This window comes from Psychrobacter sp. H27 (assembly GCF_059072655.1).
Window position 1 is genome coordinate 519,043 of record NZ_JCACRX010000001.1, and the last position, 57,671, is coordinate 576,713.

At 43.5% G+C, this 57,671-nt stretch carries 54 protein-coding genes (2 of these 54 only partly in view); 22 read left to right on the plus strand and 32 right to left on the minus strand.

The genetic code is table 11. From position 1 onward, the window contains the following. From AC5JPY_RS02015 to AC5JPY_RS02040, 6 genes are all read left to right on the plus strand, one after another. Window positions 1–364: the 3' portion of an RNA-binding S4 domain-containing protein gene (locus tag AC5JPY_RS02015; protein ID WP_493843060.1), read on the plus strand. Its footprint begins 65 nt before the window's first position; the window shows 364 of its 429 coding nt (coding positions 66–429); its start codon lies beyond the left edge, outside the window; its stop codon occupies window positions 362–364. Window positions 365–569: 205 nt separating this feature from the next. Then, a complete protein-coding gene (locus AC5JPY_RS02020) occupies window positions 570–1,067 on the plus strand; it encodes a low molecular weight protein-tyrosine-phosphatase (RefSeq protein WP_493843059.1) in 498 nt (165 codons plus the stop codon). Between the two features lie 201 nt (window positions 1,068–1,268). Next, entirely contained in the window at window positions 1,269–2,309 is a 1,041-nt protein-coding gene (gene murB, locus AC5JPY_RS02025; RefSeq protein WP_493844420.1) for a UDP-N-acetylmuramate dehydrogenase, read from the plus strand. After that, the gene (locus tag AC5JPY_RS02030; protein WP_493851923.1) at window positions 2,299–3,087 is read left to right on the plus strand and encodes a YdcF family protein; all 789 of its coding nucleotides are present in this window, start codon (window positions 2,299–2,301) and stop codon (window positions 3,085–3,087) included. Before murB ends, AC5JPY_RS02030 begins: the two co-directional genes overlap by 11 nt. Window positions 3,088–3,212: 125 nt before the next feature. Next, complete coding sequence (gene ccoS / locus AC5JPY_RS02035) at window positions 3,213–3,485, plus strand: cbb3-type cytochrome oxidase assembly protein CcoS (protein WP_319051934.1); 273 nt, start codon at window positions 3,213–3,215, stop codon at window positions 3,483–3,485. Window positions 3,486–3,571: 86 nt separating this feature from the next. Further along, window positions 3,572–4,450: a sulfite exporter TauE/SafE family protein gene (locus AC5JPY_RS02040; protein WP_493843057.1), complete on the plus strand. Its 879-nt coding sequence runs from the start codon at window positions 3,572–3,574 to the stop codon at window positions 4,448–4,450. Between the two features lie 203 nt (window positions 4,451–4,653). On the opposite strand, the gene AC5JPY_RS02045 is transcribed toward AC5JPY_RS02040, so the two are convergent. Together AC5JPY_RS02045 and AC5JPY_RS02050 are read right to left on the minus strand one after the other, a co-directional pair. Further along, on the minus strand, window positions 4,654–5,808 hold the full coding sequence (locus tag AC5JPY_RS02045; protein WP_443527150.1) for a DEAD/DEAH box helicase: 1,155 nt from the start codon (window positions 5,806–5,808) through the stop codon (window positions 4,654–4,656). A 277-nt stretch (window positions 5,809–6,085) separates the two neighbouring features. Beyond that, complete coding sequence (locus AC5JPY_RS02050) at window positions 6,086–6,301, minus strand: cold-shock protein (RefSeq protein WP_319051931.1); 216 nt, start codon at window positions 6,299–6,301, stop codon at window positions 6,086–6,088. Window positions 6,302–6,717: 416 nt separating this feature from the next. Here AC5JPY_RS02050 and aroQ point away from each other — a divergent pair, with 416 nt between their 5' ends. After that, window positions 6,718–7,254: a type II 3-dehydroquinate dehydratase gene (aroQ, locus tag AC5JPY_RS02055; protein ID WP_493843056.1), complete on the plus strand. Its 537-nt coding sequence runs from the start codon at window positions 6,718–6,720 to the stop codon at window positions 7,252–7,254. A 139-nt stretch (window positions 7,255–7,393) separates the two neighbouring features. After that, window positions 7,394–8,695: an ABC1 kinase family protein gene (locus tag AC5JPY_RS02060; protein WP_493843055.1), complete on the plus strand. Its 1,302-nt coding sequence runs from the start codon at window positions 7,394–7,396 to the stop codon at window positions 8,693–8,695. Window positions 8,696–8,748: 53 nt separating this feature from the next. On the opposite strand, the gene AC5JPY_RS02065 is transcribed toward AC5JPY_RS02060, so the two are convergent. Continuing rightward, window positions 8,749–9,579, minus strand: a complete 831-nt coding sequence (locus tag AC5JPY_RS02065) for an ion transporter (protein WP_319051928.1) — start codon at window positions 9,577–9,579, stop codon at window positions 8,749–8,751. 317 nt (window positions 9,580–9,896) lie between these two features. Here AC5JPY_RS02065 and AC5JPY_RS02070 point away from each other — a divergent pair, with 317 nt between their 5' ends. After that, on the plus strand, window positions 9,897–10,646 hold the full coding sequence (locus AC5JPY_RS02070) for a YebC/PmpR family DNA-binding transcriptional regulator (RefSeq protein WP_493843054.1): 750 nt from the start codon (window positions 9,897–9,899) through the stop codon (window positions 10,644–10,646). Between the two features lie 75 nt (window positions 10,647–10,721). Here the strand turns inward: AC5JPY_RS02070 and AC5JPY_RS02075 are convergent, their stop codons facing one another. Then, window positions 10,722–11,294: a methylated-DNA--[protein]-cysteine S-methyltransferase gene (locus AC5JPY_RS02075; protein WP_493843053.1), complete on the minus strand. Its 573-nt coding sequence runs from the start codon at window positions 11,292–11,294 to the stop codon at window positions 10,722–10,724. A gap of 52 nt (window positions 11,295–11,346) precedes the next feature. Next, window positions 11,347–12,258, minus strand: coding sequence for a signal recognition particle-docking protein FtsY (gene ftsY / locus AC5JPY_RS02080; RefSeq protein WP_319051979.1), 912 nt, complete (start codon window positions 12,256–12,258; stop codon window positions 11,347–11,349). A gap of 760 nt (window positions 12,259–13,018) precedes the next feature. On the opposite strand from ftsY, the gene AC5JPY_RS02085 reads away from it, so the two are divergent. The 3 genes from AC5JPY_RS02085 to AC5JPY_RS02095 all read left to right on the plus strand — a co-directional run bounded on the left by AC5JPY_RS02085 (window position 13,019) and on the right by AC5JPY_RS02095 (window position 16,365). Beyond that, complete coding sequence (locus tag AC5JPY_RS02085) at window positions 13,019–13,171, plus strand: hypothetical protein (RefSeq protein ID WP_493851924.1); 153 nt, start codon at window positions 13,019–13,021, stop codon at window positions 13,169–13,171. A gap of 97 nt (window positions 13,172–13,268) precedes the next feature. Continuing rightward, complete coding sequence (locus AC5JPY_RS02090; RefSeq protein WP_493851925.1) at window positions 13,269–14,759, plus strand: M16 family metallopeptidase; 1,491 nt, start codon at window positions 13,269–13,271, stop codon at window positions 14,757–14,759. A gap of 67 nt (window positions 14,760–14,826) precedes the next feature. Next, window positions 14,827–16,365 (plus strand): M16 family metallopeptidase, encoded by a 1,539-nt coding sequence (locus AC5JPY_RS02095; protein WP_493851926.1) that lies wholly within the window; start codon window positions 14,827–14,829, stop codon window positions 16,363–16,365. Window positions 16,366–16,483: 118 nt separating this feature from the next. On the opposite strand, the gene AC5JPY_RS02100 is transcribed toward AC5JPY_RS02095, so the two are convergent. Together AC5JPY_RS02100 and AC5JPY_RS02105 are read right to left on the minus strand one after the other, a co-directional pair. Next, complete coding sequence (locus tag AC5JPY_RS02100; protein WP_443527158.1) at window positions 16,484–17,071, minus strand: hypothetical protein; 588 nt, start codon at window positions 17,069–17,071, stop codon at window positions 16,484–16,486. Between the two features lie 239 nt (window positions 17,072–17,310). Next, window positions 17,311–18,294 carry a D-Ala-D-Ala carboxypeptidase family metallohydrolase gene (locus tag AC5JPY_RS02105; protein ID WP_493851927.1) on the minus strand — a complete coding sequence of 328 codons (984 nt, stop codon included), beginning with the start codon at window positions 18,292–18,294 and terminating at the stop codon, window positions 17,311–17,313. Between the two features lie 265 nt (window positions 18,295–18,559). Here AC5JPY_RS02105 and rodA point away from each other — a divergent pair, with 265 nt between their 5' ends. After that, the gene (rodA, locus tag AC5JPY_RS02110; protein ID WP_493843048.1) at window positions 18,560–19,702 is read left to right on the plus strand and encodes a rod shape-determining protein RodA; all 1,143 of its coding nucleotides are present in this window, start codon (window positions 18,560–18,562) and stop codon (window positions 19,700–19,702) included. 894 nt (window positions 19,703–20,596) lie between these two features. Continuing rightward, the gene (locus AC5JPY_RS02115) at window positions 20,597–21,211 is read left to right on the plus strand and encodes a septal ring lytic transglycosylase RlpA family protein (RefSeq protein WP_319051564.1); all 615 of its coding nucleotides are present in this window, start codon (window positions 20,597–20,599) and stop codon (window positions 21,209–21,211) included. Between the two features lie 142 nt (window positions 21,212–21,353). Here AC5JPY_RS02115 and radA read toward each other — a convergent pair whose 3' ends face one another. From radA to AC5JPY_RS02170, 11 genes are all read right to left on the minus strand, one after another. After that, window positions 21,354–22,790: a DNA repair protein RadA gene (gene radA, locus AC5JPY_RS02120; protein WP_493851928.1), complete on the minus strand. Its 1,437-nt coding sequence runs from the start codon at window positions 22,788–22,790 to the stop codon at window positions 21,354–21,356. A 266-nt stretch (window positions 22,791–23,056) separates the two neighbouring features. After that, the gene (gene lptB, locus AC5JPY_RS02125; protein ID WP_493851929.1) at window positions 23,057–23,836 is read right to left on the minus strand and encodes an LPS export ABC transporter ATP-binding protein; all 780 of its coding nucleotides are present in this window, start codon (window positions 23,834–23,836) and stop codon (window positions 23,057–23,059) included. An 88-nt stretch (window positions 23,837–23,924) separates the two neighbouring features. After that, entirely contained in the window at window positions 23,925–24,407 is a 483-nt protein-coding gene (lptA, locus tag AC5JPY_RS02130; protein WP_319051574.1) for a lipopolysaccharide transport periplasmic protein LptA, read from the minus strand. Window positions 24,408–24,568: 161 nt separating this feature from the next. Next, window positions 24,569–25,153: an LPS export ABC transporter periplasmic protein LptC gene (gene lptC, locus AC5JPY_RS02135; protein WP_493851930.1), complete on the minus strand. Its 585-nt coding sequence runs from the start codon at window positions 25,151–25,153 to the stop codon at window positions 24,569–24,571. A gap of 2 nt (window positions 25,154–25,155) precedes the next feature. Further along, the gene (locus AC5JPY_RS02140; RefSeq protein WP_493851931.1) at window positions 25,156–25,716 is read right to left on the minus strand and encodes a KdsC family phosphatase; all 561 of its coding nucleotides are present in this window, start codon (window positions 25,714–25,716) and stop codon (window positions 25,156–25,158) included. 73 nt (window positions 25,717–25,789) lie between these two features. Then, entirely contained in the window at window positions 25,790–26,782 is a 993-nt protein-coding gene (locus AC5JPY_RS02145; RefSeq protein WP_493851932.1) for a KpsF/GutQ family sugar-phosphate isomerase, read from the minus strand. 220 nt (window positions 26,783–27,002) lie between these two features. Further along, on the minus strand, window positions 27,003–27,527 hold the full coding sequence (hfq, locus tag AC5JPY_RS02150; protein ID WP_493851933.1) for an RNA chaperone Hfq: 525 nt from the start codon (window positions 27,525–27,527) through the stop codon (window positions 27,003–27,005). Between the two features lie 439 nt (window positions 27,528–27,966). Then, window positions 27,967–29,139, minus strand: a complete 1,173-nt coding sequence (gene miaA / locus AC5JPY_RS02155; RefSeq protein WP_493851934.1) for a tRNA (adenosine(37)-N6)-dimethylallyltransferase MiaA — start codon at window positions 29,137–29,139, stop codon at window positions 27,967–27,969. Between the two features lie 52 nt (window positions 29,140–29,191). Continuing rightward, a complete protein-coding gene (mutL, locus tag AC5JPY_RS02160) occupies window positions 29,192–30,994 on the minus strand; it encodes a DNA mismatch repair endonuclease MutL (protein ID WP_493851935.1) in 1,803 nt (600 codons plus the stop codon). 49 nt (window positions 30,995–31,043) lie between these two features. Beyond that, entirely contained in the window at window positions 31,044–31,574 is a 531-nt protein-coding gene (gene tsaE / locus AC5JPY_RS02165) for a tRNA (adenosine(37)-N6)-threonylcarbamoyltransferase complex ATPase subunit type 1 TsaE (RefSeq protein WP_493851936.1), read from the minus strand. Further along, the gene (locus tag AC5JPY_RS02170) at window positions 31,574–32,209 is read right to left on the minus strand and encodes a 6-pyruvoyl trahydropterin synthase family protein (protein ID WP_493851937.1); all 636 of its coding nucleotides are present in this window, start codon (window positions 32,207–32,209) and stop codon (window positions 31,574–31,576) included. Before AC5JPY_RS02170 ends, tsaE begins: the two co-directional genes overlap by 1 nt. Window positions 32,210–32,569: 360 nt before the next feature. Between AC5JPY_RS02170 and AC5JPY_RS02175 the strand changes: the two genes are divergently transcribed. Beyond that, window positions 32,570–32,695: a hypothetical protein gene (locus AC5JPY_RS02175; protein ID WP_296206717.1), complete on the plus strand. Its 126-nt coding sequence runs from the start codon at window positions 32,570–32,572 to the stop codon at window positions 32,693–32,695. A gap of 258 nt (window positions 32,696–32,953) precedes the next feature. On the opposite strand, the gene AC5JPY_RS02180 is transcribed toward AC5JPY_RS02175, so the two are convergent. Both AC5JPY_RS02180 and AC5JPY_RS02185 read right to left on the minus strand, forming a co-directional pair. Further along, window positions 32,954–33,286: a YnfA family protein gene (locus AC5JPY_RS02180; protein WP_296206718.1), complete on the minus strand. Its 333-nt coding sequence runs from the start codon at window positions 33,284–33,286 to the stop codon at window positions 32,954–32,956. Window positions 33,287–33,292: 6 nt separating this feature from the next. Continuing rightward, window positions 33,293–34,105, minus strand: coding sequence for a PhzF family phenazine biosynthesis protein (locus tag AC5JPY_RS02185; RefSeq protein ID WP_493851938.1), 813 nt, complete (start codon window positions 34,103–34,105; stop codon window positions 33,293–33,295). 350 nt (window positions 34,106–34,455) lie between these two features. Here AC5JPY_RS02185 and htpX point away from each other — a divergent pair, with 350 nt between their 5' ends. Continuing rightward, window positions 34,456–35,367, plus strand: a complete 912-nt coding sequence (gene htpX, locus AC5JPY_RS02190; protein ID WP_493851939.1) for a protease HtpX — start codon at window positions 34,456–34,458, stop codon at window positions 35,365–35,367. 66 nt (window positions 35,368–35,433) lie between these two features. Here htpX and AC5JPY_RS02195 read toward each other — a convergent pair whose 3' ends face one another. Together AC5JPY_RS02195 and AC5JPY_RS02200 are read right to left on the minus strand one after the other, a co-directional pair. Further along, window positions 35,434–36,708: a saccharopine dehydrogenase family protein gene (locus tag AC5JPY_RS02195; RefSeq protein ID WP_493851940.1), complete on the minus strand. Its 1,275-nt coding sequence runs from the start codon at window positions 36,706–36,708 to the stop codon at window positions 35,434–35,436. Between the two features lie 298 nt (window positions 36,709–37,006). Beyond that, a complete protein-coding gene (locus AC5JPY_RS02200; RefSeq protein ID WP_493851941.1) occupies window positions 37,007–38,248 on the minus strand; it encodes a carboxynorspermidine decarboxylase in 1,242 nt (413 codons plus the stop codon). A 99-nt stretch (window positions 38,249–38,347) separates the two neighbouring features. On the opposite strand from AC5JPY_RS02200, the gene AC5JPY_RS02205 reads away from it, so the two are divergent. Further along, a complete protein-coding gene (locus AC5JPY_RS02205; RefSeq protein WP_493851942.1) occupies window positions 38,348–39,013 on the plus strand; it encodes a DUF924 family protein in 666 nt (221 codons plus the stop codon). A gap of 146 nt (window positions 39,014–39,159) precedes the next feature. On the opposite strand, the gene AC5JPY_RS02210 is transcribed toward AC5JPY_RS02205, so the two are convergent. The 3 genes from AC5JPY_RS02210 to lpxB all read right to left on the minus strand — a co-directional run bounded on the left by AC5JPY_RS02210 (window position 39,160) and on the right by lpxB (window position 42,886). Continuing rightward, complete coding sequence (locus AC5JPY_RS02210; protein WP_493851943.1) at window positions 39,160–40,407, minus strand: CAP domain-containing protein; 1,248 nt, start codon at window positions 40,405–40,407, stop codon at window positions 39,160–39,162. A gap of 234 nt (window positions 40,408–40,641) precedes the next feature. Beyond that, entirely contained in the window at window positions 40,642–41,550 is a 909-nt protein-coding gene (gene rnhB, locus AC5JPY_RS02215; RefSeq protein WP_493851944.1) for a ribonuclease HII, read from the minus strand. 19 nt (window positions 41,551–41,569) lie between these two features. Beyond that, window positions 41,570–42,886, minus strand: coding sequence for a lipid-A-disaccharide synthase (lpxB, locus tag AC5JPY_RS02220; RefSeq protein ID WP_493851945.1), 1,317 nt, complete (start codon window positions 42,884–42,886; stop codon window positions 41,570–41,572). Between the two features lie 509 nt (window positions 42,887–43,395). Here lpxB and AC5JPY_RS02225 point away from each other — a divergent pair. After that, the gene (locus tag AC5JPY_RS02225) at window positions 43,396–44,478 is read left to right on the plus strand and encodes a 3-deoxy-7-phosphoheptulonate synthase (protein ID WP_319051542.1); all 1,083 of its coding nucleotides are present in this window, start codon (window positions 43,396–43,398) and stop codon (window positions 44,476–44,478) included. A 408-nt stretch (window positions 44,479–44,886) separates the two neighbouring features. On the opposite strand, the gene pepN is transcribed toward AC5JPY_RS02225, so the two are convergent. Beyond that, complete coding sequence (pepN, locus tag AC5JPY_RS02230; protein WP_493851946.1) at window positions 44,887–47,529, minus strand: aminopeptidase N; 2,643 nt, start codon at window positions 47,527–47,529, stop codon at window positions 44,887–44,889. Window positions 47,530–48,027: 498 nt separating this feature from the next. Here pepN and AC5JPY_RS02235 point away from each other — a divergent pair, with 498 nt between their 5' ends. The 3 genes from AC5JPY_RS02235 (at window position 48,028) to AC5JPY_RS02245 (ending at window position 50,294) form a co-directional block, all read left to right on the plus strand. Continuing rightward, on the plus strand, window positions 48,028–48,651 hold the full coding sequence (locus tag AC5JPY_RS02235) for a DUF6231 family protein (RefSeq protein WP_493851947.1): 624 nt from the start codon (window positions 48,028–48,030) through the stop codon (window positions 48,649–48,651). A 137-nt stretch (window positions 48,652–48,788) separates the two neighbouring features. Then, window positions 48,789–49,307 (plus strand): peptidoglycan-associated lipoprotein Pal, encoded by a 519-nt coding sequence (pal, locus tag AC5JPY_RS02240; protein WP_319051540.1) that lies wholly within the window; start codon window positions 48,789–48,791, stop codon window positions 49,305–49,307. A gap of 432 nt (window positions 49,308–49,739) precedes the next feature. Beyond that, window positions 49,740–50,294 (plus strand): 4'-phosphopantetheinyl transferase family protein, encoded by a 555-nt coding sequence (locus AC5JPY_RS02245; protein WP_493851948.1) that lies wholly within the window; start codon window positions 49,740–49,742, stop codon window positions 50,292–50,294. 121 nt (window positions 50,295–50,415) lie between these two features. Here AC5JPY_RS02245 and AC5JPY_RS02250 read toward each other — a convergent pair whose 3' ends face one another. After that, window positions 50,416–51,300 (minus strand): hypothetical protein, encoded by an 885-nt coding sequence (locus tag AC5JPY_RS02250; RefSeq protein WP_493851949.1) that lies wholly within the window; start codon window positions 51,298–51,300, stop codon window positions 50,416–50,418. 593 nt (window positions 51,301–51,893) lie between these two features. Between AC5JPY_RS02250 and AC5JPY_RS02255 the strand changes: the two genes are divergently transcribed. Continuing rightward, on the plus strand, window positions 51,894–52,652 hold the full coding sequence (locus AC5JPY_RS02255; protein WP_493851950.1) for an IclR family transcriptional regulator: 759 nt from the start codon (window positions 51,894–51,896) through the stop codon (window positions 52,650–52,652). Window positions 52,653–52,829: 177 nt separating this feature from the next. Here AC5JPY_RS02255 and mmsB read toward each other — a convergent pair whose 3' ends face one another. From mmsB to AC5JPY_RS02280, 5 genes are all read right to left on the minus strand, one after another. Next, a complete protein-coding gene (gene mmsB / locus AC5JPY_RS02260) occupies window positions 52,830–53,774 on the minus strand; it encodes a 3-hydroxyisobutyrate dehydrogenase (RefSeq protein WP_493851951.1) in 945 nt (314 codons plus the stop codon). A 222-nt stretch (window positions 53,775–53,996) separates the two neighbouring features. Continuing rightward, on the minus strand, window positions 53,997–55,256 hold the full coding sequence (locus AC5JPY_RS02265; protein WP_493851952.1) for an enoyl-CoA hydratase/isomerase family protein: 1,260 nt from the start codon (window positions 55,254–55,256) through the stop codon (window positions 53,997–53,999). 74 nt (window positions 55,257–55,330) lie between these two features. Then, complete coding sequence (locus AC5JPY_RS02270; protein ID WP_493851953.1) at window positions 55,331–56,113, minus strand: enoyl-CoA hydratase; 783 nt, start codon at window positions 56,111–56,113, stop codon at window positions 55,331–55,333. A gap of 66 nt (window positions 56,114–56,179) precedes the next feature. Next, entirely contained in the window at window positions 56,180–57,340 is a 1,161-nt protein-coding gene (locus AC5JPY_RS02275; protein ID WP_493851954.1) for an acyl-CoA dehydrogenase family protein, read from the minus strand. A 183-nt stretch (window positions 57,341–57,523) separates the two neighbouring features. Next, window positions 57,524–57,671 carry the 3' portion of a CoA-acylating methylmalonate-semialdehyde dehydrogenase gene (locus tag AC5JPY_RS02280; RefSeq protein WP_493851955.1) on the minus strand. Its footprint extends 1,337 nt past the window's final position, so 148 of the gene's 1,485 nt are visible here — the last part of the coding sequence; the start codon falls outside the window, past its right edge — the gene reads right to left on this strand; the stop codon is at window positions 57,524–57,526.

Below are 57,671 nucleotides of genomic sequence, written 5' to 3' on the forward strand. Positions count from 1 at the left end.
GCTGTGGGCCGCAAGATTTTATCGTACCCGCACGCTCGCCAAGCAAGCGATTGAAAGCGGACGCGTACACTACGGTGGTAGTCGCGTAAAAACCAGCAAGGAGATTTCGGTGGGCGATGAGCTAACCATTCGCCAAGGTTCAGCGACCGCTATGACCGAAAAGACCGTCGTCGTCGAGGCGCTATCTGCACAGCGCGGTAACGCTAGCGCAGCTGAGGTACTCTATTCGGAGACCAAGGAGAGCGAGACGCGGCGCGCCTATTATGCTGAGCAGCGTAAACTTGCCAACCTCGCTCGCCCTGATAACAAACCCAATAAAAAAGAACGCCGTGATTTACAACGCTTTAAAAATAATCAGGATTGATATACGGTCACACCCATATTAGCTGCTTCCATAAACATAGACATACAGCCATTCTTTAATGACGCTATTGTCTAGTCTCTACCCTTGCCATTCAAGGTATTAAGCGTTACGCTAGTAGCTGATTTAATCAATGACATGCTAATAAAAGTCGCATTAATAATGCTAGACTCTTATAGCATGTTTTTTTGTTATAGAAGGTCATATTATGCTGATGAAAGCCTGTACTCCCTCTTCCATACTACTGGTTTGTTTGGGAAATATTTGTCGTTCACCCACCGCTGAGGAAGTTTTTCGTCAGCAAGCGGCCATTGCTGGGTTATCGATAAAAATAGACTCAGCAGGCACCAGTGACTCACATGTCGGTGATACGCCCGATGCACGTTCACAGCGCCATGCCAAATCTCATGGCTATAAAATCAATAAATTAGTGGCTCGCCAAGTTAGTGCCACTGACTTTCGAGATTTTGAGTTAATTTTGGCAATGGACTCACAGAATTTGGCTGACTTGCAAGCTATTAAAGACGGTATCACAGAGACAACGGACGACTTGGGCAAATTAGCACTATTCAGCGAAGAAGATCCTACCTATTGTGGCAGCGATGTGCCAGATCCTTATAAAGGGGAAAGTGATGACTTCGAAGAAGTAATCGAGCGCATCGAATCAAGCGCACAAGCTTGGATCGAGAGTTGGAAAGCCTGCTAGTCATAAAGTCTGTATTTCTACGACTTTTGCATGCGCTATCCTTTATAATGAACAGTTTGTCATTTGTTATTTATTTGCCATATAGGCTATGTTATGACCCAAGCTCTACGCCTTGATCTCGACGCTCAAACCACAACCACAACTGATTGCGCAGTGAGCGTACTGTCCAATCGTTCAGTTGATTTGTCCCATAGCAATACAATGGCACTGGCATGCGCGGCTGATTTTGCAGTGACGTTGACAGATGAGGCGCAGCTTGATGACTTTATGGCATCTAGTACCGAGGCTACGGCAGATGATCTTTCACTATTTGTGTTGTCTGGCGGTAGTAATGTCTTATTACCAGCATCGTTAAATGCGGTGGTCTTGCAGCCAAATATGCGCGGTATTCATGTGACTGCTCAAACCAAGCATTATGTAGATATTGAGGTAATGGCTGGTGAAAACTGGCATGATCTAGTTGTATATACAGTCAATCAAGGCTGGTATGGGCTAGAAAACCTTGCACTGATACCAGGTCTGACTGGTGCAGCACCAGTACAGAATATCGGTGCTTATGGGGTGCAGCTAGAAGACCGCTTACAGTATGTACGTGCGTATCATTTACCCAGCAAAACGTGGCACAATCTATCGACTACCGACTGCGATTTTGGCTACCGTGACAGTATTTTTAAGCGTGCGCCAAATACGTGGCTAATTAGCCGTGTGGGGTTTAGACTACATACCGACCCAACCAATACTCTAGCCAGCTATGGCGATGTCCAAACCGTGGCGCAGCGCTATGCTGAGCAGCAAGATCGCAAGCATCCTACTCCTATTGATGTGATGCAAGCGATTATAGAGATTCGTCAGCAGAAACTGCCAGACCCCAAACAGCTGCCAAATTGTGGTAGTTTTTTTCAAAACCCTATCATTGATCAATCTCAATTTATAGCACTGCAAGCAACCTATCCTGCTATCGTTGGTTACCCAATGCCCGATGCTATGGTCAAAGTTGCTGCAGGTTGGCTCATCGAGCAAGCAGGTCTAAAAGGTGGCGGTATCACGCCTATTTTTACGCATAAGCAGCAAGCACTTGTACTGACCAATCATGCCCCTTACCAGGCAACGCAAGCAGATGTGGCAACCGCCCAGCACTACATCGCTAAGCTTGTATATGAAAAGTTTGCTATTCAGCTATCACGTGAGCCAGTTTGGGTAAATGCTGATGGCTCGATTGGACACGCTGAGCATGTGGTTTAAACAATCATGGTCTAAACGCTTGTGGCGAAACTATTTACGTTCAGCTGAACGAATGCTCAAGCTGTTTCGCATCATTAATATTACTTTTATACTAGGCTCGACGTCTATTATTTTAGTATTGATTAGTTTGTTCACCCCCCTATTTTCGCAAGCGGTTGTTTACGTCTTTGCACTGCTACCCCTACCCAAGATACCGCCTATCGCTACAAGCTCCCCGCCTACTGCTTACGTGGTGCTAGGTGGTGGCCTAACCAATGACAATAACAATCAAATCATTCTCAATCGCTATAGCCTGAATCGTGCACGCACTGCTGCAGGCGCTTATCACGATCTTCCTTTACCTATAGTACTCAGTGGTGCTGAAGCGCCTTGGCTCGGACAGTGGCTGATTGAGCATGGTATCGATGGGCTAATAAGTGAAAACGCCAGTATGAATACTTGTGAAAATGCACGCTTTACGGCCAAACGGATTCCGCTACATCACGTTTATCTTATTACCGATAGCTATCATATGGCACGTGCCCGCAGGCAATTCGCTTTGAATGGCATCAACAGCACACCGCTAAGCGCGCCATTGCCAGTTAAGCGCGACTGGATGAAACCTGCACAAAACCTTACTCACTCACGGCGCGCAGTCTATGAAGTCGCCGCCTACCTGCGTGATGTGATACGGCCACAGATGGACTGTCGCCTCGCCGATGATGTGACTTCGCAGCAGTTGATGACGCCAAGAGGTCGTCCGACAAAAGAGTCTGATGAAATGAAGCCTGATGAATAAGTCTCGACACGGTCATATTGCTGGCTTGCTACTGTCTAAGAGCTTGCACCAATCACTACGGATCATCCCATACCTCTGAGATGGGTGTATAATAATAAAAGACACTGCTATTTAAGAGATTCGCCATGCTCAGTATATTTTTATTAATTCCGCTAAGTCTTATGCTGTTTGTGGTTGCTATTTGGGCAGTGCGTTATGCGGTAAAATCAAATCAGTTTGAAGATTTGGACAATGCATCACAGCGTATCATATTAGATGACCGTCAAGAGCGCAGGCAAACCATGCATGCTCATGATCACTCAACGCAGCCTCAAACATCTGAGGAGCCAATAGCGTTAGATGACAATGTTGACACAGACGGGGTTCATTCTAATAGAGATACAAGCCCAAAAAACTAAACTTCATTCATACATTATGATGATCTTTCGTTAGACCATAACCGTGCCTGTAGACACAGCATGTATAACTTTTAGGAGAGGTGTCCATGACTATAGCTTTACTTGTTGCAGCGTTGCTGATGGGGTTTTTTGGCTCGCCGCATTGTTTGGGTATGTGTGGCGGCCTTGTGACAGCATTCGGTCTGTCTATGAAAGACGTTAGCCCCACCAAACGCCGCGCTTTGGTTGCCACCTATCATCTTGGGCGTCTGACCAGTTACGCTTTGCTGGGTTTGGTCGCAGGCTTTATTGGTATTACCTTGTTAGAGCCGCTAATGAAAGGCAATAGCATGCCGCGTATCTTACTGGGCATGATACTCGTTTTTGTCGGTGCGACCATGCTAGGCGCACCATTTTTGACCAAGCTTGAACGTTTTGGTATGCGTTTTTGGCAGTACTTAAGCCCGCTTCGTCAAAAGGTATTTCCACTCAATACATTTCCGCGAGCACTCACTGCTGGTCTGCTATGGGGATTTTTGCCTTGTGGCTTAGTGTATGGTGCTCTACTGATTGCTGTGGTCGCTCACAATCCACTAAGCGGAGCGGCATTAATGTTCGTGTTCGGCTTAGGGACCATACCGATGCTGGTGGCAACGCATGAAACCGTCGGCTGGTTACGTGACAAGATTGGTCGTTTTCGTCTAAGACAGCTAAACGGCGCGATAATGGTGCTCTCAGGGTTGGCGGTGGCTGTCGTCCCTATCGCTATGACAAGTATGCATGGCGGACACGGAGGTGGTCATGCACAAATGGATCATGGTAGCCACTCTACTATGATGTCTGAGACAGACATCCATGACATGAGTCAAATGGATCACGATATGTCCAATATGGATCATAGTATGCATGATATGGATATGGAGCACGATCCAGACATGGGGCATAATACGGATGATGACACTGCGTCTATGCATCATGCCCATTGATTTTACATCTGTATCAGAATGATATTTGATTGCATTATTTGCATAAATAGCTATTAGTCGTTATGTAAAAGCAATCGCATAAAAAGCCCTCGATATCTGCGTGATATCGAGGGCTTTTATTTTGCATTAGGCTTATTTTTCATTAGGTTTATTTCTAACGCTACTTATTTTTAATGATCTAAGTAGTTTTCAACTCATAGCAACTATTCTTGCCACTGTTCAAGCGAAAATTTAGTCTCTAAATGCTTCTCTAGTGCTGGTATGTTAAACGCATCATCTTCGCTAACAAAGCTGATACTAATACCAGTTTGTCCAGCACGGCCAGTACGACCAATACGATGCACGTAATCATCTGGCTGATCAGGTAAGGTATAGTTGACCACGTGACTGACATCATCAACATGTATACCGCGCCCTGCAACATCCGTTGCTACTAGAATGGAAGCATGACCATCCTTAAAACGCTGCAAATATTTCTCACGTTTTTGCTGAATCACATCACCTGACAACATAACAATCTTATGGTCTTGACGCAGTTTGTGATAAAGACGCTTAACTTGGTCTTTACGATTGGCAAACACAATGACTTTTTCAACAGTTTTATCGCTGATAATACGCTTTAGGGCTTCTAACTTCTGATCTTCTGTCAATAAGTAAAAATGCTGATCAACCAACTCGCTGGTCTTGTGCTCTGGTTCGATTTCAACGAACTGTGGCTCATGTAACCAGCGATAGGCTAAGTTCATGACATCTTGGTTAAAAGTGGCAGAAAACAGTAAGCTTTGACGATCAGTATTAGCCGGCATACGGCCTACTAGGCGTTTGATATCAGGAATAAAACCCATATCTAGCATACGGTCTGCTTCATCTAGTACCAACACCTCTACTCGGTCAAGATAGACCATGCCTTTATTGGCAAGATCAATCAGACGACCTGGCGTTGCTACCAAAATATCAACGTATTGACGCTCAAGCTCATGCTGCTGAGTTTCGTAGTTCGTACCGCCCATAATACAAACACTATGCAGTGACGTGTACTTGGTCAATGCTATACAGTCATCAAATATTTGCTGAGCAAGCTCACGTGTCGGCGCCATAACCACTGCACGTGGCTCACCCAAATAGCGCTCTTCATCGGTAGTAAAGGGACGCTTGAGTAACGCCTCCATAATGGTCAGCAGAAATGTTGCTGTCTTACCTGTACCCGTCTGCGCCTGTCCGATAGCGTCTTGATTTGCTAGTGTATGCGGTAGGATTTTTGCTTGGATAGGGGTTAGTTCCGTAAAACCCAAATCACTTACTGCACGCAAAGTCGCGGTTGAAAGCGGCAAATCAGTGAACGTTGTAAAATTACTCAAAAAAATATCCTTTTAAATTTATTGATTGTATCTCACCAATCACAAGTCAGCTCACGATAAATCTCTATGCTGCTACAAGCGTGACCAGTAATGATAGCCACGTTGTCTCTATAAATAACTGTCAGACATATAGGCACAAAAAAAGCCAAGCCCGACACCTGACCTACCAAATATGCTGCCGTTAACTCAACATGGTAAGACAAGATGGGCTTGACTCAGTAGTATATCAGTAGTTCGTACAGACCTTATAACTAAACCGTTTAAATGTCTGAATAGATTACTCTTCTAACTTTCTGACTTCTTCAGCTTGAAGGCCTTTATCACCTTCTACCACACTGAACTCAACTTTTTCGCCATCCTTCAAAGAACGATAACCATCACCCTGAATCGCGCGGAAATGGACAAAAATATCTTCTCCGCTGTCACGTTGAATGAAACCAAAGCCTTTTGAGTCATTAAACCACTTAACGATACCTTGCTCACGAGCTGACATAATATTACTTCCTAAAAAAGTCCGCTTAGCCCCAAATTCCTTTGCAACATTGCATATAAACGGGGTCTAAGATTATGAAATCAAAAACTTAAGAGTACTGCTCTCACTACAGTCATCTTTGTATTGCTTGTACAAAAAACAGTTTTTTTGAACAACCTATCCTTTGTACTCACGACTGTAACAAACTTGCAATGTTTATTGCATAAAAAATATCATAGCACGGGTTTTTAGCAACATAAAGACTTTTAACACGCTTTTTAATACCTAATTTAATTTTTTATATAATTTTTTTATAACCCGTTCAGCAAGCTGTTATGATAAATGGATAGCGTCAATCAGCTTATACAAGCTTATTACGTAGAAACTTTCCCATTGCAATAGATCATTCACATTTTTCAATAGCGACAGAGAGTATTATGACGTCCTCCTCTTCATCTCTTAAATCTCAAAAAACGGCTTACCAAGATACTAACCAGACACTTACCCGTAGACTGCTATTGGTTAATGGTGTCAATTTAAACTTACTGGGCAAGCGTGAACCTGAGATTTATGGTTATATGACATTAGCAGATATCGAGCAACGCCTGGTTGAGCGGGCAGCCAAATATGGTGTTACGCTGGTGTGCATACAGTCAAATCATGAAGGCGATCTGGTGGATCAGATCCAACATCATGGCTTACTCACAGACAAAACTGACCAAGTCGATGCAGTGATTATCAATCCTGCTGCATTTACCCACACTTCTGTAGCCATACGTGATGCGCTATTGGCCACACAAAAACCATTTATAGAAGTGCATTTGTCAAACGTGCATGCGCGTGAGCCTTTTAGGCATCATTCTTATCTGAGTGATGTTGCTGTGGGTGTGATTTGTGGTTTGGGTCATATGGGCTATGAGATGGCACTCGACTATTGGCTACGCACTATTTATGCAGATCAGATAAACACTTAATGTGCTGCTCGTTGTTTATCGATCTCTTTATGTATACTGTCAATCTCTTCTTATCTTTCACACAGTAGTCAAACAGTAATTGTCTGATGAAAATAATAGAATTACAGCTGAGCACACAACCCACTATATGGTGATATGAATGGCAAAAACGTCCGGAAAGCGCTTTATGAAACTCGCTGGTATGACAGCAAGCATCGCCGGTAAAGCCGCTAAAAACTCATTTAAGCACCTCTCAAGCGATGAAGAAAAGCGACTGCAAGCTCGTTCAGACTTGATGCAAGATGTGGGTGTTCAGATTGCCGAAACTTTAGGTGAGATGAAAGGTGCGGTGATGAAAGTAGGACAGATTGCCTCACAATACAAAGATGTGTTTCCACCTGAGGTTGCCACTGCTCTAGAAAAGCTCCAAAAAGATGCCCCGCCAATGCCCTATGCGCAGATACGTGCGCAAGTCGAACGTGAACTCAACGCGCCTATGCCAGAGTTATTCAGTGAGTTTGACGAGACGCCATTTGCCGCAGCATCTATCGGACAAGTGCATAAGGCCGTTTTGAGCTCTGGTCAAAGAGTGGTGGTCAAAGTCCAGTATCCTGATGTTGATGAAAACTGTGATAGTGATCTCAAACAAGTTCGCATGGCGCTAAAAATTGCCGGCGTACTCAATATGAGCAAGCAATTACAAGAGCAGCTTTTTAATGAGATTCGCCAAAGCCTACACGATGAGCTTGACTACGTTAAGGAAGCACATAACTTACGTGTGTTTGGTGCTTTTCATGCAGACGATGAAGGACTTATCATTCCTAAGGTTATCAGTAGCCATTCTTCCAGACGGATTTTGACTTTGACAGAAGAGATGGGAGAAACACTGACGGTTGCCGCAACGTGGGACAATGATATAAAACAAAAAATAGCCGAGCGTTTGTTTCACTTTACCGCAGGACAGCTATTTGGCTTGTACCGCATGCATTGTGACCCACATCCAGGTAACTTCGCCTTTCGTCATGACGGTAGCGTAGTTGCCTATGATTTTGGCGGTATTCGTAGCTATAGCGATAGCGAAGTCCAACTGTTCCGTCGTTTCGCAAGACATGCTATCAAAGGCGATGTGACCGCACTCGAGCAAGACCTTGTCGCTCTAGATATTCGCCGTGAAGATGACAAAAACATCCCCGGTGAGTTCTATGAAAAATGGCTATCGATTGGCCTAAAACCTTTATCCATTAGCCCTTATCAAGAAGGTGCCTTTGATTTTGGCAGCAGTCAGATACATCATGATGCTATTGCCCAAATGCGCACGTCATTGAAATACTTTGGACAGTTTCAGCCTTCCGCCACAACGATGATGTTGGATCGTACCATATCAGGACAGTATTGGAACTTGGTCAATCTAGATGTCGAAATCGACCTATCACCACTCGTTGACGAATACATTGAAGCCTAATGAATCAGCTTAACGGTTGCTACACAACTGGTTACTGGCTACAAAATTGCTCACTAAATATGTAACGCATGACCACAGCGATCGCAAAAGTCTGCGCCTACGGCATGTCCAAATTTACCGCAGTTGGGGCAAGTCACTGGATTGAGCTGTGGACGCATATTACGAGCAAGCTCAGAGGTAAAGATACCTGTCGGTACCGCAATAATCGAATAACCTGTGATCATGACCATGGTTGCGATTGCCTGCCCTAGCGGTGTCTTGGGCGACATATCACCATACCCAACTGTCGTCATCGTGACGACTGCCCAGTAGATAGACAGTGGGATACTGGTGAACCCATTCTCAGGCCCTTCTACCACGTAAATAATGGAACCAAAGATAGTCACAAGCAGTACAAGTGATAAGAAAAATACCGTAATTTTCTGTTGACTGGTCCTTAGTGCAGAGGCCAAAAAACCAGCCTGTTGCATGTATGCTTTGAGCTTGAGTACACGGAATATACGTAAAATACGCAATACTCGTATCACCAGTAGATACTGTACGCCCACAAACATCAAACTCAAATAACTCGGCAATACAGACAGTAAATCCACTATACCAAAGAAACTAAACGCATAGCGTAAGCGGTTGGGTGCTGAGAACAGTCTTAGCACATACTCAATGGTAAACAGAATAGTAAAAAACCACTCCGCATAAAAAAACAAGGTGCCATATTGCAAGCGCATATACAGCACACTATCAAGCATGACAACAGCAACACTGGCCAAAATCGCAATCAGCAAAACAATATCAAAAAGCTTACCCGAGCGGGTATCTGTCCCTTCGATGATGATGTGTATGCGGTTACGCAAGTGTGTCAGAGCTTCGGCAGTGGGTTGCTTCATAGAATCAGTACTTTATAAAATCAATGGCTTGATAGCACTCAATGATTTAAAATGTGATGGATAAGGGCAAGTTGGTCAAGACGGCTAAAACTGGTTTATAATATCGCTCACTTATCATAGTGAGTACAATCTATAAGTTGCCACAGTGTAGCAAAAAAGCACCTTTAACAACATACAAATCGTTAACGTGCTAGTAGCGCTACTACCTCAAGCAGACAAAGTAATGATAGTATGGAATCAGACAATCACATACTAAAGAGTGCAACTATAATTCTTTTTACCCACAAAAAATAATACGTAGAATCTAAGGATGTTATATGGCAGGCCATTCAAAATGGGCAAATATTAAACACCGCAAAGCCCGTCAGGATGCAGTAAGAGGCAAGATATTTACCAAAGTTATCCGTGAAATCGTCTCAGCAGCCAAACAAGGTGATCCTGATCCTGATAAAAACCCACGCTTGCGTGCCGTTATCGAAAAAGCCCTATCGGTCAACATGACTCGTGACACGATCAACCGTGCTGTCGACCGTGGTACAGGCGGCGGCGATAACGAAAATATGGAAGAAGTCAGCTACGAAGGCTACGGTGTTGGCGGTGTGGCGGTACTTGTCGAGACCATGACTGACAACCTCAATCGTACGGTAAGTGAAGTCCGTCACGCTTTTACCAAATGTGATGGCAATCTTGGTACATCAGGCTCAGTGGCTTACCTGTTTACCAAACGCGGTGAGATCACTTTCAATGATGTAAGCTTAGAGGATGAGGTGATGTTAGTAGCACTAGATGCTGGCGCCGTTGATATCGAAAACGATGGCGAGAGTTTGCTTGTCATTACTGAATGGGAAAGTTTCGGTAAAGTCCAAGATGCTCTAAATGCGGCTGGTCTTGTTTCTGATAATGCTGAGGTGACTATGTCGCCATCTACCACGGCTGAGATCGATAATGTCGATGATGCTGAAAAGATCATAAAAATGATTGATATGTTAGAAGATGCCGATGATGTGCAAGAAGTTTATACTAACGTGAATTTCTCTGCTGATGTCATGGCGCAGCTTGAGGCATAATCTGATTAGCAGTCTAAAAAAAGGGCCAAATACTGATGTGTTTGGCCCTTTTTTCTATGGAAAAAATAAATAAAACTACTTTTTATACCATGCATTTTCAAGCGCTAGCAAATATTCCTTTTTATCCAGCCCGCCTGTATAGCCACCAAGCTTGCCATCGCTCGCAATGACACGATGACAAGGAACGATGATACTAAAAGGATTCTTACCGTTAGCCTGCGCGACCGCACGGAATCCCTTTGGACTGTTGACACGCTGGGCGAGTGTGGCATAGCTAATGGTTTTGCCATACTCAATACCCTGCAGTGCCTGCCATACTCTTTGCTGAAACTCAGTACCCATAGAAAAATCCAAAGGTAAATCCAGTGTCTTACGCTTACCAGCAGCGTAATCTTTGAGTTGGGATATCGTTTCTATTAACAACGCTTGAGCAGGTTCACTCATGCTTAGGCTATTACTATCTATAAAGGTGAAATCGTCATCTGACATACCGTAATACTTTTTGATTTTAGGGACAGATTTTGAGCTATGCCATGAGTTACCTGCCAGCAGCCAGTTGGCTTCAACGAGCACAGGCTTACCATTCTCATTGACACGAGCAATCAGTGTGAATCGATGTAACCCAACAGTTGCAGTAGTAACGATCATGGCGTCTACTTCCCTATTCTTTTAAAAATAATTTACCAATTAACTGGCTCTCTTATTCTTTATCGTCGGTCTCAAACAAAGCGGCGACAAATTGTTTTGGACTAAAGGCGCGCAAATCATCAATAGACTCACCCACACCAATGTAGCGGATAGGCACATCTGTCGTCTCAGCGATATTGAATACCACGCCCCCTTTAGCAGTGCCGTCCAGTTTGGTAATGGTGATACCCGTCAGAGGTACAACCTTGTTGAATAACTCAACTTGATTGATGGCGTTCTGACCTGTACCAGCATCGAGTACGATCATACCTTCATGCGGTGCGCTGGGATCAGCCTTACGCATCACGCGTACGACCTTCTCTAATTCTGCCATCAAATGTGTCTTATTCTGTAGACGACCAGCTGTATCGGCTATAAGGACATCGATATTTTTGGCTTTGGCAGACTGCATGGCATCAAAGATGACAGAAGCACTATCAGAGCCATGCCCTTGCGCTACGACTGGGATATCATTACGCTCACCCCAAATTTGCAGCTGCTCGGTGGCTGCTGCACGGAACGTATCACCTGCTGCTAGCATGACTGACTTACCTTCACCCTGTAAGCGCTTGGCAAGTTTACCAATGGTTGTTGTCTTACCCACACCATTAACGCCAACCACTAAAATAACAAATGGTTTTTTGCTGGTATCAATGACCAACGGCTCAACTTTAGGCGTCAAAATATCAACCAGCTCACTTTGTAAGGCTTTATATAATGAGTGTGCATAGATCAGATCACCGCGAGCAGTCTGCTCGGTGAGGCTCTTAATGATACGGTTGGTCGCGTTGACCCCAATATCAGCAACCAACAATTGATCTTCGACCTCTTCTAACAGCTCATCATCGATCTCTTTACCACCGATAAGAATACTGACCATGCCTTCGGCCAAGTTTTTACGTGACTTACTGAGTCCCGTTTTCATACGGTTAAACCAGCTGCCTTTTTTCTTATTCTCTTGCGGCTCTACTGGTTCTTCTACTGGCTCTTTTGGACTATCAGTTTGTATACTGCTGCTGTTAGTTGGACTCACGCTTGGCGTGTCTCCCAACTGCTCTTGCAATGGCATGGTGGGTACGGTTGACACGGTATCAGAGTTGTTTGCAACATCTGTCTCTGTGACACTCGAAAAGCTTTCAGAATCTCCTTTAGGTACGTTATGCTCTTCAGTCATAATGATTGGCGTGGCCAAAGCAATATTTTCTTCTGCATCGTTATTTGAGATGTCTTGGATTGTCGTACTGTCCTCGAGTACAGCTGCGCGCTCAGAATCATCAACGATGGGCACCGATTGCACCGGTAGACTGGGTAAGGTAATATCATCGTCATCTAAGTCATCAAGACCATCATCTAAGTTAATGACTACGCGGTTGTTATTGTTTGGGTTATTCATAATTTTGCCCTAAAAGTTATCATTATCAGTTATTTGTTCATTGTAGATAAATTTATATGTCTTTATACGCTTATGAGCGACGTGACAATGAGTTTCAGCCTATTTTAGCATAATTAAAGTCGTGCTCAGCCCTTACCATAATAGACTATCGTTAAAATATATCTGCTCTAAAAGTCACTCAAAAATTTTAGAAAGTTTTGCTTAAGGTTTGGACACAAAATTCTGACTTGTAACTTGATAGACTTCGCCTACTCTACCAAGACTATCAACGACTCTTTATTAGGAAATGCTCATGTCTCTACTATCTAAGCACTACAAAAGCATCACCAATATCAGTGCGGCTATTTTATTAACGACAACGGTACTATCTGTGGCAGGCTGCAACACCACACAAGAGTTTAGACCCACAGCTAGTGTCATGGTAGGCACTCAAACCTCTTTATGATGCCCATTATCACTATGACTCCTTAGCACTACGATTCATTATTACTATAACTGTCGTCATTCTCTTTAGTCATCATTTTATATAAGTAGACCATACCATGCCATTGCCTTTACCACTACCGATCAACCCATTACGTATTGCTTGTGCCTTGGCGATAGCAGCGTCACTGACCGCCTGTCAGACCAGTACGATGCCTACTAACCCTATAGCCAGTGCTACCAATTCAGTCGCGGCAAATGGTACGGGGCAACCTAGTTCAGACACAAGTCAAGAATCACAGCCATCCGCACTGGCAATGGACATGTCAGGTCGACATGAGTATCAGTTAGAAAACGGTCTAAAAGTAGTTATAAAAGAGGACCACCGTGCCCCAGTCGCCATGACACAAATCTGGTATCGAGTAGGCTCGGCAGATGAGCCAACTGATAAGGGAGGTATCTCACACGTGCTTGAGCATATGATGTTCAAAGGAACCACTGATGTATCAAGTGACGATTATGAACGGTTGATTGCCAAATTTGGCGGTGTCAACAATGCCTTTACCAGCTATGACTATACGGGGTACTACGAGCTGTTTCCTGCTAACCGCATGCCTTTGGCTTTAGAGCTTGAAGCAGATCGCATGAAAAATCTGACTTTCGATGATAAAGAGTTTGCCAAAGAGCATCAAGTCGTTATGGAGGAGCGCCGTCAACGTACTGATGACAATCCACTTGCCAAAGCTTACGAGTCATTTCGCCTGCTAGCACTACCTGACAGTCCGAAGGGTGAGTCTGTCATTGGACCGATGAGTGAGCTTGAATCAATCAAACTCTCTGATTTAACAGACTGGTACAAGACATGGTATGCACCCAACAATGCCACTTTGGTCATCGTTGGTGACGTACAACCACAAGATGTGCTCGCGCAAGTCAAACGCTATTTTGGCACGCTTGCACCAAGCGACGTACCTAAACGTAATGCTGTCACTCAAAAGGGCTTTCGAGGGTATCAAAAAGTAGAGTCTGAGCAGGCCGTCCAAGTGCCTGTTCTCTTAATGGGTTACAACGTGCCTAGTTTGGTGACGGCAGGCGCAAATGACGAAAAACAGGCATATGCCCTCTCCCTTGCTCAAGACGTACTCGACGGTGGTCTATCTGCACGCTTAGAGAGCCGACTGATACGTGAGCAAGGTCTGCTAACTACCGTTGGTACTTCTTATGACTTACTCGATCGCGGCGATGGACTATTCTTAATTCAGGCAACACCGCGTGAAGGTGTCAGCTTAGAGCAAGCGCAGCAAGCCATAACGTCAGAAATAGAAAAGCTCAAAACAGATCCCATTGCTGCCGATGAAATCAGCCGCGCTAAGACCAATACGGTCACAGGCTTGGTTTATGCGCAAGATAGCATGGAGGGACAGGCACGTATGATAGGCTCGCTACAGTCTATTGGTTTAGATGATAGATTGCTTGCCAAGCTACCAACCAAACTCGACAGTATCAGTGTCGATGACATTCAGGCTGCCAGCAAAAAATACTTGGTTAAGAACAACCTAACGGTAATGCATATCGTGCCACCCAAAGAGAAGCAAAACCAAGCAAAGTAACTGCTATCTATCATCAAACGTCTAATAAAAATGACAACAAAAACGTATTCTTAATAAGAAGAACATCATGATTCAGAATAAGTATGACTCTCAAGTAAGACAGAAAATATCAAGTGCTAGCTCATTGAAAAAATGGTCATATCTTAGCACCAGCCTCGTACTTGCTTTGGGTATATTGACTACTACAGCTCAAGCTGGGACAACAGGTGCTGAAGATTACCGCGTACCTGCTGCCGTCGATGCCAGTGCGCCTATTGCGGCACTGTCTAAGCTGACTAGTATTGATAACGCCGAACCTCTAAAAGTAACCGTACCAACAATCCAACAATTCAAGACTAAGGCTGGCGTCCCTGTAAAATTCGTAAAAACCACCGCCTTGCCCATCGTCGATATAGACCTGCGCTTTAACGCTGGTAGTGCGCGTGACGGTAGCATCAACAAAGATGGTTTTGGCATCGCCAACATGACAGCGACAATGCTTGAGCAAGGTACCACGAGTTTAGATGAAAACGCATTCACGCGAGCCGTTGAAACTTTAGGCATCAATTTGAGCAGTAGCGCGTACAAAGACATGTTTATTGTTTCACTACGCAGCTTATCTGATGAAGAGCATCTGCTACCTGCTGTTGACTTGATGACGCAGATGGTGAGTGAACCTACGTTTAATGATGATGTTCTAGCACGCAACAAGGCACGACTACTGGTTGGTTTACAGCAGCAAAAACAAGACCCTAACAGCCTTGCAAGCATTGCTTTTAATAATGCATTGTATGGCAACCATCCTTATGCGCACCCCTCGGTCGGTACACTCGAGAGCGTGCCTAACATCCAAAAGCAGCAGTTATTAGACTTCAAAAATCGGTATTTAGTGACAGCAAATGCTTCTATCGCTATGACGGGCAATTTGACATTAGTCCAAGCGAAACGTCTGGCTGAAGAGATCACCACCAAGCTGCCTACAGGACAGGCCGCAGCAGAATTACCTGAACCCAAACCCCTTACTACAGCGCAGCATATACACATCCCATTCCCAAGCACCCAAACCACTGTCCTAATGGGTCAACTGGGTAGTAAACGTGCAACCGATGCTGTGGCCCAGCAGCAGCAAACCAACTTTGCAGTTGGTAACGAAATCATGGCAGGCAGTGATTTTAATGCGCGGCTGATGACTGAGATTAGACAAAACCTAGGTTATACCTATGGTATTTCAGGTTCGATGAGTCCGATGCTAGCAAGAGGTCCTTATCAGATTGGGTTTTCGACGCGCAATGATAAGGCGCGCGCGGCGATCGATGCAAGCTTAGGAGTTATTAATAAGACACTAGAAAAAGGTGTCACGCAGGATGAGATGCGCTTGACAACAGACAACTTAAAAAATAGTTTTCCAATGGGCTTTGCAAGCAACGCAGGTATTAACGGCTTGTTAGGAATGATGAATTTTTATCAATTGCCAAATAATTACTTGGCTGATTATACCAATCGTATTGATCAAGTCACGCTTGTAGAAGTGAATAAAACCATGCGTGATACGCTAAAGCCTAATGATTTTCTGATTGTAACTGTGGGACAAGATGACCCTTGGAAAGATAAACCAGTGAACAAATAGATTATTTAGGAACATATACAAATCAATCACGTCAGCTATGAAGAACAGGAAACACATCCCTCATAGCTGACGTTTTAGAACTCAAAACACTGCGATACAAAGCTCATGGTAGACGCTGCTATAAGTACGCGTTATCAGAAATGGTCATTGCAACATCATAACTGAGGTCTTTGGGCTTATGGGTTGCTCCGTTATAGCTCAATCGAATGATATGCTTGTCATAAGACGTTACCTGGTAATCTCCATTAGCAAAGTTATGCAGCGATGGAACTATCAGTAATGCCTCGATTTGACGACTGTTAGTTGCTACTGAAATGCTTTGACCATCTCGCGGGTATAGAAAATAGTCGCAATAGTCGTTTACCATGACTTCTGCAAGGCGCTCAATGACCTGACTGCCATGCCCTTCTTCTATTAGCTTCGGACAGACATCAGAGCGTTTTGATGCCAAACGTGCATAAGAGTTTTTAATACCGTCTTCAATATTTTTAGAGTTTTTTTCAATATTATTACGGCTGATTGTATTCTTATCTGTGACCGATGAGCGGCTGTCAGAATGCGTTTGTGGGCTGCAGGCACTAACAAGTAATGCGGATAAAAATGCCGTACCTACTAACGCGCCATACATATATCTTGAACGAAAAAAGCCTTGGTTCTTATTATTTGACTGACTGTACTGTTTAAGTGTCGCGCGCTGCTTTGTCATAAACCCTGCTTGTGATAACGTAATCTTCTTCCTTGAAGAGCGACAAGGATACAAAGATAGGTAAGAAAAGTACTATCATTAAAGCATAAACCATAAATACCAAACAAATTTTCAGTGAACTTATGCGTCTAGCTTATCGTTCTATATCTACTTTTATCCTAGAACTTATCAGCGCTATATTATAACGTCTCTATCTACTTTTACCATGTAAATCTAGGTTTTTATCTGCTAATTATTTGCTAGTAACGGCAAGAAGAGCTGCTACTTGCATGGTTGAAGCCCCATTTACGATAACCATCTGTGTCGAGATGGATGGCACCTGTAGAATACAACCCTAGACCGAAGTTATAGGCTTGACCTTGATATTGCCAAAATTGACATAATCCATCTTGCATAGTACTAAGACGCCATAGATTATCTTCATACTCTGGCACCCAAACATCTATCGCACTAGCATTCATATGTTTACTACCATCTGCACCGCCTGCACAGTCATTGAGACCAGGACTGCGGTATACCGAACGTATCTCAGTGCTCGGTGGCAGTATCCCTTGGTTTTTTAATTCGCTATATAGATGTAGTGTCGGTACGATATTCGACCACAGCTCTTGCGGTGGCAATTGATAGGGCTCATAACCGCATTTCTGCCAGCTACGCGCTGTGGTCAGTAGCTGAGACAATGGCGGTACATTTCGCGCCCCTACGCGCGAGCTCAGATAGCTTTGGTACTCTGCCACCTGCCTAGCACGGTAACTGTTACTATTGAGCCATGCATTGAAATCCATGCTGGTAAAGTCGTTATAAGCGCTATTATAAGTATTGCTTGCTGTGCTGTAGCTATTATTACTGTAGGTTGTATTGTAGATGGGCTGGCGGCGGTTGATACTGACGCGTTTGCTTTCTTCAATAGATATGCTGGCATCAATATTGAAATCACGCTGCTTTTGTGCAATCAAGCTTTGCATACTATCGCCACCTGATGAGTTTCCCCCATTCGACTTAGTCCCATTCAACATAGTCACGCCGGGACGCTGGTTGGCAACATTATTAGAGGGCGTGATATAGGCATTACTACTGTCACTATTACTCTGACGCACTACGATACGGCGCTCACTATTATCACTTATAATAGCGGCATGTACACTGACACTGCTTGCAAAGACAATTAGTGCCATAATAGACTGGCTAAACTGCCTACGGTTATGGTTGTTTGATTTTATCATTGCAGGAATCTACCGCTAAAAACGTTTTATCGATACTATCAAATTTTCAGCAAGCAGGCTAAACTATCGCCTCTAATCTGAGGCATGCTATTCGTAATTAACACTTATCCTCATAATCTTTATAATTATGTGACTTTATTGCCTAGATGTTAAAAATCGACTCACTGTTTTTTCTATAGTTTCTACTAAAATAGATAAACCACAGTCTTATCAGACATTTTAGACGACGTCTCCCTCTTACCTAATTGCTAGTCAAACTCTGCCTATGTCTTCTAATCCTCAATACCGTTTTTCACGTCAAAGCCATCACCTAGGTCAGGGTCATGCACCGACGCTGTGGCAGCGTATTCATATCGATCCGTGGCTGACCTTGTTATTGCTAACGGTTTGTTGTATTGGCTTGACGATTTTGTATAGCGCGGCCAGTCAGGATGTGGGTATGGTCATACGCCAGATGGTGAGTTACGGTGTGGCTTTCATAGTCATGTTTATTATGGCTCAGATACCGCCCAGTCTCTATCGCACCTTCACGCCTGTATTTTATGTACTAGGACTTATACTATTGGTGCTAGTAGATGTCATCGGTGAGGTGCGTATGGGTGCCCAGCGATGGATTAGAATACCTGGATTTGGCAGTGTGCAACCCTCAGAATTCATGAAACTTGGTATGCCTATGATGTGTGCTTGGTTTTTATCAAAACGTGATCTGCCACCCTCAGCATCCAGTATTGCCATTACCTTGGCGCTCATTATCGTTCCTGTACTATTGATTGCAAAAGAACCGGACCTTGGCACATCACTATTGGTAGCAGCAAGCGGTATCTTTGTGCTGTTCTTAGCGGGGCTATCTTGGCGCCTTATTTCTGCTGCGGTTGTTTTGGCGATACCCTTTATTGCGTTTGCATGGAATTTTTTATTGCATGATTATCAGCGTACGCGAGTATTGACCCTACTCAATCCTGAGGCTGACGTACAAGGTGCCGGATGGAATATCATTCAGTCAAAGACCGCTATTGGTTCAGGTGGTCTTACGGGAAAAGGCTACTTGGAAGGCACACAGTCGCATTTGCATTTTTTACCAGAGGGACATACTGACTTTATTATCGCTGCATTCTCTGAAGAGTTCGGTCTGATGGGCGTCATGCTACTCATGTTTATTTACTCTTGCCTACTAACACGCGCCCTTTATATTGCGCTCACTCATCCTGATGTCTACAGCAGGCTATTGGCAGGTGCTATCGCCATGTCTTTTTTCGTATACATATTCGTTAATGTCGGTATGGTTGGCGGTATTTTACCTGTCGTTGGTGTCCCTCTACCTTTTATTAGTTATGGTGGTACTGCTATTGTGACTTTGATGGCAGGATTTGGTTTACTTATGTCCATTCATACGCACAAGTCTGGTTAACCAGTCGTGGCTATCAATTTAATAACCTATAAATCAATAACTTATATGGTATAAACTAGCATTCAATTCTTGAAATATCCATAAAGGCATACCATATAATCTTTTATATTCTGTACATTACATCTTTGTGTTCTACTACAAAAAGCCCTAGTATATTGATAGCTTCACGGTCGTTAATATTTTGTTACTTTTAATAAATAGGACATAATTTGTGCTCAGAATATTCTATATTCGACTCCGTATTCTATATAAGCTGTTGTTATTTAGTTGCTTATGAGATGGGTTAGCAAGCAAGTATTTTTCCAACATTATTTGATTATGAACCAAGGCTAAAATATTTTATTCCTTGTTTTTTATAAAAAATTGCGTTAACCTCATTTACTGTACTTCGATACATAACCAGTACATAGCTACTAACAAACTTTGCATTTAATTATATTTTAGTTGTAGCCCGGCCGTATAGTTGTCATCTTGTCGATTTGAGGCTTTCAAATACACTACTTAATTAACGGTTTAACAACAAAGCATCACGTAATCCTATTTAAACCATTCATTAATTTAGCGCTTTTAGAAAGTTGGTATATCAGACATTTTGTAGATACGACGTATAGTGATATTTACTTTTAAAGCTAGACATAAGTATTTAATAAATATCACTAACTATCATTTGAGCATGACCTAGGTAACATCGATAATTTTTACCGTTACTTATGATCATAAAATGAAAATTACCATACATAAAAACCTATAAGGGTCTTATCATTAATCGTCAGTGAGCTGACACATTAATACGAAGACTTCAGAAAATGAGTTACGGTTAGCATGATTTGACATCATCATTTTCGATCTAAAAATTTAGAGCTAGGTTTTAATGTATAAGCTATAGAGGTATTTATGAATAAGCGTTTATCTGGTTTACTTACTATGTCAGCAGTTTTATTCGCTGGATCTGCAGTTGCTACAAATGTAAATGCTGTAGAAGCTAAAACCTCCCTTGCAATGATTACGCAAGATAACGCCTCCCATATCGATCGTGTACTTGGTGAGCTTAGCCGTCAACATGATGGTGCATCAAGTCTGGTCAAATCAGCACGTCAGCCTACCTCATTAGCGCTTAGCAGCTCTCTATTGGCTAGCGACACGACACAGGTCACCAATGACGAAGACGTATTAGAACGTCTGACAGCAGTCGCTTCTAATTCAGTGAGCAAGTTCAAGCAAACAGGCCTAGCTTCTTGGTATGGTCGTAAGTTTCATGGTCGTAAAACAGCCAGTGGTGAAACCTTCGATATGAATGCGCTAACAGCAGCGCATCGGTCACTGCCATTGAACTGTTATGTCAAGGTTACTAACAAAACCAATGGCAAAAGCGTGGTCGTAAAAGTTAATGATCGTGGTCCATTTCATGGTAACCGTGTATTAGACTTATCTTATGGTGCTGCCAAAAAACTCGGTATTACGAGTAAAGGTGTGGGCAATGTCGCAATTGAGCGCGTTTCAGGACCTTAGTTTCGAGCCAATGATCTAGCTACCTAGCTGAATCAGCCCTATACAAATCAGACAGATAAAAGCGCCTAGTTCATCATGAGCTGGGCGCTTTTTTGTGGTGGGATATTATCGTGTATAAAGCCAATTTTCTTCTTAACATTGGCTATAATTCAAACGCGCTTTCGATAGCATCGTCAAGACGCTCAACCGCAATCACATTGATTCCTTTGAACTGCGGCGCACCTTTAGCAGGCGCATTGGCTTTTGGAATAATCGCATGCTTAAATCCATGTTTCATCGCTTCTTTCAAACGTTCCTGACCATTAGGTACTGGGCGAATTTCACCAGAGAGACCCACTTCACCAAACACTGCTAATGACGAGGGTAACGGTTTTTCTTTAATACTTGAGGCGCATGCCAATAACACCGCTAAGTCAGACCCCGTCTCTATAACTTTGACACCGCCTACAACATTGACATAGACATCTTGCCCACTGGTATGAATACCGCCATGACGATGCATAACCGCGAGCAGCATCGACAAACGCTGAAAGTCTAGTCCCAATGCCATCCGTCTCGGTGAGCCTTGAGAGTCATCAACCAATGCCTGTACTTCTACCAGTAAAGGCCTTGTACCTTCACGGCTAACCATGACCACAGATCCGGCAACAGGCTTATCATAACGACTTAAAAATATGGCTGATGGATTGGCAACTTCTTTTAACCCCATATCAGTCATACCAAAAATCCCTAGCTCATTTACAGCGCCAAAGCGGTTTTTGACCGCGCGAATCATTCGAAAGCGTGAGTCAGACTGACCTTCAAAGTACAGTACCGTATCAACCATATGTTCAAGCACACGTGGACCTGCTAATGTACCTTCTTTGGTCACGTGACCGACTAAAAATAGCGCAGTGCCTGTTTGTTTTGCATAGCGTGTCAAGATAGCAGCAGACTCTCTAATCTGGCTGACACCACCTGGTGCTGAATTGATGGCATCGGTATATATGGTCTGAATAGAGTCAATGATAGCGATGGCTGGCTGCTCTTGGGTCAAGGCGGCACAAATAGTTTCCACATTGGTCTCTGCCAATACACGAAGCCTATCAGCAGGTAGGTCTAGGCGCTTAGCACGCATGGCCACCTGAGCAAGTGACTCCTCACCTGTGACGTATAGCGCACTCCCTGCTAGTGATTCAGCACGTGCCATATTGGTCGCTGTTTGCAACAATATAGTTGACTTACCAATACCAGGATCGCCACCGATTAGCACGACAGAACCAGCTACTAACCCGCCGCCCAGCACTCGATCAAACTCACTGATGCCTGTTGGCAAGCGGGTATCTAACGTGACGCTTACTGCATTAAGTGGCATGACCGCACTATGAGTACCTGAGTAGTTACCAGCTGCTGCACCCGTATTACGAGGTGTGGGGCGATTCGGTGTAGAATTTGCACTACTCTTACTATGATGCGGCATGCTGACATTTGGTGCTTCAACCAAGCTATTCCATTCGCCGCAATCTGTACACTGCCCTGCCCATTTGCCAAAATGCGCACCGCACTCTTGACAGACATAACTGCTTTTATTTTTTGCCATAAATAATGAGCCTTATTCAGGTGGTTAGTCGAGAATAATGAATGAAGTATCGATATGTTTTTGTAAGCGTTAAAGAGATAGAATACTCAGCCATTAACGTTATAGGCTGTGTGTTATAGATGGGTTAATATTCAACGTATAAGTATTATGGTTGCTATTATAGCTATAGGAAATGTGCTTACTGCTGGTCTTATGGGTCAATTCACAATACTAGAGCCAGCAGTCTGTAGAGATATAGGTATGAGAAAAAATATTAGGTTCTTAGACTATACTTGAAAGTCCTTACCCAAATAGACGGATTTTACCAGATCGTTATCCAATACTTCAGATGATGTTCCTTCGGCAATGATCGCACCCTCTGAAACGATATAAGCTTTTTCACAGATGGCCAATGTATCACGAACATTATGGTCAGTGATCAAAACTCCGATACCACGGTTTTTCAGTGTTAAGATAACGTCTTTGATATCACCGACGGAAATAGGATCTACACCTGCAAATGGCTCATCTAATAAGATAAACTTGGGATCAGCTGCTAGTGCACGAGCAATCTCACAGCGGCGTCGCTCACCGCCTGACACGCTCATTCCCAGTGATGTACGTACATGTTCTAAGTGGAACTCACCAATCAGTTTTTCAAGCTCCTGCTGCTGCTCAGCTTTACTCAATTCTGTACGAGTTTGTAGGATGGCTAATATGTTGTCTTCGATAGAGAGCTTGCGAAATATCGATGCTTCTTGAGGCAAATATCCAATGCCAGCACGAGCACGCTCATGCATAGCATATTTGGACAAGTCCATTTTCCCTAGAGTGACACGGCCCTTATCCATGTTGACCAGTCCCACCACCATATAAAAACTGGTGGTTTTACCTGCCCCATTGGGACCTAATAGCCCAACAACTTGACCCTGCTCAACAGAAAACGAGACATCTTTGACGACCCAGCGCTTACCATAACGTTTGCCTAAATTTTGCATCGTCAATCGAGCAACAGGTGCTGTATTGGTATTCAATGCTGAAGGGTTTGTATTTTTATTATCGCTCATAGCTCACTCTTACTGTCACAAAATTCAAGCACTGCCAAAGACTCTTTCGACTGCTCATATTTTAATCTTACAACCATACTGGTATAGACTAGCGTACGCCGCTTTGGCTCGTATTGTTGTTAGGCGGGAACACCAGCTCTACTCGTTGATTACCACCAGCAGTTGCTTCTACATCGCCAGCTTTTAAGCTATAACGAATCACATTCCCAGCAAAACTTGCCCCATTTTGTACCAGCTTAGCATTGCCTGTCAGCGTGATGATGCCAGATACTGCATTGTAATCAATCTTATTGGCTTGGCCTTTAGCCAGTCCTTTTTCTTGCGTAACTACTTGCTGCATAGTGGCTGGACGACCTGTTGCTACTGCCGAGTTGATACTACGTTGCTGAGAGAGATTAACTGTGATGTTATCAGCGGTCATCTTAAATGTACCCTGAGTAATGATGACATTACCTGAATAACTGGTGACGCCTGTACGCTCACTATAAGTAGCTTTATCCGCTAGCAATTTTATTTGTTGGTTGGCATCTGATGGCAATGCGTGACTATACAACGGTAGCGCTAATAACATGACTACTGGCACGGTGCGTAAATTGTGTAAGCAGCGTGATGATGCACGTAAAGCAGGCAAAAATTTAGATTTCATATAATGGCTCATTTCATAATTCGTGATAGAAATTGCAAACGTCATGCTAGCTGCTATTTTCACATAATGGATAAAAAGGTTACGGATTAAAACAGTGCTTTGTCTTGACGATCAGCTGGTGTAAAAGCGACTGCAACTTGACCAAATTCATACTCGCCCGTTTCAAGATTGGCCGTCATACTAGACGCTTCAAAACGGTTCATGCCTTGTTCGATTTGAACAGGTTCTTCACTATAGACTTGACCTGACTTTGTATTGCCTTTTAGCGTAGTCCCCGTCACCTTTATTGGCTCAATATCGGATGCACCTTTATCCCCTTCGCTCACCAATGTAAAACCACCTGACAGGCTCAACTCCCCTGTCTGTTGACTGATAGCGGCAGTGCCCGCTTGAATACGATAACGCTGTTCTGTTGATGGTTCCCAGTTCATCGTAATACCTGACATCTCATCTTGATCAGTTTCAGGATTATGAGTTAGAGACTCAGCAGTAAGCTCGTACTCAGTTTCGCCTTCATCATTCGTTTGGACTGCTTTAATGTCAGTGGCTTCATAATCGACATCTGTCGTCTCAATATTGACCGGCGGCGTTACGTCGCCTTGCTGCTGAAAAAACCAGCCAGCAATGCCGGCAATAATTAACGCAAGTACAATTAAAACACGTGTATTCACGACTATTTATCCTGAGTTTGAGCTTCATCAAGCGTATAGCTCGCGATAAAGTCTTGATAATGTCCATGACCCTTTAAAATAAGATCACATATCTCACGTACTGCACCAGTACCACCCGCTCGAGTGGTCACCATATGGCTACGCTTGATAACTTCTGCATGCGCGTTTGGCACTGTCGCAGCAAATCCAACCGTCTGCATCGCTTTGATATCTGGTAAGTCATCACCCATATAAGCACAGTCGTCAGCGGTGATATTAAGCGTCGGATCTAGAGACGATAACAGCTCGTTTAGTGCAACGAGCTTGTCATCACGTCCTTGCACCACATGATTAACACCCATCTCTGCTGCTCGTTTATTTACCATCGCACTGCTACGACCAGTAATGATGGCTGTCAAGATACCATAACGCGCAAGAGACTTAACACCTACACCATCATGCACCGAAAACGCTTTGGTCTCGATACCATTAGCGTCGTAGATAATTTGTCCATTGGATAAAATTCCATCGACATCCATAACCAATAGCTTTACTTGTCCGGCTTTTTTTATTAAGTCTTGCATTACTTTTCTCATCCTAACGGCTGTGTTACTGAGTATTTTATCTTATCAATCACATCATCGACGATCGATAATATTATTTAACACCAGCTTGTAATAAATCATGTACGGTAATAATTGCTTCTAAATGGTCTTCATCATCGATGATCAATAATTGACTGATACCGTTTTCATTCATGACGCTCAAAGCATCTGATGCACGCATGCTCTTGTTAGCACGGCGTGGGCTGCTGACCATCACTTCATGCATAGGTGTTTGTAGATCAATGCCTTTTTCTAACCCGCGGCGTAAATCACCATCAGTGAATACGCCAACAACTTTATCACTGTCATCAGTCACTACTGTCATACCTAATCGTCCAGCAGACATCGTAAATAGCGCTTGCTGTAATGGTGCTTGCTGATCGATCAGCGGTAGGTCTTCTGATTTGGTGTGCATCAAGTCTTCGACGCGCGTCAATAGCTGACGACCTAGGGCACCAGCTGGATGCGACAGTGCAAAGTCCTCAGACGTGAAATTTCGCGCATGTACCAAAGCGACCGCTAGAGCATCGCCAAGTGCTAAGGTAGCGGTCGTACTCGACGTAGGTGCAAGGTTAAGCGGACAAGCTTCCTGTGATTGACCAAGCGTCAACACAATATCAGCGGCTCGTGGTAACATACCGCGTTTATCACGACTGATACTGATTAGAGGTATGTCAAGGTGCTTGACCACTGGCAAAAGCATTTTGATCTCATCAGACTCACCAGAGTTTGAAATAGCAAGCAGCACATCACCTTTTACGAGCATACCCAAATCGCCATGCCCCGCTTCACCAGGATGCATGAAAAAAGAAGGCGTACCCGTCGATGCAAAAGTCGCTGCTATTTTGCGTCCAATCAATCCTGACTTACCCATGCCAGTGACTACAACGCGACCCTGGCAAGCCAAAATAATATCGCATGCTTGTGCAAACCGATCATCGATCTGCTCTGTCAGTAACGCCAATGCGGATATCTCGGTATTGATCGCTTCGATAGCAGTAGTAATGAATTGCTCATGGGTCAAATTATTTTTAGTATCACTCATGAATCTGCTCTATTTTTATGGTGAATCAGTATAGTATTTTACTATACTATGTTTCATATTAATAATGATCTACAAGATTTATAATAAGGTCACAGCTTACTTTTTCTGATGGCTATACAGCTATTGATACAAAAAAAACCCACTATCATAGCAGGTCTTAAATGGATAAATTATAGCTTGATAGTATATTTTAAGCAGCACACCAAGATCATATGGCTATTTAGCTGTTGCTGTCGTTTGTTCCATCGTCTGGCTTATTTTCAAAGCCTGTGTTGTCTGCTGATGCATCGAAACCACGATCCTGACCAAAGCCGCCGCGCTCAAAACCGCGCTCCTGACCTTGACCAAAGCTGCCACGTTCAAAACCACGTTCTTGGCCTTGGCTAAAACCACCACGGTTGAACCCACTACGATTAGAGGCAAAACCGCGCTCGTCAAATCCACCAGTAGAATTGCTACCACGTTCAAATCCACCGCCCTGATAACCAGCTGGTGCCGTGCTTTGAGGCTGTGTAGTAGAGCCAGTAGTCGTACTGCTACGTGGATTACGTGCTGGTACCACTGTTGAGATGGCGTGTTTATAGACCATTTGGCTGACTGTGTTTTTTAGAAGTACAACATATTGATCGAATGATTCAATTTGACCTTGCAGCTTGATGCCATTGACCAAAAAAATAGAAACAGGAATGCGATCTTTGCGCAGTGAGTTCAAGAATGGATCTTGTAAAGTTTGTCCTTTTGACATGAAATCTCTCCTAAATATTATATAGTTATGTTTTAGATGCCAATTATTCTAAGTGTCAATTTAATTATAATGGCTAAAAGGTAGATACAATGGTATTTTTTCTTTGTAAAACGTATCTAAATCAATATTCGTTGTTCTTAAGTTATTCCACTTTATCGCGAATACATTGTTATTGTAAATAATTAAGTAACTACTTGTTTCATTAATTATTTTTATCCACAAAAGTCAATCAATAATGATTGTTGGCGTAGAAATTCGGCATAGAAACATCGTCTCTTGCTTCATTTTCAGCCAATTTAAAGTATAACAGCTATCTATGCGAGTTTTTGAAACTAATTGTGATTACTTTCTTATACATACGCGGTATTCGTTATAGCGGCAACTTGTATATATGATGACGCCTACACAACAAATTAATGTTCAAAAAGTTTATATATAGTTATTTGTATAGATAATCTCTCGCTTGCGCCATTGTGGCAAATGTTTGTAATACCATATTACTACCAACAGGTTCGGTAGTGGGGTCAAAATCTACCACGTTATCTAACGAAGCGTTAGGCAACTGCATGACTTTTCGTAACCATGTGTACTGACGCTTGGCCAGCTGCCTCGTAGCATATAATGCCTTATTTTGCATTTCCTGACAAGCAAGTGCCTCAGTCTCACAACTGATTGGCGTTAACTGAGTAGTTGATTGTACAATGCCATGTTGTGATTTGTTATCTTCGGTTAGACTATTATGCGCTCTAAAAGCGTCATAAAACTGAGCTTTATCTAAGTGCGGTTTATCGAATATCTCATGATCAATGCGAACCAAATACTCTAATACTTGTCGATAGCCGACGCAGCGCATCGACGGCATGTTAGGTGTCAATGAATACTTCTCAAGTAAGCCGATGACTTCAGTCACCAACCCATCATTCCACATAATATTTAGACGTTGTTCGATACGTGCGTGCAGCCATGGACGGTCAGGCATAACCGATAACGCATACCATTGCTGAGCTGGATTATGTGCCAGCGCTTGTTTTGGCTGTTGCTGCCACTCACTTATCGGCTTATTTGTCTGCAAATAGACTTCAATCGCGCGGGTAATACGCTGGGTATCAGTGGCGTTCAAACGCTCATAACTTAGCGAGTCAATGCTACCCAGATAGTCATACAGTGCCGCAATTCCCTCTTGCTGGCGCCATTGTTCGACGCGCGCACGTACACTATCATCACTATCAGGCACTGGAGACAATCCATCGAGTAATGCCATGTAATACATCATAGTACCGCCTACTAATAGCGGTATCTTTTTGCGCTCATGACACTCATCAATAAGACGAGCCACATCAGTGACAAATTCAGCAACGCTATAGCTTTGTGTAGGATCAATGATGTCAACTAAATGGTGGGGATAGCGTACCAGCTCAGCCGCTGTTGGCTTGGCCGTACCGATGTTCATGTCACGGTATATGAGTGCTGAATCTACCGATATCAGCTCATAACGCCCCGTATCGTACAACTCATATGCCAATGCGGTTTTGCCACTAGCGGTTGGTGCCATTAGACACACCACACTGTTATCTGGCAAGTTTTGAGATACGATATCAGACGAAGAGTGCATGGCGTTGCCTTTGGTCAGGTGAGGGTGGCAAAAATAAAGGTCAGTTCAACAGCTATGATTTTGAAGATAGCATCAACGCTACTAGACGGCTGCTGTCTATGACTTTGATCGCACTATTTTGCAGTATCTCAGTGAGATCGGTCACAAACATTATAGAGTCCTGTGCAGACATTTGAGAGTTGATCTCATTGAGTTGTTGATTGATATTGCTAGCGCTGTTTGGCATCTGATTTTTATTAAATGCCTTGCCATTGAGTAATTGCGATTCAAATAATTGATTCACCTTGGACTGCCAGTCTTTGACATTTACTAGTAGACACTGACCTTGGTTGTAAAATAGCCACCAAGGCAATGTACTGTCATCTATGTTCGAGTTAATAGACGTAGCGGTTACCACGTTACCCAAACCAGTCACGATATCTAAGCAAACTGGTAATGAAGATGCGCGCGGTTTCATTTCAGCAGAATAATGTGGAGCGTCACTATTATTTTGATCTGTTGAATCACTAATGTGAGAATGTATTGATTTTTGAGATGACGTTTCTATTGGATTTGATCTTGTTGGGTCTGCCTGATAGGACTGCCTAACAGACTGTACTTGCGGGCGACGTCTGTGAGTATCTGTAGGCTGCGTACTCGATGTGAACATTTCAGACGAGCGACCTGTAAGTGAGCCACCCATAAAAAAATCACTATCTGGTAGTTCTGATGGTAGCTCTGAGCAGACCTCTTCAGCAGCATCATCAGTATTAGTCGTAGGCGCAGATGTAACCTTGTCTGTATCAATCGTTTTTAGCTGAGTGCGAATCGTATGGCTCAAATGCGCCATAATGTTATTAAGTGGGCTTATTTTGATGCGCTGTTTTGATGGATGAACATTGATATTTAGCCACTGGGTTGGCAATTCCAAATAAAGCGCGTAACCCACACCTGCCAACTGGGCACTTTGAGCCAGTTGACGCATTTGGTTGCTAATCAACGCTTCTTTTACCAACCTACCATTCACATAAATCAGCTTCGGCAGAGCCGTTTGCTCATGGTGCATCGGCCACAGCCAGCCGCTAATCGAGGCTTGATTTGTCGCCGTATTATCGTACGCTACAGGCTGTTGTATAAGGCTCGATAAATCTATTGTTATGTTAAGCGCATTATCCGTTAGCGCCATACCAGTGGCTTGCTCTAAACGTGATAGTGGCAAACGTTTATTATCACTACTACTATGATTGCTTGCAGAGAGCGATAGCCGTTTTTTATTATCATGACATAGTGTTAGCGCAACATCAGCTCGTGCTAGTGCAACGTCGCGAACAATCGTCTCAATATGACCGAACTCAGTAGCAATGGATTTTAGATTACCACGGCGGGCAGGTACATTAAAATATAGGTCTTTTACGACAATGGTTGTACCACGATTGTGGACGACTGGTGTCAGTTTTGGCGTATCATCCAGCACGCCAGCGACCTGTAATTGACGACCAATGCCACTATCATCATGGCTACTCGTCAAACTTAAACGAGAGACAGCAGCCATTGCCGCCAGTGCTTCGCCGCGAAAACCTAGTGTTGTAATACCGTGCAAGTTGGCAACATCAGCGACTTTGCTAGTAGCATGACGCGTGATAGCCATGACCATATCGTCAGGATGTATACCTGTGCCATTATCTACCACTTCTATCGTACCCATACCGCCTTGGGTGATACTCACGTCAATATTGGTCGCGCCTGCATCAATGGCGTTTTCGAGCAGCTCTTTGACTACTGCGGCTGGACGCGTTACGACCTCACCTGCTGCTAGTTGGTTAATGAGCAGCGGTGATAGTTTTTTAATACGGGTATAGGAATGGCTATCTGGCATTATTGACTGTCATGTTTTGGAAAGTTTGGAGCGCATTGGTAAGCACTGTTCAGATTTGCAAGTTTGTTAAATCTATACCTTGTGCTTGTCTTGTCTTCGATAACCGCAGTATCACTTGACGGGCGTCATTTTCAGTACCATCGCTTTCATCTTGCGTCATATCGATATATAAGGTTGGCAATGGTAGATAGCCATCAGCGCGGCTTGCCCATTCAATAATAACTAATGCTTCAGGCTCGTCTAAATATTCGTCAAAGCCAATAAAAGAAAGCTCTTCTGGATCTTGGAGACGATATAAGTCTGCATGATAGACAGGTTTCGTTGTACCATTATTTTGCTCGATACTATAAGGCTCAACCAAGGTATAGGTCGGGCTCTTTACGGCACCAGTATGACCGAGCGCCTGTAACCAATAGCGAGTTAAGGTGGTTTTACCAGCACCTAAATCCCCTGCCAGCCATACACTACCCGTTAATGGCAATGCTGCCAGTTGCTTGGCCAATACCTGTGTATCTTGCTCAGAGTTCAGTATCAGCGTTTGCACAGTGTCACTATTTTCTATTGATTGATCATTACCCATCAGGCTAAACCTGCCTGTGCTTGCTCTGTCTGTACCTGCCCTGTCTGTACCTGCATAGTCACTGTCGGGTTGGTAAAACTCTCACCACGAATCAGCTTGGTATACAAATCAGAGTCACTCCATTCAGCACGAACTTGCTCACTAAATTCAAAATCCTCTAGAACTAGTTTACCCATTTGCTCGTTTGCCACATCATCAGCAAAACACTGCGCGTAACCCGTCGCCGTCTCGTGAGCAATCACTGAATAAACACTGACATCTGCTTCACCATTTTGCATTTGCGTCTGACGCAGTATTTCTTGCGCCCAAAAGAAAATCACACGTGAGAACTGCTCTGCCGATGGAGATACTGGTAGGCTAATCCAGCGCGCACTAAACTTCTTACACGCTGCAACATACTCAGGATCGTCTTTATTCCAAAAGCAAATCGCATGATCAAAGCTGTCGATAATGTCTTTGATCGAAGATTTTAGTAGACCAAAATCATAAACCATTTGCCCATGGTCTAAACGACTAGCCTCTAAAATCAGCTCAATCTGATAGCTATGACCATGAATGGAGTGTTTGCAACGCTCAGAGCTACAGTTGCGAACGATATGAGCATTTTCGAATTTAAACAGTTTACGTATACGCATAATAGGGTGACCAAAACAGTGAGCACGATGGTGCTAAATGTTAATAAATAAGAGTTTGCCGCATTGATTAATCGGTTTATGCCTTATTATAGCAAATCGCCATGTATCCGTAAGTAAGCACTTATGAATACCATGATTAATTGAACGAATCAGTTGGCGCATGGCTTGGCTAAAACAATGATTTGGCTAAGAGAAAAAGCAAAAGAAATGAATCGTAGGCGAATTGTGCGAGTGCTATCTATTACTAGTACTTAAGCCTATACTCGATTCAATAAGCGACTATTTTAATCGTAACCATACTCACCTTAAGTCAGCTTCATTGGCTTAAGGTGAGTATGCGTTATCTACAAAGGAGTTACCATGAGCAAAGGTCAAGACAGTAAAAAGAACGTCAAAAAGAAGCCGCTTTTAACAGCTAAAGAAAAGAAAGCCGCCAAACAAGCTAAGAAAGACGGCAATAGTAGCAGTATCCTAGGCAAGCACTAATTTTATATATAGATACTAATCATATGGAACGGTTCATCAAATCTAATCATTTGACGAACCGTTTTTTATTATCTGCTATTTGCTAATTAGGGCGCGTCTTCATTTTAAAAATGGTCATAAAAATGAGATAAATTGCCGTCAAACAAGGAAAATAGTGTCGATAATATCGAGATATTAACCCGCTATTTGACGCGGTTTGGCAAAATTTAGCCATTTTTAGCCCATTTAGATGACCATCGATTGAATTGCAGACATGCCCTAGGCACTACGCGGTGCAAACATAATGATCGCCATGCCAAGTAACGCGACCACAGCACCTATTATGTCCCATGAAGTCGGACGAATACCATCAACAGCCCATAACCATAGTATTGCCATAAAAATATATACACCGCCATAGGCTGCATAAACCCTACCTGCAGCGGTCGGATGTAACGACAGCAGCCAAACAAAAGCGACCAAACTCAGCGCGCCAGGTATCAGCAGCCAGATTGACCTGCCTTCTCGCAGCCATAGATAAGGCAAATAACACCCTGCAATCTCAGCCAATGCGGTCAGCGCAAACAGTCCAACGGTCTTCAGTTCTGTCAAACGTATCTACTCCTCAACGGTGATAAATCCAGTCAAATAAGGTACGGCATTGCCAGAAATAAGCACTCTATCCCCTACCACAGTACAGTCAAGCACGCCGCCGCGACTGGATGCTTGATAGGCAATCAATTCGCTTTTACCTAAGCGCTCTGCCCATAAAGGTGCAAGCCCAGTATGAATCGAACCAGTCACGGGGTCTTCATCACCGCCATTTGCTGGCCAAAAGTATCTAGAGACAAAATCATAATCATGATACTTTTCTGAGGTTGCCTGACAAGTTACCACCACATCATAAGGCGCTAGGTGCTTCAATGTCTCATTATCACGCACGACATTCAATACATCAGTTTCAGAGTCATAGATGACAAAATAGGCTTGAGCATTGCGATAGACCTCAGCAGGAGCAATGGATAGACCTGCCAATAAGCTATCAGGAATATTATCAATTTTTTCAGGCATTCTACTAGGAAAATCCATTTGTATCTTACGATCTTCGGTCTGTTCGATGGTAAATATACCAACTGCTTTTGCTGAAAATTGAATAACCTTTACGTTCGGGCTTTTCTTAAACAGCATGTAAGCAGAGGCTAAGGTCGCATGACCACAGAAGTCAATTTCGGTCAATGGTGAAAACCAACGAATATGATAAACACCGTTATCATCAGGAACAATAAAAGCCGTTTCAGACAAGTTATTTTCAAGCGCAATAGACTGCATCAGAGCATCATCTAACCATTTATCTGTCACAATAACTGCAGCGGAATTGCCTTTAAACAAAGTGTCAGTGAAGGCGTCTATAATATTTATTTCTAGTTGCATGGGATGTTCTCATTTTTATAATTTTTAAAGATTAATCTTGGTCATCATTATCTTTGGAGAAATCGAAATAAGAAAATCTGACCAAAACTTAATACTTAGATCGATAGGCAAGACTTTTGGTGATGTTGTACTGTAGCTAACCAGTCTTGGCAACGAGCTAATATACCTAGCTCGCTAATTATCTCAAAAATTCTCGCTATAGCTGGACAACATGATTATTTTAGCATTTTGACAATATTGAAATAGTATGACACACAAAACCCCAGTAACATCTATCATAGCAAACAAACCTCTTAGATAACTGTCTACCGAGGCCCTACAGATACTACTACATATAGGAAATCAGCCTCATGATGCGCATTGGATTGTTTTTATTAACCAACTTGGCCGTGATCGTGGTCTTTAGTATTGTGTTTGGGATACTATCCAGATTTTTTGGGATTGGCGGTGTGTACACGGCAGGTGGGCTAAACTATGTCAGTCTTGCTGTTATGTGCGGTATCTACGGTATGGTCGGCTCGATGATTTCGCTATTTCTGTCAAAATGGATGGCCAAAAAATCCACGGGTACGGTGGTAATAGAATCCGCACGTAACCCAACTGAGCAATGGCTGGTCGATACAGTGGCAAAACAAGCGCAAGCCGTAAATATTGGCATGCCTGAGGTTGGTATTTTTAACAATTCGCAGCCAAACGCGTTTACAACTGGCTGGAATAAGAATAAAGCGCTGGTGGCGGTTTCGTCTGGTCTACTACAGAATATGAATCAAGATGAAGTCGAAGCAGTATTGGCGCATGAGATTGGTCATGTGGCTAACGGTGATATGGTAACCCTTGCCCTTATTCAAGGGGTGGTAAATGCGTTTGTGATGTTCTTTGCGCGCATTATCGGTAGCTTCGTGGACCGTACTGTGTTCAAAAACACTAGTGATCGCCCAGGTATCGGTTACTTTATCACCAGTATTGCGATGGATATTTTGCTTGGGTTTTTGGCGTCTGCCATCGTGATGTGGTTCTCACGCTTACGTGAATTCCGTGCGGATCAAATGGGGGCAAAACTTGCCAGCCGCGAAAAAATGATCAGTGCGCTTGATGCGTTGCGTCCCTCTGCACAGCGACCAGATCAAATGCCTGAGAGTATGAAAGCATTCGCGATCTCATCAGGACAAACGCAGGGATTTAGTATTGCGAATCTATTCCGCTCACACCCAACATTGGATGACCGTATTGCGGCATTGAGAGAATATAATCCTAACGAATGACAGTAAACATGAGACACAAAAAAGCCTATCTATAAAAGATAGGCTTTTCTAAATAACGCTTGCTAATTAAATATCAAACTCTAGCGCTCTATCACCTTCGCTATCTTTGATACGCGTTGGTAGACCAATCTTGTTTAGTAGATTGATAAATGGCTTGGCATCTAGCTCTTCGACGTTGACCATCGTGCCTGCATCCCATTCACCAGTTGCCACTAGCATCGCAGCAGCAACAGGTGGTACGCCTGCGGTATAAGAGATACCTTGGCTACCCACTTCGTTGTAAGCGTCTTTGTGATCTGAGACGTTATAGATAAATACTTCAGTCTCAACGCCGTTGATCTTGCCTTTGACTTTATCACCAATACAAGTGTTACCTGTATAGTTTGGCGCAAGAGAGCTTGGATCTGGTAGTACGGCCTTCACGACTTTTAGCGGTACCACTTCTTGACCTTCAGCTGTCATTACTGGCTGCTCAGACAGTAGTCCTAGGCTCTGTAGCACGGTGAATACGTTGATATAGTGCTCACCAAAACCCATCCAAAAACGGATGTTTGGTACATCTAAATTCGCTGACAATGAATGAACTTCATCATGACCACTCAGATAGCTGTTTTGCACGCCTACAACTGGTAGGTCATCCGTACGTTTGACTTCAAACATCTTGTTGGACTGCCACTTGCTGTCTTGCCAAGAGTAAACGGTACCTGTGAACTCACGGAAGTTGATCTCAGGATCAAAGTTGGTCGCAAAGTATTTGCCATGGCTGCCCGCGTTAATATCGATGATGTCGATATCAGTCACTGAACCTGCATCCATCATGTCATAGCCCAGACGCGCATACGCATTGACCATACCAGGATCAAACCCTGCACCTAAAATAGCAGTGATATTGTTGTCTGCACAGCGCTGTTTGCGTTGCCACTCGTAGTTGTTGTACCACGGCGGTGTCTCACAAATCTTACGTGGATCTTCGTGAATTGCCGTATCTATATATGCCGTGCCTGTTTCGATACAAGCCTCTAGAACGGTCATATTGATAAATGCTGAGCCAACATTGATGAGTATTTGTATTTTTGTGTCTTGTATCAGCTGCACAAGTGCTTGGCTGTCCATCGCATCGACCTGATGCGTATGCAAGACTGCAGCTTGTTTAAAGCTGTCTTTTTCTTTTACGCTCTGCGCGATGGCATCGCATTTGTCTTTGGTACGTGAGGCGATATGGATCTCGCCAAGCACATCGTTATGCATCGCACACTTATGCGCGACCACTTGAGCGACACCGCCTGCTCCGATGATGAGTACGTCTTTTTTGTTAGATGTGGCTTGTTGGTTTGTGTTCAATGAACAATCCTCCTTTGTGTCCCTGTCGATACCGTTGATCGCGGCTATGCAAAACAGAAACGAGTGAATGATATGCGTGAATTAAAAAGGAAGACCGAGGAAAACCCACGCACCCGTCGGGCAAATACCACTCCAGTATTTGCCCGAGGCGATTATAACAATTTTTATTCCCTTATCGGTAAAAAATATGCATAAAAAGCAGAGATACTAAAATACTCACTAATGCAAACTAAGTCTTTGTTTTTTAATACTTAAAAATATCACAAACCGACAATAGCATTGTTTAAAAAACTAACTCCTAAGACAGGCTGGCTTTGTAGTCTTGGTAATCAAACTCACGCTGGATATCGATACGACCGTCCAAACGACGAATCACAATTGCAGGCATGTTGACCCCATTGAACCAGTTTTTCTTCACCATCGTATAGCCTGCGGCATTGCCAAAGGCAATCTCATCCCCTATCTGTAAGTTACTTGGTAATGCATACTCACCAAAGATATCGCCTGCCAAGCAGGAACGACCATAGATAATCGTATGGTCTGCTGACTCAGCATTAGCTTCAGACGGTGCAGCTTCCGCTGGATTACCAATAGGTGCGATATCAGCAGTAGCATTATTGATCGCAGCAATCGGTGCTGACTCACGGTAAATCAGTAAATCAAGCATATGTGCTTCGATAGAGGCATCAACGACGGCTAAGTTTTTTTGATTATGCATCGTATCTAGGACAGTAGTAACCAGCGTACCCGCACCATGGATACTTGCTTCACCCGGCTCAAGATAGACTTGTACGCCATACGTTTCGCTAAATGCTTTTAATCTGTCAGCGAGCTTTTCTAGTGGATAATCAGGCGCGATAAAGTGAATGCCACCGCCCAAGCTCACCCACTCAAGCTGTGCTAATACATCACCGAATCTGTTTTCAATATCAGCCAAACTCTCACTAAAAGCGTCAAAGCTGTCGTTTTCACAATTGTTATGAATCATAACGCCAGTGATATCACCAAGCACCGCTGCAATTTTGTCTTTGTTATGCTCACCAAGGCGGCTAAATGGACGCGCAGGGTCAGCAATCAAAAACGATGAGTTGCTGGTCTTAGGATTTAGTCGTAAACCGACTGGAATACTTTGCGCCGCTGCTTGGTCTTTAAAAGCATTGAGCTGAGAGATTGAGTTAAAGATAATCTTGTCAGCGTATCTCAATACTTCTGGCAGTTCATCTGCACTATAGGCAACGCTATAGGCATGTGTTTCTTTTTTATCTTGGCTACCCGCCTCGGTATTATTACCAAAGGTTTCATATCCCAACCTGACTTCATTGAGCGACGATGAGGTCGTACCATGCAGATAAGGCTGCATCACATCGAACACGCCCCATGTAGCAAAACATTTCAACGCTAGTAATGCCTTGGCTCCAGACAACTCACACAGACGCGCGATGATTTTCATATTGGCGATGATGGCCGCTTCATCGAGCACATAATATGGAGTTGGTGGTAGTGTTGTGTTGGTAGAATTTTCTAGATTTTTTGCATTCATAATAGATTACCTAATAGACACTCTGCTGTTGGTATCTTGACAGACAGATATAAATATTTGCGCTATAGTAGACTAAATTCATCATAATTAGAATATCTTATGGCACTCTCAACCGATTATTCCACCTCTGCCAGCCGATCTCATTCTTCTCAACTAGACCCAAAAGACATAGATTTGACTCATCTCGATCCTGAGGCACGTGCAGTGTTGGATTTTTGGTTTAATGAAGACAATGAAGCCTGTTGGTTTGAACAAAACGATCATTTTGATAAACAGATAGCGGATAAATTCAGTAGTACTTGGCAGGCAGCCGTGCAAGGTGAATGCGTCACTTGGCGTATTGCGGAGTCTTCACTGGACGGTAATAGCTCGGTTACGGCGCTGGCAGGACGATTAGCAGAGATTATCGTGTTGGATCAGTTTTCACGCAACCTATACCGCGGTCAAGCGAACGCTTTTGCTCAAGACGGTATGGCAATAGTACTGGCACAAGAAGCGGTTCAGCAGCCCTACTTTGATACGCTGCCGATGCAGTGGCGCAGATTCATCATCATTCCATTTATGCATTCTGAATCAGCACTGATTCATGACCGTTATCTGCCGCTATTTCAGCAGTTGAATGATCCAACCGCATTGGACTTTGAGTATCGCCACAAAGAAATTATTGATCAATTTGGGCGCTATCCGCATCGTAACGAGGCGTTAGGACGCGACTCAACCAATGATGAAAAAGCCTTTTTGCAACAGCCAGACTCCTCGTTCTAAAGTCAAAACTGCTAATGATTAGTTGTATAACACGCTCAATGATAGTCAAAGGTGTTTTACAAAATAAGGGCTGAACCAGTTATCTGTTTCAGCCCTTATTCTTACCCTATCGTCTCAATAGCCGAACTGGTGTTTTAGTTTACCTACTAGTAATTTACTTGACCTGTGGTAAACGTAAATGATTGGGTTTCAGAAGCTTGGTTGTCAACCAATATATCAAAGCTCACTTGATACTTTGTATTACCATAAAGACCACATTGTTGACTCTGGTCCGCACGACGTTTGACTTCACAGCTTTTGAGTGCATCGGTCAACGGTAATATAAAAGCTTCGTTCTCTGGTAGCTCGTAGTTGGTATTGCTGTACGGATCATTGTCAAAATCAATCAACTGAATCGGTACATCAGTATTACGCTGAGTATCACGGAACTTGATGTTACTGACTTTGATTTTATCTGCTGATGGCATACTGATATAAACGGGTTGTCCGATAGGATCAGTACGCAAATTGCGACCAGTTCCTCTAACAGGGTTTGGCGACTCATTATATAGCGCAGTTACTGTACCAGTCACCCCTTCGCATGGATAAGTAAAGACACCTGATACGGACCTAGCTCTTGTCGCTCTTGTCGCTGAGGCATGGCTTACTAAGACATAGCCTTGATTAAGGGTTGGATTTTTGGCATTAGGTTTGTAAGTCACCATCCCTGTGCCGATCAGACTCGATGTTGGCAGCATCAAAGAACGCAGATGATACGGTGCGGCTAGCAATGATTTTGCCATTGAGGTTGCCACCATATCTACACTCAAGAAATTACCTGCTGAGCTGTAATAGACAGATTGAGCGATATTTTCTGTCGCACCATATTGTGCATTACTGTAGTTTGCATTTAACAATCTATCTGAGAAGTCTAGGCCACCAAAGAATGGATTGTTGTCACCTGTGACGCTAGCAATATCACTGATTTCATTTTCGACATGGGCATTGAAGCTGGTTGGTGTGCTATTAGCAAATACATATTTGATATAGTTTGCATGCTGAATCGCAATATCGTCCAGTTTTGTATCACCAGAGAGACCATTTAGACCACAGCTGGTTCTGGCCAGACTGAATTGATTATTAGCACTTAATGCTGCTCGTGCGTTGTTGTCTACGGGTTCCTTATTTGTATTGTCTGGTACATCTCCGGCTGACTCTTCCTCTTCATCGGGCGACGCTGTGATAGGTACTGAAGTAATTGGTTCTGATACGATATCTTCTTGTGTTTCACTCGGTGGATCATTAGGTACAGAGCTGCTATCGGAGTCTCCACCGCCGCCGCCACCACAAGCCGTTAAAAACACTGTTAAAAATAGTACTGAAGCGAGGTTCTTTTGAGGGATATGAGCTGTCATCTTTTATCCTATAAAATAGTTATGTATATAAATCATAGTGGAAATAAAAAATTAAACCAAAGCTTAGTTATTGATTTTACAGGTTTTTATATTGGTACGAATATATTGTAATATACTTTATGGACTTTTGCTCATTATTTTTAAAAAACAGTCTATTAATTCATAATATATGTCGCTTGATTGTTATGGGATTTCGGTACATTCGTGATGATTAAAATGCTCGCTGTTCTGCATTTATCTACTTTCTAACGACTTTCGTACTGGTGCGAAACTACGTCTATGTGCTGATAGCACACCGTATCTGTCAATTGCTTCCATGTGCGCGCGCGTTGGGTAACCCTTGTGTTTGGCAATACCATACTCTGGATATTGCGCATCAAGGATGTACATGGCCTCATCACGGCTCACCTTTGCTAATATACTGGCGGCGGCAATACTCGTATGGCGCGCATCGCCCTTCACCCACGCTTGGCAATCAACGCCAGATAGCGTCATATCTAATTCGTCAAATATAGCGGGGTTCAGATCAGGGCAACGATTGCCATCGAACAGCACCTCAATCTTTACGTTATTAGGCAATGCGTCTTCAGCGACTGTGGCCGCTAAAATACTTCTAAAAACTATTTTTAATAACGTCTCCGTACACAGCCGCATACCAAGCATGGTTGCCTGCAATATATTTACCTGATCGATGACTGCCGCTGGTATGTCAGCGATGACATACCCTGTGGCATGCTGTTTGACCAGCGGATAGAGGATATCTCGCTTTTTTTCACTCAATTTTTTTGAGTCTGTTAGTATTGACAGTGGAGTTTCTTTGAGTGGCTGCTCCTCAATCAGTCCTGACCACATCGGCGGCAGTATTGTAGCAGCAACATTAACGCTCCCCAGTAATGGTCCACGCCCTGCTTCATCGACACCAATTTGTAGTACTGTCTGCTTAGCTTCTTTATCATTGGTGAAATAGTGAGTGAGGAGCTCCGAAGTATTCATCTGCCCATATAAATGTATGGGTGCTACCAGTTGAATATACTGACCTTTGACATCGATATTTTCGATCTTGATATCAACTGTCTGAATTGAGTTTTCTATACTGTGTTGATCCGTACTATGTTGATCTGTACTGTTCTGAATGGGCATCATGTTAAAAAGTCTTTCTTGTTTAGGTAGGATTGATCGTCTTAGTATTTTGCATAAACCACTGCTCAATCACACTATTTGCTGGTTCATGGTTACTTTGCTGCTGTAATGACTGTTTTGTCGCTAGTAAATCCTTTAGTTGTTCAGCATAGGCACGTGGCTGCAGTAGACGCATCACGGTACGGCAAATATTGTCACCGCTTGCCTGCTCTTGTATAAGCTCAGGCACAATTGGCGCACCAGCAAGTATATTCGGCAATGCCACATAAGGCACCTTTACCAAACGTTTGGCAATCTGATAGGTCAGCTTATTTAATTGATACACCACCACCATCGGTCGTTCAAGCAACATTGCCTCCAACGTTGCTGTTCCAGATGCTAGCATCACAATATCTGAAGCTGCCATGGCCTGCTGGCTAAATTCTGGTTGGGTGTCGTCATAAACGACCACAATAGCTTCTCGTAGCTGCTCTGAGCGTTGATCTATAACCTCTTGGACAATATACTGATGGTTTTGATCCACTGTCGGAATGATAAAGCACAGCTTAGGATCTAGCAGTATTAACTTTTGAATACCATCAAGCATTAAGGGCAAAATAGCCGTAATCTCACCGCGCCGAGAACCTGGCATCACACAAACAAGCTGACTCACATCATCAAACCGTTCAATAAAAAACTGCTGTAAGCCATCATTGTGCCAAACGAGCTCACTGCGGCGCTGATTGATTGGTGTGTCTATCAATATCTGATCGATAGTTCGTAACAATGGATGACCCACGCAGATCGCCGGATGGTTATGACGCTCGTAAACTGGTAGCTCAAATGGAAACAAGCACAACACCAGATTGGTCGCTGCTTTGATATTGTGGATACGTGACTCACGCCATGCCCAAATAGAAGGGCTGACATACTGTACACAGAACACGCCTTGCGGCTTGAGCTTTTTGGATACCCGTAGATTGAAGTCTGGCGCATCGATACCAACAAACCAATCAATACTAGCCACCCCAAATGCGCTCAGTAGCTCGCGGCGCGCTTTGAGCAAATCTGGTAGCTGTGACATGACTTCAACCAGTCCCATCACCGCAAGACGCTCTAATGGGAAAATACTCTGCAGCCCTTGCGCTTGCATTTTGGGACCACCAACACCAACCCAGACGATATCATCACGTAGATTGTTCATCTGCTGCATGAAATCTGCACCCAAGCTATCTCCAGACACTTCGCCTGCCACGATACCTATGACTAGCGGTGCGAGGTGTCTGTTCGGTCTTTGAGAGTCCGCCTCTGTCTGGCTGACTAAATCAGTATGTGAATGAGACGTAGCAGAATCTGTCATGACAAGCTCTCAGTATTAAAGAATAAAAATAAACCGCTATTATAAAATATAACGCCACAAATCAGTGATAAGTATTCACAGATGATGTGCAGGTCTGTCTACCATATCTCTAAAGTAACATTTTAGCCACCTACCGCTGATGTCGCTATCATACGTGACGATGATAAAAATAGCTAAACTCGCACGTGAAACCCAATTTATAGAACCTAAGCTATGAGACTCCATTTCTGAAACCTAAGCTATAAAATCTGAGTATCGACCGTACAAATTTAGATTAGTCGTTATTAATAGATAGAAAAAATAAATCCCAAACGTGCATTTGCAGTTTTAAATACAATGCTAAGACGTATCTCATTTTGGAAAACACACCCTAAATGCATGGAAGTATAACTAAGTTTTAGATTCCTCATTCCAGTTATCAGTCAATTAACTGCCTGACTACCCTTGTCAACCAAACATTTTGTCCGCATAATGAATATTCCTATAAATCAGCTAGACGATATATAACCATGACAACATCAGTTACCCATAATGCAGATATTGACGACGTGAATATTGAAAAATTTATTCCTTTGATTACGCCCGCTGAGCTAAAAACTGAGCTACCTCTATCAGATGAAGCCTATAAAACCGTCCTAAACGGTCGAAACACTATCCAAAACATCTTGGACGGCAAAGACAAACGATTGTTTGTGGTCATTGGACCTTGCTCTATCCATGATATCAAGGCGGCACATGAATATGCTGATCGCTTAGCCGTATTGGCAAAAGAGATCGAAGACAGCGTATTTGTAGTCATGCGTGTCTATTTTGAGAAGCCCCGTACTACGGTTGGCTGGAAAGGCATGATTAATGACCCTGATATGAACGACAGCTTTGATATCGAAAAAGGATTGCGCACTGCACGTAAGCTACTGCTTGATCTCAACGAAAAAGGGCTTCCTTGCGCCACTGAAGCACTTGATCCAAACACCCCGCAGTACATGCAGGATTTGATCAGCTGGTCGGCAATTGGCGCCCGTACTACCGAAAGCCAAACACACCGTGAGATGAGCTCAGGCCTATCTTGTCCAGTGGGCTTCAAAAACGGTACTGATGGTGGCATGACGGTTGCTGTCAACGCGATGCAAGCCGTTAAAGAAGGACATAGTTTCTTGGGTCTGTCTTCAGATGGCAAAGTCTCTATCATCAAATCGAAAGGTAACCCTTACGCACATGTGGTACTACGCGGTGGTAACGGTAAGCCTAACTATGATGAAACTGCAGTTGCTCAAGTTGAAAACGAGCTGGCCAAAGGCAAAACCAACAGTAAGATCATGATTGACTCGAGCCATGCCAACTCAGGTAAAGATCCGTACCTACAGCCGATGGTCATCAACAACGTTGCTGAGCAGATTCAAAACGGCAATAAGTCAATTATCGGTATGATGATCGAAAGCCATCTAAAAGGCGGCAATCAAAAGCTAACTGCTGACTTGAGTCAACTTGAGTATGGCAAATCTATCACTGATGGTTGCCTAGATTGGGACAGCACGGTTACCGCGTTGCGTAGCCTACATGATATGGTAAAAGACGTCCTACCAAACCGCTAATCGGTTTTAAGAATAACCTACTGTCTAGCAAAAACTATCTGGTAAAACAAAAAGCCCGTTTGGCACTAATAATCAAGTGCCAAACGGGCTTTCTTTATGACATGCTATTTTGAAACTCTAAAACACTTAATGAGCAATGAAAAATAACTAGAGCGTGTTCCTATTTTAAAAATGGTGATGAAAATGAGATAAATCGCAGACAAACAAGGAAAATAGCGCAGAGAATATCGAGATATTGACCAGCTATTTGACACCGTGTGGCAAGATTTAGCCATTTTTAGCCCATTTAGTTATAAACATTTTAATTAGGGACATGCCCTATAGTTCTCAATCAAACAAAGCCAACCCCATTTCAGGATTGGCTTTGCTTTTATATCATAGACTGTATCGTTGCATTACGGTTCACAATCAATCGTCTGCCGCGCCCAGTACACTGTCTAAACTCTCAGTCACATGCTTAGATGATACATTCTTTTGTAGGTCTAGTAGCTGTTCATGTGCCATTTGACGATGTGGCTCAGCCAATGTATTCCAACGTGCTAGTACTTGTAGCAAACGCGATGCCAATACAGGGTTGGCGTCATCTAACTGTTTGATAACATCGGTATACATTTTTAGACCTTCTGCCGTCCATAGTACTGTTGGTTGCGAGCTAAAGGCACTAATGACTGAACGAACGCGGTTAGGTGTATTCCAATCAAAATCTGTATGTGTAAGTAGCGACTTGACCACGTCAGGCGTCACACTGTCAGCAGCGGCTTGCACGCTAAACCACAAGTCGATAACCAGATCGTTTTCTTGAAAACGCTGGTAGAAATCAGCGAGATAATGATCTGCATGTGCCAATTGATGATTGACCATTGCCTTGAGTGCACCAAAGCGCTCAGTCATACAGCTGGCATGATCGTATTGTTGCTGTGCCCAGTCTGCTGAACCGTCAACATTAGCAGTCAGTCCCATATCAAGTACAACGTTACGCAAAGCTCGGATACCACGAGATTTAGCACTGTCTTCATAAGACTGCATTGGCAGATTATTATACAAGACTGCCCACTGGTCTTTGAGTCTGTCTGCTACTTGTTGATATAGTCCATCACGCTGCTCTTTGACTAACGCTGGATTGTAATCCTTAGAGATAGCAGAAGCCAGCTCCTGTGCTGAGGGAATATCAAGTAGCCTTGCCGCCAACATTTCATCATCAGCTGCCAAGACAGGCAACGACTGCTCCAATGCCTCTAGATACACATCAGGGGTGCTTTTTTCACCTTTTCCTTGCAGCAAAATACGATTGACTAGCATCTGAGTCACTTGCCAGCGATTGAACCCATTGGTTTCATGCTTGAGCAAAAATGCTAAGTCTTCATCTTGATAATCATAATTGAGCTGTACTGGTGCGCTAAAATCACGCAACAAAGAAACCACTGGCTCGCTTGTCATATTATCAAACACAAAGGTTTGCGTTGCTTGGTCAAGCAGCAGCATACGCTCAGCAACAATACTGCCAGTATCTTTGTCAAACAGTGCCGTTGCTACAGGTATCGGCAGTGGTTTTGGCGCATCAAAGCCACTAACACGACGTGTCTGCTGGTTCAAAGTGATGGTCAGCGTCTGTGCGGTACTATCATAGGTTTGATGACCTGATAATACTGGCGTACCAGGTTGGCGGTACCAATCGATGAAGTCTTCGACTTTTTCATTAGTGATGCTAAGTGCGGACAAAAAGTCTTCAACAGTTACGGCTTGCCCATCATAACGGCGGAAATACTCGTCTGTCCCTGTACGAAAATCGTCTGGTCCTAATGTGTTTGCGATCATACGTACAATTTCAGCACCTTTTTCGTAGACAGTCGTTGTATAAAAATTATTGATCTCAACGAAGCTCTCTGGACGTACCGGATGGGCTAATGGGCCTGCATCCTCAGCAAACTGATGCGCACGCAGTGTGGCTACATCATCGATACGCTGCACAGCGCTTGACTGCTGATCCGCTGAAAATGACTGATCACGGTAAACCGTAAAGCCTTCCTTTAAACACAGCTGAAACCAGTCACGGCAAGTGATTCGGTTACCTGTCCAGTTATGAAAATACTCATGGGCGATAATAGCTTTCACACTAAAGCTGCGTGCGTCGGTGGTGGTTTCAGGACTAGATAATACACAAGCCGTGTTAAAGATATTAAGTCCCTTATTCTCCATTGCACCCATGTTGAACTGACTGACGGCAACGATCATATAGCGGTCTAAATCATAGGCGCGCCCATAATTAACCTCATCCCACTTCATAGAGTCTTTTAGCGCTTGCATACCAACATCACATTTATCGATATCGGCAGATTTTGCATACACTTCTAGTAAGACTTCTCGACCTTCACTCGTCGTATAAGAATCTGTCAGCACATCCAAATCAGCGATGACGCAAGCAAACAAATAACTTGGCTTGTTGGTGGGATCCTGCCAGATTGCATAATGACGCTCTGGCGCATCAGTGACTTCGCCTGCTTCAACTAAGTTGCCATTGGCCAGTAAGGTTGGATAGCGCTTATCTGCCTCCAGTCGAGTGGTAAATATCGCCAGCACGTCAGGACGATCAGGATAAAAAGTAATCTTGCGAAAGCCTTCTGGTTCGCATTGGGTCACGAACATGGTGTCATCATCGCTACCCGCCATATACAGACCTTCTAGCGCGGTATTGGTCTGCGGGCAGATACGCACCTGAATATCTAAGGTAACCTCATCAGGGGCATCATGAATCATCAGCTTACCGTCTTCTTGGCTGTAGTGATCAGTTGTTAGCTCGTTACCATTCATAATAAGGGCTAATAGCTCTAACGACTCACCAAATAAAACAAGATCTCCTATGGTCTGGCGCGTCATTTCAAGTGTACTGTTTACTAGTGCATGGTCTTCAAATAGCTTAATGTCTAGATGAACCGTCTCAACATCGAAACTTGGCTTCTGATAATCTTTTAAGTTAATTTTGCTAGGCGCATGCGGTGGTACATCAGGCATATCAGGATTGATAATTTGAGCATCAGTTTCAGCAGTGGACATATGATTTCCTATTATTAATGATATAGATGGTTGATATTAATACTGTTGTTATTGCTTTTTTTAAAATACGTATCGCATTCAAGCTCACACTGTTGTAGCTGCCTGACGTTTGCAAACTGTCATTTACGATCTGTTATTTATAAACAATCTTGTTTATATCAGGCTTATACTTGAGTTGATGGCATAAATTCATTGCTTGATATTGCTTATTAATAAGGGACTGTCATCCTATTATCGCTAGTCTGACTATTTTTACTAGCCTGATAGCTAGATTGACCTAAACCCTTAAATTTCAAGTGTAGACATTGAGATAACTGAGTTATCATTTACAGATAATACGCGCCTTTTCTGTGCAGCTATGCTTACTCGCATAATTCATAGCGAGCGTTGATCTAAAAATCAAATAAACAAATGGACGCGAGTTATCAATTGGATAATGTCGCTTAAAATGATTTAATAAACACACTAATGACCCACCTTCAATAAACGGCCCATGATATGACAACACATACTGCCAAAACCTCAAAGATCACTCTACCTTTGCTTAGAGACTATGTCGATGCCCTTATGCCATCACTTGGTAGCTCATTTGACGCCTCAATGGATGAGCAGGCACAAACAACGAGGGGTCAGACTGATGATACCACTGAGCTGTTATGGGTTGCACATGACAAAACAGAATTATCAGCGCTGCAAACACAGCTAGAGACTTTACCAGATAACAGCAATGTGCCAGTCCAATCGTGGCATATATCGACTTTATCAGAACTTACCAAACAGCATCTACCTAAGCGTTATGAGCTTGTCTGTTTTTGGCTACCTTCCCTGTCCCATGAGACATTACAACAATATATTCCTGCGCTCATGCGCTATCGTGATCTATATGCAGCACATCTATTGGTTGCTCTTGATAGCTCGATAGATCTAAAACCTTATGGATTTACACCGTTTGATATTTTAAGCGAGCCATCCTTGGGTGCTAATCAAGTTGAATCAATCACCTCATCCACAGTATCAGCGACACTTTGGCAGTTCAATTTATATGATTATAAAAAACTACCAAACTGGCTCAATGCTGACTACTGGGCAAATCCAGAGAATTGGGGCAAGCATCGCTGGTGATATAGGTTCTGTCTATGGTTATTTACAGTAAAAATACTTACATAAATTAACAGTTAGTATATGATAGGAGAGATTGCTCAAGCTTTATGGTAAGCAGTTTAAAAAAACAAATTCAATTAAAATTTCAGGAGCTCGTCATGTCAATCAGTTTTTCTAAGATCGCTGTTCTTGCTGTGCTATCAAGCGCTGTGGCACTAACCACAGGTTGTGCTACCAAACGCTCTACCTCTGAAGTTGTGGTAGCTCCGCTAGGTATTCCAGGTGGTCAAGTTGGCTATAATGGTGCCGTTATTGTTGATAACTCAAACGCCGTAATTACTGGTGCAGAAAACTTACAAGCAGTGGTTTATTTCGCCTTTGATAGTAGCGAAATCACTGCACAAGCAGCAAGTGTCCTTAACCAGCATGTGAGTCTACTAAACTCAAATCCAGCGGCTGGTGTTGTGATCGCAGGTCATACCGATGAGCGCGGTAGCCGTGAATACAACATGGCCCTAGGTGAGCGCCGTGCACAAGCAGCACGTAACTATCTTGCTGCTCAAGGGGTCACTGCCAACAACATCCGTGTTATCAGCTATGGTGAAGAACGCCCTGCTGCTGCCGGCAATACTGAAGATGCCTATGCCCAAAACCGCCGTGCTGAGCTGTCTTACTAAGAATAGTTAAACTATTAGATCCTTAAAAAAGCCCAGTAATATACTATTGCTGGGCTTTTTTATATTTTGTTATAAGCGCTATGGGTACCTGCAACTCATGGGCACGACAGTTGTTTAAAGAACGGCCTACCTTGAATTAGCGTCAAGTAATTTGATATCTGAAAAACCTTACATTTTGACTGAAATCCTTAACGATTAATTATGATAATACCAGCCTCAAACATAACTCACATTCAATATACTCAGCTCGGTCATGACATATGGTGCGTGACTGCCAAGGTGAGCGAGTCATTAGCTTGTCTGAATATAAACAGCACGCTGTACGCGTCAGTTCGGTCGTTATCATCTGGGTCATTATGTACAGACCTTACTAATCTGAGTGATTGTAAATGGCATTATGTATCTCTACAAAAACCCATGTCGAAACGTAGCATGGCTCGTAGACAGCGTGAGCAGCAGCATCAAGGCGTCAGGCACCTTCTACAAAACCTACTTAAGAAACTAGACATCGAAGACACCTTAGACGAGTCGAGCTTCCCTTATCGACTTATAAACAGTAAATATTACGTCTGTTTTAGTCATACAGGTGCCCATGATAAAAATCATGGCAACATTAATAAGACTTCATCAAGTCAAATAGCTCTAGTCATCAGTCGCCATCGTCCTGCTGGAATCGATATAGAACACAATAATGTGGCTTGGCACGTCGCACAGCGTTTCTATTCCGATAATGAGATTGCTGTTTTGCAGACATTACCAACAAACAAACGTGACTCTATGGCTAAGTTACTGTGGCAAATAAAGGAAAGCTTTATAAAAGTTCACCAGTACACATTAGCACAAGGTTTAGGGATGGATTACTCTGATGTCATTCCTGCCTTGACTGATGATATGAATAAAGACCTTATTACTATCAGTCATACTAACGATCAATCCAATCACCAAATTGCAGTATTGCAAGCAGATCAAACAGTCGTCGTTTTTTGATCATATCTGACAATGCTCTCGTATTTATTATCTTCGCTTTCTTTTAGACATAAAAAAACGACCCTAAAAAGGGTCGTTTTTTTTGTTCTCTTCTAATAACAGTATTTACACTGTGATTAGATTAGAAACGGTAAGTTGCGCCAAGTTTAACGATTGGCATCCACTCTAGCCAGTTTTTATCTTCTAAATCATTTTCTGCATCACGAGCAGCTTGATTTGCTGCGACAGTGTTACCACCTTCACCAGTATAGCGGACATCTGCGTCTACTTTACCCAAGTATGCTGCACCAACTTCACCAAATACACCGAAATTATTCGTGATGTTAGGGCGGAAGCCAACAGTTAAGTAAGGGGCTAATTTATTGCGATGTTCTAGAGAGCCTTCTAGGTTACCTACATTTTGGCCGCCAAAATCCTCTTCAAGAATTTGCTCTGCAGTTGCCGTGCCAGCATAATATTTGTTGCCATCAATGCTGTAATAACCGTCGCCTTCAGCATTAGCTCTTACATCAATATCGTTGTCAGGAACGATGATACCAGCACCCATAGTGAACCAGTTACCAGTAGGACGCAATTGCACACCTAGATACGGGTTGCTAAAGTCACTATCAACATCATAATTGATGTCATTTGCGTCAAAATCACCACCGAATAAGTCAGCAACATCGCCACCAGCCCAACCAGCTTGTAATTCAACTTTTTCGTTAACGCTAAAGCCAACGTTAGCACCATAACCCAAAGAACCAACCTCAGCGCTTACAGAAGCTGGGTTTGTAACAGTGTTAAATAAAGTTTTGGTAGTACCAACAACAGCACCAGTAGTGTTGCGTACGATACCAGCGTCAGAATTATATGCATAAGAAGGCTCTGCTGCTTGATAAGCAACTGGCTCAGCTTCGTATACTACCGCATCGTTGTTATCAACAACGATAACCGGATCAGCTGCTAATGCAGCAGTTGATGCTAGAACAGCAGCAGAGATAGCTGTAAGTTTAATAAGTTTCATAATTATTCTCCTAAAGTGTAAAGTAACTCGCCCGTAAAAAATGATAGTTATGCTTTTTTTAAACCATCATTTTGTTGAGGAGATTAAAACAATTTTGGCCGTAAAAGTCACCCCTTGGAATGCGCTTTTTATTTGCCGTTATGTAAAGATTGCATAGATACTGTAATAATTGCTACACCAACCTGCAAAACTTCGAATTCCTGTTACACAACGCTCTCAAAGTAACCAAACAGTGTAGACATGAGTGTCGGCGGGGTTAATGTTCATGTAAAGGTATTACAAAATATTTCACTATAATGACTGAGTATAATGTGCAGCTCAATATCAGTTATATAGCTTATTACTACAGAGTGTTGCAGCTTGTGATTGGACGTATCTTATGTTGCTTGTACAAATAAATTGTAAATATAGGAAATAATGATACGAATGCTATTATTTAGTATCACTAAACCTTGTCTAGGCTTTATATTGTGCTAAATTAGAGGTAAGAAGGAATTTGTTCTAAGACGTCTTTTTTTATTACCCTTTGTTCTACTTATGAAAGCGTTGTGCGCTTCTATACTTTGATCTTTTATTAATACTGAGCCTTTTATATGCCTAAAGTATCGTCAATTACCCGTGTACTAGAGATCATAGAAGCTGTCTCTTACGCTTCTAAGCCTCTGTCTCCACTCGAGTTGTCACAAGAGCTGGATATCCCCAAACCAACCATACACCGTCTGATTCAAAACTTGGTCGATGACGGTTTTTTGACTGTTGATATCGGTGGTGGGATTATCCCTGGTAAGCGGGTACGCAATCTGAGTGTTGAGCTTTGGCAACAGCGATTGTTCTTTAACGAGCGCCAGATGATTTTGCAAAAGCTGGTTGACGAAATTAAAGAGACTTGTGGTATCGGCGTTCCATATCATATGGACATGATCTATACCAATCGCGCACAAACAACCCTGCCCTTGCAGATATACCTTCCTGTAGGAGCCAAATCGCCCATGTGGTGTACAGCGACAGGTAAGCTATACCTCAGTCAATTGTCTATTACCAGCCGTATGAAGATACTACAAGGATTACCACTAGATAAATTCACCAAAAATACCATTACTGATATTGATGCCTTGAACGCTGAGCTTGATCGTATCGCTGATACTGGTATCGGTATCGACAACGAGGAGTTTATTTCTGAAATGGTAGCAGTAGCAGTGCCTATATTAGACAAGAAGTCACGTTATCTGGCCTCACTGTACCTGCATGCACCGACGATACGCGTGTCCCTCGATGAATTATTGACTTATGTACCTCGGCTACAGCAAGCCGCGCAGGATATCCAAGCCCTCGTGTATGACCTACAGAGCTGATATCGCCCTTATCATGCAGCGAAAAGCGCCACGCTATAGTCCCTAGCGCGGCGCTTTTCTGTTTGATTTGATATCTAACAAGTATCTATTGGCACATCACAAGTGTCTATTGATAAGCACCACCTATTAACAAGCAACAGCTATTAGCAACATTACTAATAGTCCCTATAGCAGTCTTTAAGACAACAGCGAGATATCATGACGCCCCATAATACTGGAAAAGTCTTTGTCGCCATTCTCTAGAGTATGTGATGCATACAACTCCGTTGCTTTTGCACCCATCGGCGTGTCTACATGAGTGTCTTGAGCGGTTTGCATGGCAAGATTCAAATCTTTTTGCATGAGCTTACTCATAAATCCACCTTGGTAACCATTACTAGATGGGACATTTTCCATGACCTGTGGATACGGGTTATAAACCTCTAATGTCCAGTTACGACCTGAGCTCTGTAGCATAATATCTGACAACACTTTAGGGTCTAGACCATTCTTCACTCCTAAATTAATGGTCTCTGCTGTCCCTGCCATCAAAATACCTAGCAGCATATTATTACAAATTTTCGCAACTTGTCCTGCGCCATGCGTACCCGCATGAAAGATGTTTTTACCCATAACGGCAAGTATCGGCTCAGCACGAGCGAATGCCTCAGCGCTACCGCCAACAATAAAGGTCAGGCTACCAGCAATCGCGCCGCCCGTCCCACCAGACACGGGCGCATCCAAAAACTCAATACCCAGTTTACTCGCGGCGTCTGCCACAGTTCTGGCATCAGCAGCTGCTATCGTACTACTATCAATCACTAGCGTACCTTTATTCAGCTCTGCAAGTAGACCATTGGAACCGTTGTCGCCTAAGTACACCGAATGCACGTGCTGCCCTGCAGGTAACATGCTAATGACAACTTGAGCATTACTCACAGCCTCTTTAGGACTCTGCGCCACGCTAGCACCTGCCTGCTGCAGGCGCTTGGTAGCAGCATCAGACAGATCAAACACAGAAAGTGTATAACCCGCCTTTAGTAAGTTCTCTGCCATGGGAGCACCCATATTACCAAGTCCTATAAAAGCAACGTTTGGTTTAGAGGTGTCATTATCTATTGTACTTGTATCCTTTGTACTCATCTCATCACTCCTTGATGATTGCGTAGGCATTGCTACCTACTTATATTGCGTTAATAATGGTTGTTATGATTACTATTTGCGACTCACTGTATATTATAAACCAGCAAGCCCTATTGTCTTAACTGACATAGATTGTTTGAAACAACACGGTTATTGAGAGTCGGTGGCGCTCCCTGTTGGTAAGTAATCTAGACCTTATGACCCTTCTAGCTACGTTTGAGCTTATCGCACAAGCTGACTGGCTAAAGCAGTGGCATCCAACCAGCCTTCTAAAGGATGCTGACCTTTAGGATAAGGGTTATCGAAGTGCTGATCGATATATGCCTGTCCTTCTACACTGAGACAGTCTGCTAGTGAGCGTGACCATTGTGGATTCTTATCCTTGTCAATCAGTAATGCCCGCACGCCTTCCTTAAAATCAGGATTAGCCGCACAATGTACCGCGACGTTGGTCTCTAGATACAAAACCTGCTCTATCGATAAATCGGCGACTTTATGATATAGCGCATGAGTCAATGCTGCTGTCACTGGGCAACCATGACGATAGGTAGCAACTGCTCGCTGTGTCCAGCTGTCTTCTGCAAAATCTTTGCTCAGCTGTACGAGCGCTTCATCGCTTTGTAGCAGTGCGTCGATATCAGCCAGACCGCCGCTGTTCATGAGTTGCTGAATAGGCTGCCAGTACGTCGCCAGCTTGCTATCGGGTAGATCCGCTGCAGGTAGTGCCGCAAGTGCACGGCTAACAATGCTATGAGCACTGTCATTATGGAACTTGTCCGTATTGCTCGTACTGTCTGATGTTTGCCAATTACTTCGTTTTAGACGCTGCATGATAGCATCATAGTCATGACTGGCAACAGCATACTCCGCTAGATTCGCTAATAACGCATCACTGCCATTGCACATCGCGCCTGTCAATCCTAAAAACAAACCTGTCTTGGCAGGCATACGCTGCAAAAACCAACTACCAGAGGCATCAGGAAACAACCCAATTGTCACTTCAGGCATAGCAAAACGGGTACGCTCAGTCACCACACGATGGCTACAACCTGCCATTAATCCCATGCCGCCACCCATAATGATGCCGTCGCCCCAAAGTATTAGCGGCTTTGAATAAAAGTGCATTTGACGATAGAGACGATACTCATGACTGAAAAACTCAGTAGCATAAGGATTGGGCACTGGCGCATCGGTAGACATACTGTCATACAGCTTACGAATATCACCGCCGGCACAAAACGCCTTGTCCCCTGCACCTCTCAATACCAGCGCGACTATCTGGTTATCAGCTTGCCACTGCACTAACTGCTCTGATAGCAGCTGACACATATCAACGCTGAGCGCATTGAGCGATTTGGGTGTATTGAGCGTCATCACTCCAATGAGGTGACCACAATCTGTCGGTTCAGTATTGAATAATACAGAGGCCTCTTGCTCGGTATTGCTCGAAGGCTTTTGGGTATCGTCGGTAGCTGCTGTCATAAAAGTGACCTACAAAGTTAAAAAATTAAATAATAATGTCATAAGTATTATGACCCAAGCATTTTAAGCAATGCTTATTTATTTTGCCAACTGGGTTTGCGTTTTTCTAAGAATGCTTGTACACCTTCGCGCTGATCCAGCGTGTCAAACAACTTCACAAAAGCTTCGCGCTCATGAATAAGGTTTTGGGTAGGCGGGGTATCTCTGGCCGCTTGAATAAGTCCTTTAGAATAACTGACAGCAACAGGCGATTGCTTTGCGGCTTTTTTGGCCAAGTCTTGAGCGACTAGTAGCCCTGCACCTGTTTCAGTGACCTCCTCAACCAAGCCAATACGTAATGCCGTCTCTGCATCAACGCGTTCGCCGCACAGTATCATGCGCTTTGCCCACCCTTCTCCGACGAGCCAAGGTAGGTTTTGTGTGCCGCCTGCACATGGCAGTAGACCTACGCCCGTCTCCGGTAGTGCCATCTGTGCATGCGCTTCTGCAATACGAATGTCGCACGCGAGCGCACATTCAAGCCCACCGCCCATCGCATAGCCGTTGATCACTGCAATGCTGACACCGCGATAAGCAGACAATGCTTCAAACGCCTCACCAAACGCAATCGCCATACTTATCGCACGACCTTTATCACCGTCTGAGAAGTTATTGAGATCTGCGCCCGCTGAAAAAAACTTTTCACCATCGCCATGCACGATTAACGCGTAGATATCGTCATTGGCATTGAGATCGGTGATGAGTTGTTTGAGCGCATGCAAACTGTCCATTGTCCACGTATGCGCAGGAGGGTTGTTCAATGTCAACGTGGCAGTATTACCATCAATTGATAGGTTTAGATTGGTATAATCTGTCATAAAACATCCTTGTTTTAGTCAAGCGAAAAAGTATGATATCGTCACAATAATAACCATAACAGCCTATTAGCGCAGTTGGCTTAGCGCCTCGTCTTGTAAGACCTGACGTGAAATAATCACTCGCATGATTTCATTGGTACCTTCTAATATCTGATGCACGCGTAAATCTCGCACGTGACGCTCAAGCGGATATTCATTTAGATAGCCATAACCGCCATGTAATTGAAGGGCTGTGTTGGCAACATCAAAACATAGATCCGTAGAGAGGCGCTTCGCCATTGCACAGTAGGTAGAAGCTTGCCCATCATTACTATCGACTTTATCAGCCGCTAAATAGAGCATTTGACGCGCAGCGATAGTCTGGGTCAGCATGTCGGCGAGCTTAAACTGTACGGACTGTAAGCTTGCAATTGGACTGCCAAACTGGCTACGTTCCTGTACGTAACTGGTTGCTGTTTCTAATGCAGATTGTGCCGTACCCACGGCGCAAATACCGATATTGATACGACCACCGTCCAGCCCTTTCATAGCGATACGAAAACCCTGACCTTCTTCCCCTATCAGATTCTCTACTGGGACTTTGACGTCTTTGAAACTAATCGTCCGCGTCGGCTGGGCTTTCCAGCCCATTTTTTGCTCGTTTTTGCCATATTCGATACCAGCGCTATTGGCATCTACTACGAACGCTGAAATGCCTTTTGGACCTGCCGCGCCAGTACGCGCCATGACTACCAATACATCAGTTGATCCTGCGCCAGAAATAAAGGTTTTTTCGCCATTCAGTACGTAGTAATCGCCTTGTTTATCCGCCTTGGTGCGTAATGAGGCGGCATCAGATCCTGCATTTGGCTCTGTTAAGCAGTAACTACCGAGCCACTCGCCACTGACCATATCGGGCAAATATTTTTTGCATAGCGAATCGCTGCCATACTCGCCAATCATCCATGCTGCCATATTATGGATACTCATGTAGGCTGCCACAGAGGTATCCCCCCACGACAGCTCTTCGAATACCATTGCGGAGTCGAGTCTTGGTAATCCCAAACCGTCGTATTCTGGATTGGTATACAACCCCAAAAACCCAAGCTCACCAGATTTTTTGATGACATCTATGGGGAAATGCGAGTTGCGATCCCATTCAGCAGCGTTTGGCTTGAGCTCTTTTTGCGCAAACTGACGGGCCGTTTGGCGAAAGGCAATCTGATCATCGGTCAATGCAAAATCCATAGGGTTATCCTTGTTCTTATAGATCAAATAAAAAGTCTGTTTGATGCACCCCTTGATAAAGTGCGAGTAAGACATTTGATAAGGCGTGCACGCCTTACAATAGCGGTATAACGATAATAAAATTGCGACCAATAGTATCGCAAGTAGCATCAACGTTATACCGCAAATATAGTCAATTAGTTATTATATTGAAATCGTTGTATTGACACCGCGGCTCGCTTCATCATCGAACCAACGTGCAGTGACGGTTTTGGTCTGAGTATAGAACTGCACCGCTTGCTTACCATAAGGGCCTAAATCGCCCAGTTTGCTGGCACGCGAACCTGAGAAG

Excerpts from the sequence above, each read along its gene's own strand:
- AC5JPY_RS02105 (WP_493851927.1), bottom strand. The coding sequence starts at position 18,294 with ATGATAAAATCAAACAACCATAACCGTAGGCAGTTTAGCCAGTCTATT.
- ccoS (WP_319051934.1), top strand. The coding sequence starts at position 3,213 with ATGCTCAGTATATTTTTATTAATTCCGCTAAGTCTTATGCTGTTTGTG.
- lptA (WP_319051574.1), bottom strand. The coding sequence starts at position 24,407 with ATGTTATTAGCGCTACCGTTGTATAGTCACGCATTGCCATCAGATGCC.
- AC5JPY_RS02040 (WP_493843057.1), top strand. The coding sequence starts at position 3,572 with ATGACTATAGCTTTACTTGTTGCAGCGTTGCTGATGGGGTTTTTTGGC.
- AC5JPY_RS02090 (WP_493851925.1), top strand. The coding sequence starts at position 13,269 with ATGCCATTGCCTTTACCACTACCGATCAACCCATTACGTATTGCTTGT.
- AC5JPY_RS02050 (WP_319051931.1), bottom strand. The coding sequence starts at position 6,301 with ATGTCAGCTCGTGAGCAAGGTATCGTTAAGTGGTTTAATGACTCAAAA.
- tsaE (WP_493851936.1), bottom strand. The coding sequence starts at position 31,574 with ATGGGTAATGATCAATCAATAGAAAATAGTGACACTGTGCAAACGCTG.
- murB (WP_493844420.1), top strand. The coding sequence starts at position 1,269 with ATGGCACTGGCATGCGCGGCTGATTTTGCAGTGACGTTGACAGATGAG.
- AC5JPY_RS02225 (WP_319051542.1), top strand. The coding sequence starts at position 43,396 with ATGACAACATCAGTTACCCATAATGCAGATATTGACGACGTGAATATT.
- ftsY (WP_319051979.1), bottom strand. The coding sequence starts at position 12,258 with ATGAAAACGGGACTCAGTAAGTCACGTAAAAACTTGGCCGAAGGCATG.
- AC5JPY_RS02175 (WP_296206717.1), top strand. The coding sequence starts at position 32,570 with ATGAGCAAAGGTCAAGACAGTAAAAAGAACGTCAAAAAGAAGCCGCTT.
- mutL (WP_493851935.1), bottom strand. The coding sequence starts at position 30,994 with ATGCCAGATAGCCATTCCTATACCCGTATTAAAAAACTATCACCGCTG.
- AC5JPY_RS02245 (WP_493851948.1), top strand. The coding sequence starts at position 49,740 with ATGGCTCGTAGACAGCGTGAGCAGCAGCATCAAGGCGTCAGGCACCTT.
- lpxB (WP_493851945.1), bottom strand. The coding sequence starts at position 42,886 with ATGACAGATTCTGCTACGTCTCATTCACATACTGATTTAGTCAGCCAG.
- AC5JPY_RS02250 (WP_493851949.1), bottom strand. The coding sequence starts at position 51,300 with ATGAAACTTATTAAACTTACAGCTATCTCTGCTGCTGTTCTAGCATCA.
- pal (WP_319051540.1), top strand. The coding sequence starts at position 48,789 with ATGTCAATCAGTTTTTCTAAGATCGCTGTTCTTGCTGTGCTATCAAGC.
- radA (WP_493851928.1), bottom strand. The coding sequence starts at position 22,790 with ATGGCAAAAAATAAAAGCAGTTATGTCTGTCAAGAGTGCGGTGCGCAT.
- AC5JPY_RS02170 (WP_493851937.1), bottom strand. The coding sequence starts at position 32,209 with ATGCGTATACGTAAACTGTTTAAATTCGAAAATGCTCATATCGTTCGC.
- AC5JPY_RS02275 (WP_493851954.1), bottom strand. The coding sequence starts at position 57,340 with ATGGATTTTGCATTGACCGATGATCAGATTGCCTTTCGCCAAACGGCC.
- AC5JPY_RS02265 (WP_493851952.1), bottom strand. The coding sequence starts at position 55,256 with ATGACAGCAGCTACCGACGATACCCAAAAGCCTTCGAGCAATACCGAG.
- lptB (WP_493851929.1), bottom strand. The coding sequence starts at position 23,836 with ATGAGCGATAATAAAAATACAAACCCTTCAGCATTGAATACCAATACA.
- aroQ (WP_493843056.1), top strand. The coding sequence starts at position 6,718 with ATGACGTCCTCCTCTTCATCTCTTAAATCTCAAAAAACGGCTTACCAA.
- AC5JPY_RS02235 (WP_493851947.1), top strand. The coding sequence starts at position 48,028 with ATGACAACACATACTGCCAAAACCTCAAAGATCACTCTACCTTTGCTT.
- miaA (WP_493851934.1), bottom strand. The coding sequence starts at position 29,139 with ATGCACTCTTCGTCTGATATCGTATCTCAAAACTTGCCAGATAACAGT.
- AC5JPY_RS02115 (WP_319051564.1), top strand. The coding sequence starts at position 20,597 with ATGAATAAGCGTTTATCTGGTTTACTTACTATGTCAGCAGTTTTATTC.
- AC5JPY_RS02100 (WP_443527158.1), bottom strand. The coding sequence starts at position 17,071 with ATGACAAAGCAGCGCGCGACACTTAAACAGTACAGTCAGTCAAATAAT.
- AC5JPY_RS02200 (WP_493851941.1), bottom strand. The coding sequence starts at position 38,248 with ATGAATGCAAAAAATCTAGAAAATTCTACCAACACAACACTACCACCA.
- AC5JPY_RS02085 (WP_493851924.1), top strand. The coding sequence starts at position 13,019 with ATGTCTCTACTATCTAAGCACTACAAAAGCATCACCAATATCAGTGCG.
- AC5JPY_RS02270 (WP_493851953.1), bottom strand. The coding sequence starts at position 56,113 with ATGACAGATTATACCAATCTAAACCTATCAATTGATGGTAATACTGCC.
- AC5JPY_RS02075 (WP_493843053.1), bottom strand. The coding sequence starts at position 11,294 with ATGATCGTTACTACTGCAACTGTTGGGTTACATCGATTCACACTGATT.
- AC5JPY_RS02060 (WP_493843055.1), top strand. The coding sequence starts at position 7,394 with ATGGCAAAAACGTCCGGAAAGCGCTTTATGAAACTCGCTGGTATGACA.
- pepN (WP_493851946.1), bottom strand. The coding sequence starts at position 47,529 with ATGTCCACTGCTGAAACTGATGCTCAAATTATCAATCCTGATATGCCT.
- AC5JPY_RS02095 (WP_493851926.1), top strand. The coding sequence starts at position 14,827 with ATGATTCAGAATAAGTATGACTCTCAAGTAAGACAGAAAATATCAAGT.
- AC5JPY_RS02210 (WP_493851943.1), bottom strand. The coding sequence starts at position 40,407 with ATGACAGCTCATATCCCTCAAAAGAACCTCGCTTCAGTACTATTTTTA.
- htpX (WP_493851939.1), top strand. The coding sequence starts at position 34,456 with ATGATGCGCATTGGATTGTTTTTATTAACCAACTTGGCCGTGATCGTG.
- AC5JPY_RS02030 (WP_493851923.1), top strand. The coding sequence starts at position 2,299 with ATGTGGTTTAAACAATCATGGTCTAAACGCTTGTGGCGAAACTATTTA.
- AC5JPY_RS02205 (WP_493851942.1), top strand. The coding sequence starts at position 38,348 with ATGGCACTCTCAACCGATTATTCCACCTCTGCCAGCCGATCTCATTCT.
- AC5JPY_RS02070 (WP_493843054.1), top strand. The coding sequence starts at position 9,897 with ATGGCAGGCCATTCAAAATGGGCAAATATTAAACACCGCAAAGCCCGT.
- AC5JPY_RS02145 (WP_493851932.1), bottom strand. The coding sequence starts at position 26,782 with ATGAGTGATACTAAAAATAATTTGACCCATGAGCAATTCATTACTACT.
- AC5JPY_RS02020 (WP_493843059.1), top strand. The coding sequence starts at position 570 with ATGCTGATGAAAGCCTGTACTCCCTCTTCCATACTACTGGTTTGTTTG.
- AC5JPY_RS02140 (WP_493851931.1), bottom strand. The coding sequence starts at position 25,716 with ATGCAAGACTTAATAAAAAAAGCCGGACAAGTAAAGCTATTGGTTATG.
- mmsB (WP_493851951.1), bottom strand. The coding sequence starts at position 53,774 with ATGAGTACAAAGGATACAAGTACAATAGATAATGACACCTCTAAACCA.
- AC5JPY_RS02255 (WP_493851950.1), top strand. The coding sequence starts at position 51,894 with ATGCCTAAAGTATCGTCAATTACCCGTGTACTAGAGATCATAGAAGCT.
- rodA (WP_493843048.1), top strand. The coding sequence starts at position 18,560 with ATGTCTTCTAATCCTCAATACCGTTTTTCACGTCAAAGCCATCACCTA.
- rnhB (WP_493851944.1), bottom strand. The coding sequence starts at position 41,550 with ATGATGCCCATTCAGAACAGTACAGATCAACATAGTACGGATCAACAC.
- AC5JPY_RS02185 (WP_493851938.1), bottom strand. The coding sequence starts at position 34,105 with ATGCAACTAGAAATAAATATTATAGACGCCTTCACTGACACTTTGTTT.
- hfq (WP_493851933.1), bottom strand. The coding sequence starts at position 27,527 with ATGTCAAAAGGACAAACTTTACAAGATCCATTCTTGAACTCACTGCGC.
- AC5JPY_RS02065 (WP_319051928.1), bottom strand. The coding sequence starts at position 9,579 with ATGAAGCAACCCACTGCCGAAGCTCTGACACACTTGCGTAACCGCATA.